At 33.4% G+C, this 57066-nt stretch carries 68 protein-coding genes, 1 tRNA gene and 5 pseudogenes (1 of these 74 only partly in view); 36 read left to right on the plus strand and 38 right to left on the minus strand.

All coding sequences use genetic code 11. The annotated features are described in order from the left end of the window. Positions 1-335 precede the first annotated feature (335 nt). The 4 genes from AAHN00_RS02395 (at position 336) to ltrA (ending at position 3103) form a co-directional block, all read left to right on the plus strand. Positions 336-412, plus strand: a tRNA-Ile gene (locus tag AAHN00_RS02395). Positions 413-1156: 744 nt separating this feature from the next. Further along, the gene (locus AAHN00_RS02400; RefSeq protein WP_342272005.1) at positions 1157-1525 is read left to right on the plus strand and encodes a reverse transcriptase N-terminal domain-containing protein; all 369 of its coding nucleotides are present in this window, start codon (positions 1157-1159) and stop codon (positions 1523-1525) included. Positions 1526-1561: 36 nt separating this feature from the next. Then, a complete protein-coding gene (locus AAHN00_RS02405; protein WP_342272006.1) occupies positions 1562-1786 on the plus strand; it encodes a hypothetical protein in 225 nt (74 codons plus the stop codon). A gap of 36 nt (positions 1787-1822) precedes the next feature. Then, complete coding sequence (gene ltrA, locus AAHN00_RS02410) at positions 1823-3103, plus strand: group II intron reverse transcriptase/maturase (RefSeq protein WP_342272007.1); 1281 nt, start codon at positions 1823-1825, stop codon at positions 3101-3103. A gap of 200 nt (positions 3104-3303) precedes the next feature. On the opposite strand, the gene AAHN00_RS02415 is transcribed toward ltrA, so the two are convergent. The 3 genes from AAHN00_RS02415 to uvrA form a co-directional block, all read right to left on the minus strand. Further along, positions 3304-3501 (minus strand): hypothetical protein, encoded by a 198-nt coding sequence (locus AAHN00_RS02415; RefSeq protein WP_342271377.1) that lies wholly within the window; start codon positions 3499-3501, stop codon positions 3304-3306. A gap of 70 nt (positions 3502-3571) precedes the next feature. Beyond that, positions 3572-4627, minus strand: a complete 1056-nt coding sequence (locus AAHN00_RS02420; protein ID WP_342272008.1) for an IS5 family transposase — start codon at positions 4625-4627, stop codon at positions 3572-3574. Positions 4628-4915: 288 nt separating this feature from the next. Then, on the minus strand, positions 4916-7774 hold the full coding sequence (gene uvrA, locus AAHN00_RS02425) for an excinuclease ABC subunit UvrA (protein ID WP_342272009.1): 2859 nt from the start codon (positions 7772-7774) through the stop codon (positions 4916-4918). A 101-nt stretch (positions 7775-7875) separates the two neighbouring features. Between uvrA and ssb the strand changes: the two genes are divergently transcribed. The 14 genes and pseudogenes from ssb to AAHN00_RS02490 all read left to right on the plus strand — a co-directional run bounded on the left by ssb (position 7876) and on the right by AAHN00_RS02490 (position 16759). Then, positions 7876-8319: a single-stranded DNA-binding protein gene (gene ssb, locus AAHN00_RS02430; protein ID WP_342272010.1), complete on the plus strand. Its 444-nt coding sequence runs from the start codon at positions 7876-7878 to the stop codon at positions 8317-8319. A gap of 243 nt (positions 8320-8562) precedes the next feature. Further along, entirely contained in the window at positions 8563-8931 is a 369-nt protein-coding gene (locus tag AAHN00_RS02435; protein ID WP_342272011.1) for a hypothetical protein, read from the plus strand. 47 nt (positions 8932-8978) lie between these two features. Continuing rightward, a pseudogene (locus AAHN00_RS02440) lies at positions 8979-9236 on the plus strand (IS110 family transposase); the annotation flags it as partial. 90 nt (positions 9237-9326) lie between these two features. Continuing rightward, positions 9327-9485, plus strand: a complete 159-nt coding sequence (locus AAHN00_RS02445) for a hypothetical protein (RefSeq protein ID WP_342272012.1) — start codon at positions 9327-9329, stop codon at positions 9483-9485. Between the two features lie 103 nt (positions 9486-9588). Next, positions 9589-9825, plus strand: coding sequence for a hypothetical protein (locus AAHN00_RS02450; RefSeq protein WP_342272013.1), 237 nt, complete (start codon positions 9589-9591; stop codon positions 9823-9825). Positions 9826-10113: 288 nt separating this feature from the next. Beyond that, complete coding sequence (locus tag AAHN00_RS14965; RefSeq protein ID WP_410521470.1) at positions 10114-10314, plus strand: hypothetical protein; 201 nt, start codon at positions 10114-10116, stop codon at positions 10312-10314. A 54-nt stretch (positions 10315-10368) separates the two neighbouring features. Then, positions 10369-10707, plus strand: coding sequence for a hypothetical protein (locus AAHN00_RS02455; protein ID WP_342272014.1), 339 nt, complete (start codon positions 10369-10371; stop codon positions 10705-10707). A gap of 247 nt (positions 10708-10954) precedes the next feature. Further along, positions 10955-11818, plus strand: a complete 864-nt coding sequence (locus AAHN00_RS02460; RefSeq protein WP_342272015.1) for an alpha/beta hydrolase — start codon at positions 10955-10957, stop codon at positions 11816-11818. A 52-nt stretch (positions 11819-11870) separates the two neighbouring features. Then, complete coding sequence (gene queC, locus AAHN00_RS02465; protein WP_342272016.1) at positions 11871-12578, plus strand: 7-cyano-7-deazaguanine synthase QueC; 708 nt, start codon at positions 11871-11873, stop codon at positions 12576-12578. Then, positions 12571-13119, plus strand: coding sequence for a GNAT family protein (locus tag AAHN00_RS02470; protein WP_342272017.1), 549 nt, complete (start codon positions 12571-12573; stop codon positions 13117-13119). The genes queC and AAHN00_RS02470 overlap by 8 nt, the downstream gene beginning before the upstream one ends. A gap of 196 nt (positions 13120-13315) precedes the next feature. After that, a complete protein-coding gene (locus AAHN00_RS02475) occupies positions 13316-13981 on the plus strand; it encodes an IS982 family transposase (RefSeq protein WP_342272018.1) in 666 nt (221 codons plus the stop codon). Positions 13982-14547: 566 nt separating this feature from the next. Then, positions 14548-15300: a hypothetical protein gene (locus AAHN00_RS02480; protein WP_342272019.1), complete on the plus strand. Its 753-nt coding sequence runs from the start codon at positions 14548-14550 to the stop codon at positions 15298-15300. Positions 15301-15432: 132 nt separating this feature from the next. Beyond that, positions 15433-16482 carry an IS256 family transposase gene (locus AAHN00_RS02485; protein WP_410521471.1) on the plus strand — a complete coding sequence of 350 codons (1050 nt, stop codon included), beginning with the start codon at positions 15433-15435 and terminating at the stop codon, positions 16480-16482. Between the two features lie 103 nt (positions 16483-16585). Beyond that, positions 16586-16759 (plus strand): hypothetical protein, encoded by a 174-nt coding sequence (locus AAHN00_RS02490; RefSeq protein ID WP_342271558.1) that lies wholly within the window; start codon positions 16586-16588, stop codon positions 16757-16759. Here the strand turns inward: AAHN00_RS02490 and tnpB (AAHN00_RS02495) are convergent. Both tnpB (AAHN00_RS02495) and AAHN00_RS02500 read right to left on the minus strand, forming a co-directional pair. Beyond that, positions 16686-16874, minus strand: a complete 189-nt coding sequence (gene tnpB / locus AAHN00_RS02495; RefSeq protein WP_342271559.1) for an IS66 family insertion sequence element accessory protein TnpB — start codon at positions 16872-16874, stop codon at positions 16686-16688. The two genes, AAHN00_RS02490 and tnpB (AAHN00_RS02495), sit on opposite strands and share 74 nt — an antisense overlap. Beyond that, positions 16862-17287 (minus strand): hypothetical protein, encoded by a 426-nt coding sequence (locus AAHN00_RS02500; protein ID WP_342271013.1) that lies wholly within the window; start codon positions 17285-17287, stop codon positions 16862-16864. The genes tnpB (AAHN00_RS02495) and AAHN00_RS02500 overlap by 13 nt, the downstream gene beginning before the upstream one ends. A 14-nt stretch (positions 17288-17301) precedes the next feature. Here AAHN00_RS02500 and AAHN00_RS14970 point away from each other — a divergent pair, with 14 nt between their 5' ends. Further along, on the plus strand, positions 17302-17436 hold the full coding sequence (locus tag AAHN00_RS14970) for a hypothetical protein (RefSeq protein ID WP_410521475.1): 135 nt from the start codon (positions 17302-17304) through the stop codon (positions 17434-17436). A gap of 28 nt (positions 17437-17464) precedes the next feature. Here AAHN00_RS14970 and AAHN00_RS14975 read toward each other — a convergent pair. The 4 genes and pseudogenes from AAHN00_RS14975 to AAHN00_RS02520 all read right to left on the minus strand — a co-directional run. Then, positions 17465-17551, minus strand: a pseudogene (locus tag AAHN00_RS14975) (hypothetical protein); the annotation flags it as partial. Between the two features lie 87 nt (positions 17552-17638). After that, positions 17639-18619 carry a transposase gene (locus AAHN00_RS02510; protein WP_342272022.1) on the minus strand — a complete coding sequence of 327 codons (981 nt, stop codon included), beginning with the start codon at positions 18617-18619 and terminating at the stop codon, positions 17639-17641. Positions 18620-18670: 51 nt separating this feature from the next. After that, positions 18671-19651 (minus strand): transposase, encoded by a 981-nt coding sequence (locus tag AAHN00_RS02515; RefSeq protein ID WP_342271025.1) that lies wholly within the window; start codon positions 19649-19651, stop codon positions 18671-18673. A 309-nt stretch (positions 19652-19960) separates the two neighbouring features. After that, on the minus strand, positions 19961-21127 hold the full coding sequence (locus AAHN00_RS02520) for an IS256 family transposase (RefSeq protein WP_342272724.1): 1167 nt from the start codon (positions 21125-21127) through the stop codon (positions 19961-19963). A 106-nt stretch (positions 21128-21233) separates the two neighbouring features. On the opposite strand from AAHN00_RS02520, the gene AAHN00_RS02525 reads away from it, so the two are divergent. After that, positions 21234-21437: a hypothetical protein gene (locus tag AAHN00_RS02525; RefSeq protein WP_342271160.1), complete on the plus strand. Its 204-nt coding sequence runs from the start codon at positions 21234-21236 to the stop codon at positions 21435-21437. Positions 21438-21490: 53 nt separating this feature from the next. Here AAHN00_RS02525 and AAHN00_RS02530 read toward each other — a convergent pair whose 3' ends face one another. From AAHN00_RS02530 to AAHN00_RS02555, 6 genes are all read right to left on the minus strand, one after another. Then, positions 21491-21676 carry a hypothetical protein gene (locus AAHN00_RS02530; protein WP_342272023.1) on the minus strand — a complete coding sequence of 62 codons (186 nt, stop codon included), beginning with the start codon at positions 21674-21676 and terminating at the stop codon, positions 21491-21493. 44 nt (positions 21677-21720) lie between these two features. After that, positions 21721-22263: a transposase gene (locus tag AAHN00_RS02535; protein ID WP_342272725.1), complete on the minus strand. Its 543-nt coding sequence runs from the start codon at positions 22261-22263 to the stop codon at positions 21721-21723. Next, positions 22250-22810 (minus strand): IS630 family transposase, encoded by a 561-nt coding sequence (locus tag AAHN00_RS02540; protein ID WP_342270961.1) that lies wholly within the window; start codon positions 22808-22810, stop codon positions 22250-22252. Before AAHN00_RS02540 ends, AAHN00_RS02535 begins: the two co-directional genes overlap by 14 nt. Next, the gene (locus AAHN00_RS02545; RefSeq protein WP_342272024.1) at positions 22804-23253 is read right to left on the minus strand and encodes a helix-turn-helix domain-containing protein; all 450 of its coding nucleotides are present in this window, start codon (positions 23251-23253) and stop codon (positions 22804-22806) included. Before AAHN00_RS02545 ends, AAHN00_RS02540 begins: the two co-directional genes overlap by 7 nt. 285 nt (positions 23254-23538) lie before the next feature. After that, positions 23539-23973 carry a tyrosine-type recombinase/integrase gene (locus tag AAHN00_RS02550; RefSeq protein ID WP_342272025.1) on the minus strand — a complete coding sequence of 145 codons (435 nt, stop codon included), beginning with the start codon at positions 23971-23973 and terminating at the stop codon, positions 23539-23541. After that, positions 23970-24161: a Tn3 family transposase gene (locus AAHN00_RS02555; RefSeq protein WP_342272026.1), complete on the minus strand. Its 192-nt coding sequence runs from the start codon at positions 24159-24161 to the stop codon at positions 23970-23972. The genes AAHN00_RS02550 and AAHN00_RS02555 overlap by 4 nt, the downstream gene beginning before the upstream one ends. Positions 24162-24280: 119 nt before the next feature. Between AAHN00_RS02555 and AAHN00_RS02560 the strand changes: the two genes are divergently transcribed. Further along, complete coding sequence (locus tag AAHN00_RS02560) at positions 24281-24472, plus strand: hypothetical protein (RefSeq protein ID WP_342272027.1); 192 nt, start codon at positions 24281-24283, stop codon at positions 24470-24472. A 261-nt stretch (positions 24473-24733) separates the two neighbouring features. Here AAHN00_RS02560 and AAHN00_RS02565 read toward each other — a convergent pair whose 3' ends face one another. After that, positions 24734-25243, minus strand: coding sequence for a hypothetical protein (locus AAHN00_RS02565; RefSeq protein ID WP_342272028.1), 510 nt, complete (start codon positions 25241-25243; stop codon positions 24734-24736). Between the two features lie 14 nt (positions 25244-25257). Here AAHN00_RS02565 and AAHN00_RS02570 point away from each other — a divergent pair, with 14 nt between their 5' ends. Then, positions 25258-26136, plus strand: a complete 879-nt coding sequence (locus AAHN00_RS02570; protein WP_342271236.1) for an IS982 family transposase — start codon at positions 25258-25260, stop codon at positions 26134-26136. Here the strand turns inward: AAHN00_RS02570 and AAHN00_RS02575 are convergent. Next, complete coding sequence (locus AAHN00_RS02575; RefSeq protein ID WP_342272029.1) at positions 26074-26712, minus strand: DUF4158 domain-containing protein; 639 nt, start codon at positions 26710-26712, stop codon at positions 26074-26076. The genes AAHN00_RS02570 and AAHN00_RS02575 overlap by 63 nt on opposite strands. A 27-nt stretch (positions 26713-26739) precedes the next feature. Then, positions 26740-27323: pseudogene (locus tag AAHN00_RS02580) on the minus strand (plasmid pRiA4b ORF-3 family protein). Between the two features lie 496 nt (positions 27324-27819). Between AAHN00_RS02580 and pgsA the strand changes: the two are divergent. The 3 genes from pgsA to AAHN00_RS02595 all read left to right on the plus strand — a co-directional run bounded on the left by pgsA (position 27820) and on the right by AAHN00_RS02595 (position 31102). Then, on the plus strand, positions 27820-28368 hold the full coding sequence (pgsA, locus tag AAHN00_RS02585; RefSeq protein WP_342272031.1) for a CDP-diacylglycerol--glycerol-3-phosphate 3-phosphatidyltransferase: 549 nt from the start codon (positions 27820-27822) through the stop codon (positions 28366-28368). A 519-nt stretch (positions 28369-28887) separates the two neighbouring features. Continuing rightward, positions 28888-30072, plus strand: coding sequence for an IS3 family transposase (locus AAHN00_RS02590; protein ID WP_342270912.1), 1185 nt, complete (start codon positions 28888-28890; stop codon positions 30070-30072). 187 nt (positions 30073-30259) lie between these two features. Then, the gene (locus AAHN00_RS02595) at positions 30260-31102 is read left to right on the plus strand and encodes an IS256 family transposase (protein WP_342272032.1); all 843 of its coding nucleotides are present in this window, start codon (positions 30260-30262) and stop codon (positions 31100-31102) included. On the opposite strand, the pseudogene AAHN00_RS02600 reads toward AAHN00_RS02595, so the two are convergent. The 3 genes and pseudogenes from AAHN00_RS02600 to AAHN00_RS02610 all read right to left on the minus strand — a co-directional run. Continuing rightward, a pseudogene (locus AAHN00_RS02600) lies at positions 31082-31762 on the minus strand (IS256 family transposase); the annotation flags it as partial. The gene AAHN00_RS02595 and the pseudogene AAHN00_RS02600 overlap by 21 nt on opposite strands. Then, positions 31761-31922 carry a hypothetical protein gene (locus AAHN00_RS02605; protein ID WP_342271266.1) on the minus strand — a complete coding sequence of 54 codons (162 nt, stop codon included), beginning with the start codon at positions 31920-31922 and terminating at the stop codon, positions 31761-31763. The pseudogene AAHN00_RS02600 and the gene AAHN00_RS02605, both read right to left, overlap by 2 nt. A 20-nt stretch (positions 31923-31942) precedes the next feature. Beyond that, positions 31943-32590: a transposase gene (locus tag AAHN00_RS02610; RefSeq protein WP_342270936.1), complete on the minus strand. Its 648-nt coding sequence runs from the start codon at positions 32588-32590 to the stop codon at positions 31943-31945. A gap of 64 nt (positions 32591-32654) precedes the next feature. On the opposite strand from AAHN00_RS02610, the pseudogene AAHN00_RS02615 reads away from it, so the two are divergent. The 3 genes and pseudogenes from AAHN00_RS02615 to tnpB (AAHN00_RS02625) form a co-directional block, all read left to right on the plus strand. Then, positions 32655-32777 (plus strand): annotated as a pseudogene (locus AAHN00_RS02615) (transposase); the annotation flags it as partial. A gap of 74 nt (positions 32778-32851) precedes the next feature. Continuing rightward, positions 32852-33277: a hypothetical protein gene (locus tag AAHN00_RS02620; RefSeq protein WP_342271013.1), complete on the plus strand. Its 426-nt coding sequence runs from the start codon at positions 32852-32854 to the stop codon at positions 33275-33277. Beyond that, entirely contained in the window at positions 33265-33618 is a 354-nt protein-coding gene (gene tnpB / locus AAHN00_RS02625; RefSeq protein ID WP_341752109.1) for an IS66 family insertion sequence element accessory protein TnpB, read from the plus strand. The genes AAHN00_RS02620 and tnpB (AAHN00_RS02625) overlap by 13 nt, the downstream gene beginning before the upstream one ends. A 226-nt stretch (positions 33619-33844) precedes the next feature. Here tnpB (AAHN00_RS02625) and AAHN00_RS02630 read toward each other — a convergent pair whose 3' ends face one another. From AAHN00_RS02630 to AAHN00_RS02640, 3 genes are all read right to left on the minus strand, one after another. Next, positions 33845-35029 carry an IS3 family transposase gene (locus AAHN00_RS02630; RefSeq protein ID WP_342270912.1) on the minus strand — a complete coding sequence of 395 codons (1185 nt, stop codon included), beginning with the start codon at positions 35027-35029 and terminating at the stop codon, positions 33845-33847. An 83-nt stretch (positions 35030-35112) separates the two neighbouring features. Further along, positions 35113-35889 (minus strand): IS66 family transposase, encoded by a 777-nt coding sequence (locus AAHN00_RS02635; protein ID WP_342272033.1) that lies wholly within the window; start codon positions 35887-35889, stop codon positions 35113-35115. A gap of 215 nt (positions 35890-36104) precedes the next feature. Next, entirely contained in the window at positions 36105-36338 is a 234-nt protein-coding gene (locus tag AAHN00_RS02640) for a hypothetical protein (protein WP_250310741.1), read from the minus strand. 216 nt (positions 36339-36554) lie between these two features. Here AAHN00_RS02640 and AAHN00_RS02645 point away from each other — a divergent pair, with 216 nt between their 5' ends. Then, the gene (locus AAHN00_RS02645) at positions 36555-37076 is read left to right on the plus strand and encodes a transposase (RefSeq protein ID WP_342272034.1); all 522 of its coding nucleotides are present in this window, start codon (positions 36555-36557) and stop codon (positions 37074-37076) included. 69 nt (positions 37077-37145) lie between these two features. Here AAHN00_RS02645 and AAHN00_RS02650 read toward each other — a convergent pair whose 3' ends face one another. From AAHN00_RS02650 to AAHN00_RS02670, 5 genes are all read right to left on the minus strand, one after another. Next, the gene (locus AAHN00_RS02650) at positions 37146-37892 is read right to left on the minus strand and encodes a hypothetical protein (protein WP_342272035.1); all 747 of its coding nucleotides are present in this window, start codon (positions 37890-37892) and stop codon (positions 37146-37148) included. A gap of 91 nt (positions 37893-37983) precedes the next feature. Further along, a complete protein-coding gene (murG, locus tag AAHN00_RS02655) occupies positions 37984-39060 on the minus strand; it encodes an undecaprenyldiphospho-muramoylpentapeptide beta-N-acetylglucosaminyltransferase (protein WP_342272036.1) in 1077 nt (358 codons plus the stop codon). Further along, positions 39057-40205 carry a putative lipid II flippase FtsW gene (gene ftsW, locus AAHN00_RS02660; protein ID WP_341751797.1) on the minus strand — a complete coding sequence of 383 codons (1149 nt, stop codon included), beginning with the start codon at positions 40203-40205 and terminating at the stop codon, positions 39057-39059. The genes murG and ftsW overlap by 4 nt, the downstream gene beginning before the upstream one ends. Further along, positions 40192-41589 carry a UDP-N-acetylmuramoyl-L-alanine--D-glutamate ligase gene (murD, locus tag AAHN00_RS02665; protein ID WP_342272037.1) on the minus strand — a complete coding sequence of 466 codons (1398 nt, stop codon included), beginning with the start codon at positions 41587-41589 and terminating at the stop codon, positions 40192-40194. The genes ftsW and murD overlap by 14 nt, the downstream gene beginning before the upstream one ends. A gap of 174 nt (positions 41590-41763) precedes the next feature. Continuing rightward, on the minus strand, positions 41764-43134 hold the full coding sequence (locus tag AAHN00_RS02670) for a M23 family metallopeptidase (protein WP_342272038.1): 1371 nt from the start codon (positions 43132-43134) through the stop codon (positions 41764-41766). Between the two features lie 417 nt (positions 43135-43551). Here AAHN00_RS02670 and AAHN00_RS02675 point away from each other — a divergent pair, with 417 nt between their 5' ends. The 7 genes from AAHN00_RS02675 to AAHN00_RS02705 all read left to right on the plus strand — a co-directional run bounded on the left by AAHN00_RS02675 (position 43552) and on the right by AAHN00_RS02705 (position 48052). Beyond that, a complete protein-coding gene (locus tag AAHN00_RS02675) occupies positions 43552-44025 on the plus strand; it encodes a DUF2155 domain-containing protein (protein WP_342272039.1) in 474 nt (157 codons plus the stop codon). A gap of 11 nt (positions 44026-44036) precedes the next feature. Then, on the plus strand, positions 44037-45329 hold the full coding sequence (locus AAHN00_RS02680) for an O-antigen ligase family protein (RefSeq protein WP_342272040.1): 1293 nt from the start codon (positions 44037-44039) through the stop codon (positions 45327-45329). After that, positions 45329-45703 carry an NADH-quinone oxidoreductase subunit A gene (locus AAHN00_RS02685; RefSeq protein WP_342272041.1) on the plus strand — a complete coding sequence of 125 codons (375 nt, stop codon included), beginning with the start codon at positions 45329-45331 and terminating at the stop codon, positions 45701-45703. Before AAHN00_RS02680 ends, AAHN00_RS02685 begins: the two co-directional genes overlap by 1 nt. Positions 45704-45707: 4 nt before the next feature. Then, on the plus strand, positions 45708-46241 hold the full coding sequence (locus AAHN00_RS02690; protein ID WP_342272042.1) for an NADH-quinone oxidoreductase subunit B family protein: 534 nt from the start codon (positions 45708-45710) through the stop codon (positions 46239-46241). Then, complete coding sequence (locus AAHN00_RS02695; RefSeq protein ID WP_410521405.1) at positions 46219-46821, plus strand: NADH-quinone oxidoreductase subunit C; 603 nt, start codon at positions 46219-46221, stop codon at positions 46819-46821. The genes AAHN00_RS02690 and AAHN00_RS02695 overlap by 23 nt, the downstream gene beginning before the upstream one ends. Positions 46822-47109: 288 nt before the next feature. Further along, a complete protein-coding gene (locus AAHN00_RS02700; RefSeq protein ID WP_342272043.1) occupies positions 47110-47445 on the plus strand; it encodes a hypothetical protein in 336 nt (111 codons plus the stop codon). A 364-nt stretch (positions 47446-47809) separates the two neighbouring features. Then, positions 47810-48052, plus strand: coding sequence for a hypothetical protein (locus tag AAHN00_RS02705; RefSeq protein WP_342272044.1), 243 nt, complete (start codon positions 47810-47812; stop codon positions 48050-48052). Positions 48053-48385: 333 nt separating this feature from the next. Here the strand turns inward: AAHN00_RS02705 and AAHN00_RS02710 are convergent, their stop codons facing one another. The 9 genes from AAHN00_RS02710 to atpH all read right to left on the minus strand — a co-directional run. Beyond that, positions 48386-49672 carry a citrate synthase gene (locus AAHN00_RS02710; protein ID WP_342272045.1) on the minus strand — a complete coding sequence of 429 codons (1287 nt, stop codon included), beginning with the start codon at positions 49670-49672 and terminating at the stop codon, positions 48386-48388. A gap of 259 nt (positions 49673-49931) precedes the next feature. Continuing rightward, entirely contained in the window at positions 49932-51137 is a 1206-nt protein-coding gene (locus AAHN00_RS02715) for a dicarboxylate/amino acid:cation symporter (RefSeq protein WP_342272046.1), read from the minus strand. 303 nt (positions 51138-51440) lie between these two features. Further along, a complete protein-coding gene (cutA, locus tag AAHN00_RS02720; protein WP_341755864.1) occupies positions 51441-51737 on the minus strand; it encodes a divalent-cation tolerance protein CutA in 297 nt (98 codons plus the stop codon). An 18-nt stretch (positions 51738-51755) separates the two neighbouring features. Next, on the minus strand, positions 51756-52172 hold the full coding sequence (locus tag AAHN00_RS02725; RefSeq protein WP_342272047.1) for a 6-pyruvoyl trahydropterin synthase family protein: 417 nt from the start codon (positions 52170-52172) through the stop codon (positions 51756-51758). A gap of 368 nt (positions 52173-52540) precedes the next feature. After that, positions 52541-52936, minus strand: coding sequence for an ATP synthase F1 subunit epsilon (gene atpC / locus AAHN00_RS02730; protein ID WP_341751787.1), 396 nt, complete (start codon positions 52934-52936; stop codon positions 52541-52543). Further along, positions 52936-54369, minus strand: coding sequence for a F0F1 ATP synthase subunit beta (gene atpD, locus AAHN00_RS02735; RefSeq protein ID WP_342272048.1), 1434 nt, complete (start codon positions 54367-54369; stop codon positions 52936-52938). Before atpD ends, atpC begins: the two co-directional genes overlap by 1 nt. Positions 54370-54389: 20 nt before the next feature. Next, positions 54390-55319 carry an ATP synthase F1 subunit gamma gene (gene atpG, locus AAHN00_RS02740; RefSeq protein WP_342272049.1) on the minus strand — a complete coding sequence of 310 codons (930 nt, stop codon included), beginning with the start codon at positions 55317-55319 and terminating at the stop codon, positions 54390-54392. Positions 55320-55351: 32 nt separating this feature from the next. Beyond that, positions 55352-56908 carry a F0F1 ATP synthase subunit alpha gene (gene atpA / locus AAHN00_RS02745; protein ID WP_342272050.1) on the minus strand — a complete coding sequence of 519 codons (1557 nt, stop codon included), beginning with the start codon at positions 56906-56908 and terminating at the stop codon, positions 55352-55354. Positions 56909-56932: 24 nt separating this feature from the next. Then, positions 56933-57066, minus strand: the 3' portion of a protein-coding gene (gene atpH / locus AAHN00_RS02750; RefSeq protein WP_342272051.1) for an ATP synthase F1 subunit delta. Its footprint extends 418 nt past the window's final position; only the last 134 of its 552 coding nucleotides appear in the window; its start codon lies beyond the right edge, outside the window; the stop codon is at positions 56933-56935.

Below are 57066 nucleotides of genomic sequence, written 5' to 3' on the forward strand. Positions count from 1 at the left end.
AGTTGAAATATTAGAACAAGGACTGAAGTCTTTCCCAGCTGAAGCTGGGGGTTTTAACCAAAAAGGTGACTATAAAATATTTTTTTGGATATATGAGAGCTGTAAATCTAGAACTAGCCCCAAAATATAAAATAATGGAATTAATAATATCAAGTTGGGTGCTGGGGATCATGTTTTTTAAAGCAATATATTGTTATAGCTATGCAAACAAAATAAATAATCAGAAAAATTGGGTCAAAAAGTCCTAAATTAATTAAAACTTTTTCAAGTGTTATAAAAATTTTACTAGACTTAGAAAGCTAATAATTATATAAACCTTAACGTCCCTTATAAAAGGGCCTGTAGTTCAGTTGGTTAGAACCCACCGCTCATAACGGTGTTGTCGCAGGTTCAAGTCCTGCCGGGCCCACCATTTTTCGATTTTAGTGCATTTCACGAATGCGTTAAAACTGACTAGAATATCAAAAAAATGCATTCTTGAAGCGGCTGGCACGAATGCATTTTAATCTATTATCACTAATAATCTTAGCTAATGAAAGTGGCGGCTCATCGTAGCTACCTTAACACTGGTCTGTGCGACACGAAGTCGCTTAAAAGAGTTGTTATCCCTGTAAATAGGAGGTAACCATCTATATCGCTAGATGAACCTACTGCCCTGAATAAAGAGCGGGTAGGACAATGCAGCAAAGTATGTAATAAGTACGGGATGAAAATCGTGAGAAGATCGTCTTTCTGGTAGTCACATAAGCCGGATAAGCACTAGGTAACTGATATGCTGAAGATATCTGAACTTATTTATAGATCGTAACGTTAGACAATGGTAAGTGACTGAAACCATTGATGAAAGTAAGTAAGGAGGATAGGACTTTGCTCCTTCGCGATTATGTATGCTTTCCGGTCTATAGTAAGCAGCTAAGTCAGTATTACTCTTTGAGCGAAACGTGGAAACCCTGTATAGCTCCTGAGATTAAATGCAGGAAGGTATACTGTGAAGTATACTATAGTTATGCAGGAATAGGAGGTTGGAAAAAGCGAATGCTAGGTTGTAATGATCTAGATACAGATTGAAATATAATCTGGCACGAAAGTGAGCTAACGTCCAACTGGTGTTTAATTGCAAGATAATTTATAGAACTGTTTTAATGGAGGAATGCAAATGACAGCAGTGAACACATCATTGACTGGTGCACCTACAGCTAAAGAAACAAAGTGGGATTCCATACTATGGAACAAAGCTGATTCTCAAGTGAAACGGCTACAAATGCGTATTGCAAAGGCTATGAGAGAGAAACGTTTTGGTAAAGTTCGTGCTTTGCAAAGGCTACTCACTCACTCGTTTTATAGCAAGTGTCTCGCGGTAAAACGGGTGACACAAAACAAGGGGAGTAAATGCCCTGGTACTGACGGCATCATTTGGCGTACTAAACGACAAATGATGCAAGCAATCTTGTCAGTTAACCACTCTGCACTGCAAGTGCAGAGCTTAATATTACGGCATGAATGCCTAATGTATGTACTAACTTAAAAGTTAGAAACTATTTGTATATGGCTCATTTAGAAAGTGTCACAACACAAAAAGAATATATCTGTGAAGTGTAAGATTTTGTTAAAAAATATCTGTATGATTCATTCTTATCTTTTCTTGATAAGATATTTAAAATTTATGTTGAAACGACGCACTGCAAGTGCGGGGTTTTTCTCCCAAAGTGGGACAGTTAACCACTCTGCACTGCAAGTGCAGAGCTTAATATTACGGCATGAATGCCTAATGTATGTACTAACTTAAAAGTTAGAAACTATTTGTGTATGGCTCATTTAGAAAGTGTCACAACACAAAAAGAATATATCTGTGAAGTGTAAGATTTTGTTAAAAAATATCTGTATGATTCATTCTTATCTTTTCTTGATAAGATATTTAAAATTTATGTTGAAACGACGCACTGCAAGTGCGGGGTTTTTCTCCCAAAGTGGGACAATAAAACGATTAGGATATAAAACTCAACCACTTCGAAGAATTTATATCTCTAAGAAGAACGGTCAAAGGCCTCTTTCTATTCCTACTATGAATGATCGAGCCATGCAGGCTCTCCATTTACTGAGTTTAGAACCAGTTGCAGAAACTATAGCTGATAAAAACAGTTATGGTTTTAGACCAAAGCGATCTGCGGCGGATGCAATTGAACAATGCTGTAATTGCTTGTGCAGGAAAAACTCAGCCTCGTGGATATTTGAGGGTGATATTAAATCCTTCTTTGATCAAGTGAGTTTTAACTGGCTAGAAAATAATGTTCTTATGGATAAAGTCATCCTTAAGAAATTTTTACGAGCTGGTTATATAGAAAAGGCTAGTTTAGTAGCAACAATTCAAGGAGTACCTCAAGGTGGGATAATTTCACCAAGCCTTGCACTGATAGCCCTATCGAGGTTAGAAGAGAGACTTGCCAAACATTTCAAAAGGAATCGTGGAAAAATCCATGCGATTATCTACGCTGATGATTTTGTTATTACTGGCGAGTCAAAGGAAATATTGGAAAATGAAGTCATACCACTAGTGAAAAACTTCTTGGCTGAACGTGGGCTACAATTATCACTCGAAAAGTCTCGTATTACTAATATAAGTCAAGGATTTGATTTTCTTGGTTTTCATATTCGTAAATACGGTAAGAAGTTAAAATTTCTTACGAAGCCTACAAAGGCTTCTGTAAAGTCTTTTCTCGCTGATATCAAAGCTACAATCAGAACTAACTTTGGATCAACAACAGAGGACTTGATCCGACTGTTAAACCCAAAGATGATTGGTTGGAGTAACTACTATAGACACTCAGCTGCTTCAAACATCTTTTCTTATATTGATAATCGAATTTATAAGATACTCTATAGATGGACACGAAAAAGACACTACAATAAAGGATTCCATTGGATTTATCGAAAATACTTCCAACGTATGGATTCCTCAAGAAGGTGGCATTTTCACGCTAAAATTAAGAATAATGATAAGAAAAATATTACTACTTCTTACCTAAACTTAAAATTAGCCGGTGATACCAAAATTAGACGTCATACTAAGATACTTGCGGATGCTCAATCTTATGATCCTAGCTAGTCCGTCCGCCAAAAATATTTAAAGCCCCCCATAATCTATGATTGAATAAAATTTTTACAAAAAAAATTCTAATATTTGCACTAAAATTAAAAATTGTTTTCAATTTTATTGAAAAATTTCTGTTTTAGTAAAATTTTTACATGAGCTTATTGTTAACGATTTTTTTTAATCGTTTAGCAAGTTTTTTAATGATAATTTTTTTATGTAGAGTTAGGCATGATGTGTAAATGATTGGCAATACATCGTAAATTCAAACCTATAGCAGAGATTATTGGATTGATCACATCTCCTATCACACCCTTCAAAAAGTTTCTGCCCATCCTGCCATATTGTTTCAAATGCCCTATTATTGGTTCTATAGCACTGCGTCTCCTGATCATACACTTGTCTTCTTTCAATAACTTTTTCCGAGTTTTTGGGGTATATACCTTACTCTTCTCTTTAACATTGCTGCCAGTATAACCAAGATCAACAAACGATTTTTTTTATCTTTATTCCAGTTACATTTTCTACCGCTTCAAAACTCTGCTGCAATGTATGACCATCATAAGGATTATTATGAAACGATTTTGCTGACAGTACAAAATTTCTACGACCACTGACTACTACCGCAACTTTATTGCCAAACTCATATGGCTTGTTTCGTTTTCCCTTCCCTATACACTCTACCTCAGGGGCATGAAAACTATACAATATTTTATTCTGTTCTTTGTATTGCTTTTTCTCTTCTCTTTTTAAAACAGATTGGCTATGTATTTGTTTTACTTTTTTCAATACTTCTTGATCTCTGATAGATAAGTTTAATTTCTGATTTTTTATCTCACGCTCACATATTCTAACCAAACGACCAAGTAACGTTTTTAAATGCTTCATTATTTTCCAACGCTTCTGGGCTTTGCTATGCTCTTTATACTTCCAGAGCTTTATTATATCTCGCTTATAGGTTCTAGCGTAGGTTTCGTTTAAACTTATACCCAAACTTTGGCAAAGCTTCACAATACTAAGCCTAGCTTTATCCATTAAATAAACATCATGTGGGTGCTTGATATTCTTAATTTGTACCGTTGTATCAGCAATTATCAATTCCAAATCTTTTTTTTTAATTGTGTTAGTTCTTATTCCAACTCTTATCAACTCTGCTAATATCTCGTTATATCCAGATTCACCTAATAAATTACGAAATCTTCTTATGCTAGTTTCCGACATCGCTATATCTGTTTCTATATATTCCCACCCACAGAAATATTGCCAATACATGTTTTCTTTTAGTTCTTCCTCTGCTAATGAATCTGAAAAATTATACATTGCTTGTAGCATCGTTACACCAAGCATCACTCTATGACATTTTCTATTTCTACCAAATCTCTTAATAGAAACATTTTTTGATAACCATTCTTCTAGACCAGACCAATTTATTAATTCTCTTAATTTATATAGCTTATTATTTGAGTTTAATTCTTCTTTTAATTTATAACCAAAAAGTTTTCCTTGTTTTTGTGATTTGATAATATTTTCTATTGGCATATTGACTGAAATCCATAAGGTTTATTAGCATATTTTAACATTTTCTTATGGATTTCTTTATTATTTTCTGCCATTAAACCCTATTATCTATAAGACTTATAGAGTTTTGCCGGACAGACTTGCTATTTTGAATATTTTCGAAAACGCGAAGAATATAAAAGAGCTTTACCATCTGTTACGAATTGTAGCCGGGTCTATCAAGGCCTTATAAATGCTCGAGCCCAGTACGATTAAAGTCGTACGCTGGGTTCCTCGGAGAGTGGAGTGCAGTAATGTACTCTGCTTATCCTACAGATAATGCTTTAAATATTGTCCAGTATAGCTCTCACTACAAGCAGCGATATCCTTTGGAGTCCCAGTAGCTACTATACTACCACCTTTATCTCCACCTTCAGGACCAACATCTATAACGTAATCCGCTGTTTTAATAACATCTAGATTATGCTCAATAACTATAACAGTATTACCCATATCAACTAACTTATGCAGCACTTTAAGCAATTTATTAATATCATCTATGTGCAACCCTGTTGTTGGTTCATCAAGTATATATAAAGTTTTACCGGTTGAGCGTTTTGATAATTCTTTAGCTAATTTGATCCTTTGTGCTTCACCTCCAGATAAAGTAGTAGCAGATTGTCCAATTTTTATATAACCAAGTCCTACCTCATTTAAAGTAACAAGTTTTTCGTAAATTAGGGGTACTTTAGCAAAGAAACTCATTGCATCCTCAACTGTCATCCTAAGGACGTCAGATATAGATTTATCTTTATATTTTATTTCAAGAGTCTCTCTATTATACCTGTCTCCATTACAAACATCACATTTTACATAAATATCAGGTAAAAAATGCATTTCTATTTTAATCAGACCATCACCTTGGCATAATTCACATCTTCCACCTTTAACATTGAATGAAAACCTACCAACTTTATAACCCCGTGCTTTTGCAGTTGGTAGTTCAGCAAACCAGTCTCTAATATAGGTAAACGCACCAGTATAAGTTGCTGGATTTGATCTTGGTGTGCGACCTATTGGTGATTGGTTTATATCAATAACCTTATCAATATATTCAAGACCTTTAATTGACTTATATTCTCCTGGAGAGTTTTTTGAAGAGGGTTCGAAAAATTTTAAAGCTGCTTTATATAAAGTGTGAATTATTAAACTTGATTTACCGCTACCTGATACCCCTGTTATTGCTGTAAAACTGCTCAGAGGAATTGTAATGTTAACATCCTGTAAATTATTAGAAATAGCCCCCGTTAATGCTATTACCTTACCCGCAGGTGATACTCTAGTATTTGTTGGTACTTCAATAGATTGTTTACCGCTTAAATAGCTACCCGTTATACTATTGGGACATTGTTTAATTTCCTCAATTGTTCCTTGTGCTATTATATGTCCACCCTGAATACCAGCACCTGGTCCGACATCTATGATGTGATCCGATTCGTACATTGTTTCTTCATCGTGTTCAACAACCAGTACTGTATTACCAAGGTCTCGAAGATTCTTTAGAGTCTCTATTAATCTAGCATTATCACGTTGATGCAAACCAATTGAGGGTTCATCAAGTACATACAACACACCACTAAGACCTGAACCAATTTGTGATGCCAAGCGAATACGCTGACTTTCTCCACCAGACAGAGTTCCTGATTCTCTAGACAAGGCAAGATAATCAAGACCAACATTCATAAGAAATTGTAATCTTTCCTTGATTTCCTTTAATATACGTTCAGCAATAGTCATTTGTCTTTTATTGAGCTGTTTGTCTAATTGATTAAACCATTTCTGTAGTTGCAAAATACTCATGGTAGATACTTGTCCAATATGCATATCAGCGATTTTAATACAAAGAGATTCCATTTTTAGTCTATAACCTTCACAAGATGTGCATTTGTACTCTGCTTTGTATTTTAATAATTCTTCTTTTACTAAGGAAGAATCAGCCTTACGCTCCTTTTCTTGTAAACTAGGTATTATTCCAGCAAAAGGTTGCTGTACCACCTGAGATTTAGAACCATCATGATATTGAAATTTTATAACATCATCACCTGATCCATGGAATAATACTTGCTGTACAATATTTGGTAGTTCTACAAAAGGAGTGTCTAATGAAAATTCGTAATGACTCGCTAAAGCTTTTAATGTTTCTAAAAAAAACTTTGAGGATATTTTCCCCCAAGGTGCTATAGCTCCATCTTTAATACTAATTCTTTTATCTGGAACAATTAATTCTTGATCAAGACACAATTCTATGCCGATACCCTCACATTTAGGACAAGCACCAAATGGGCTATTAAAGGAAAAAATTCTTGGTTCTATTTCAGTAATTTGAAAACCAGAAACTGGACAAGAATATTTTTCTGAGAAAATGATTTTTGAACCTTTAGTAAGGTTGGTTTCTAATCCATTTGGCAAGTCAACAATTTCAATATATACTATACCCTCTGCTAGTTTAAGAGCTATTTCTAAACTATCTGCAAGCCTGTTACCTAAATCATCTTCTAGAGAAATCCTATCAACAATTACTTCAATATTATGTTTTTTATTCTTATCAAATTTTGGAAGATTATCGATCTCATAAATTTCATTGTTAATAAATAATCGCCCAAAACCCTGTTTTTTAAGATCAAGGATTTCACGTCTGAATTCACCTTTCTGCCCTCTTATAATGGGTGCTAAAATGTATAATTTACTTCCCTTAGGAAGGTCACGAATAGCATCTATCATCTCCGATATAGTCTGATTCTTTATTGGTAAACCCGTTGCTGGAGAATATGGCACTCCTACCCGTGCATATAGTAATCTCAAATAATCATAAATCTCAGTTATAGTACCAACTGTAGAGCGTGGATTTTTAGATGTGGTTTTTTGATCAATAGCTATTGCCGGCGACAACCCAGAGACTGACTCAACATCAGGCTTATCCTGAAGATGCAAGAACTGCCTAGCATAGGAAGATAGACTTTCAACATATCTGCGTTGTCCTTCAGCATAAATAGTATCAAAAGCTAGTGAAGATTTTCCAGAACCACTAAGCCCTGTAATGACAACAAACTTATTTCTAGGAATATCAACATTTACATTTTTTAAATTATGCTCCTTAGCACCACGAACTTTAATATATTCTTGTATCATAATTTGTTATAAATTTTTAAGGAACTTATCAAAAAACTTGTAGCATTATAGGTTGTTTTGAATTACTATTGCAATAGTAATTTTTAAATAGGTAATGATCTGTGGCTGGTAGTTTAAATAAGGCAGTATTAATAGGTAATTTAGGGCGTGATCCAGAAATTAGGCACACGGCTGATGGTAAAGAGATAGCAAATTTCAGTATCGCTACTTCTGAGACGTGGAAAGATCGTGCTACTGGAGAAAAGAAAGAAAAGACTGAATGGCATAGAGTAGTAATATTTAATGAGGGGTTGGTATCTGTTGTAAAGAATTATGCCAAAAAAGGAACTAAAGTTTACTTGGAAGGTAATTTACAAACTAGAAAATGGGTGGATAACCTTGGGCATGAAAAATATACAACAGAAATAGTGTTGCAGAATTTTAACTCACAATTTATATTGTTGGATTCTAAAGGGGGTGGTACTCAAGCACCAGATTCTGTTGCACCAAAAAATATGGTTACTAATTTTGACCATAGTGATCTAGATGATGAAATACCTTTCTAACTGACCACCTTATGCACAACGTCATTGCGAAATCACGTAGTGGTTGTGGCAATCCAAATTCATTAGATTGCTTCGTCGCCACTAAAGTAGCTTCTCGCAATGACTCCAAGCTGCTTTCTCTATGGGTTTTAAATGCCATGCGTAAGATGAGTGATATAATTGAATAGTATCATTTTAGTGTAGTAACAATTTAATAGAGGTAATGATTATGATAACAGATTTTCTCCATATTTAGACAATGGAGTGCTAGATTTAAATAAAGAGGGTAACAAATTCTCTAGTGGGAAAGGGGGGATCAGATGTTTTGAAAAGATATTTGATATAGGACGGTTAGCTGAATTTATAGCTACCCCAGGTGTTAAGGGATTTAAGGCAACTCTGTGGGGTATTGATAAGATGGGCATAGATAATTTCCGGTTACTAATGGATGCAATAAAGAAGAGTCCTATTATTCTTCTTAATCTTGAAAACAATCCCTTAACTCTTGAAATGGTTAAGGAAATATCTGAGCTTACTGAGCTCAATCTAGCTTCCTGTAACATTGGTGATAAAGAAATAATAAAAATAATGGTATGGACCTACCCTATATACAGAATGAGAAGCGTATGCTAATCTTCTAGGATAGGAAATGAATCCTAAACAACAATAAGGAGGTCCATATGGAAGTTACCACAATTGGTATAGATATTGCAAAAAGAATTTTTCAAATTCACGGTGTAGATAAAAATGGCAAGACAATATTAAAGAAGAAATTAATGAGAGAACAGGTTTTAACTTTTATGGCTAACGTACCAAAATGTCTAGTAGGCATGGAAGCTTGCGGTGGAGCTAGCTATTGGGCAAGAGAATTAATAAAATTAGGTCATAATGTAAAACTAATGGCACCACAGTTTGTTAAGCCTTATGTCAAAACCAGTTAACCACTCTGCACTGCAAGTGCAGAGCTTAATATTACGGCATGAATGCCTCATGTATGTACTAACTTAAAAGTTAGAAACTATTTGTGTATGGCTCATTTAGAAAGTGTCACAACACAAAAAAATATATCTGTGAAGTGTAAGATTTTGTTAAAAAATATCCTATCTTTTCTTGATAAGATATTTAAAATTTATGTTGAAACGACGCACTGCAAGTGCGGGGTTTTTCTCCCAAAGTGGGACAGTTAACCACTCTGCACTGCAAGTGCAGAGCTTAATATTACGGCATGAATGCCTCATGTATGTACTAACTTAAAAGTTAGAAACTATTTGTGTATGGCTCATTTAGAAAGTGTCACAACACAAAAAGAATATATCTGTGAAGTGTAAGATTTTGTTAAAAAATATCTTATCTTTTCTTGATAAGATATTTAAAATTTATGTTGAAACGACGCACTGCAAGTGCGGGGTTTTTCTCCCAAAGTGGGACAATAAAACAGTTGTCGCGGTAGCTAATAAGCTAGCAAGGGTGGTATTTGCATTACTTAGTTCAGGTGATGATTATACCGAGAGTAAAGTTTGTAGTTAAAAAACTACTCCAAATAATTGATGAAATGACATTATAGGTAATAGAAGTTTAACAAATTCCAATCCGGAATATGCGAAGAATGATAATATTGATGGTAAATAAGACGAACCTTAGCTTACAAAAAAACTGATTTAGCTAAGGGCTATTTATAAGTCAATAAAATAATAAGTATAAGTTTGTAAGCCAGCGAATTCCATCAGGGCTATAGGATAAATTGCTTGATTTATTGTCTATAAGCCGGATACATGACTGCATTCGATTTTTTTGCTGTTATATATTATTTTTTTCTTGCATTGTTGGGTAGGTCCATACATAGTTAAAGGGCTTCCTAAGGTTTTAGTTCTTAATGTGGAAAACAATGGTATAACTGATAAAGGAGTAGATGCAATAGTTAAATATCTTCCTAATCTTTTATCTTTAAATGCGTCATGCAATTGCATAACTGATATAGGAGCAGATAAAATTAAATACTTTAAGGAACTCGAGTAGCTTACTATTGCTTATTGCAATAACGTAAGTTGTGAGAAATTAGAAGAAATAATTATGGTACATAGAGAGACTCTTACTGAGGTTGATATATTCTCTTCTAGTTATCCTGTTCAAGGAGTATTGAAAATAGCCAGGCTATTACCGCTTAATTGTGCAGTAAAACTTGGTCCATACTGGACAAGAGGTGTAAATAAAGATGAGGACGCCCCCTTTCCTCTTGATAGAAAAGTACGCCCCTATATTATTGTACTAGCAAATGATCCCCTTCCTCTTGTTAAAGTAGTAGAGGGAGATAATAATGCCCCTGCTCTTGTTGGAGTAGTAGGGGAAAATAATAACGCTCTTCCTCCTGTTGAGCATGTTGGGGTAGTAGGAGACATTTTAGAGGGATAGTAAGCAGGGTAATTTAAAAGTAGGGCTGGGGGCAAGGTCTAATAGAGAAAGGAAGAAGTGCTTAATATGTGCTCGATGTCATTCCCGCCGTTGCTAAGAATGACATCGATGGTGGTTGAGGTTACATTTATAACAACTATTAATTATAACTTTTAAATTACCCTGAGTAAAGGATATAAAGAAAATGTTGACATTTTTTGATGTTACATCAATCTGCACAAATGCTTTTTATGGACTAGGTTTGTCTGTGGCTAATCTTGTTAACATAGTCACTAAGCCTAGAATTGCTCTACTTTTTATTCCTCTTCTGCTTTCTTCTTGTGTTTCGTCTATAGAGACAAGGGTTAAGGAAGCAGATAAGGTAGCTTCAATAAACAAGTTTGAGAAGAAACTTGTTAAGGCAGGGGATTTTGTCATTACAACTTACCAACGTGTTTCAGATAAAGATAGTCCTTATGTGTTTTATATTGAAGGTGATGGGAGTATTACTATAGGACACTATGCCATTGCAGATAACCCAACTCCTTCTAAGGTTATGTTATTTAAGCTTTCTACCCTTGATACTAGACCTAATATAGTTTATATAGCTCGTCCATGCCAATATACACCAGTGGAGCTTAATCCCAACTGTAATCAAGCTTATTGGACAGACAAAAGAATGGCTGAAGAGGTGATAGAATCAACAAATATAGTAATAAATAGTATAAATAATGGTAATCCAGCTAGTTTGGTTGGTTTTTCTGGTGGTGGTGGAGTTGCTATCTTGGTGGCAGCAAGAAATAAGCATATTAAGGATATAATAACTATAGCCGGTAATCTTGATATTGAGAATTTTAGTAAACATCATGGAATATATGCATTAAAGGAGTCATTAAATCCTATAGATTATGCCATAAAAATCAATAATATTCCGCAATTGCATATTTCGGGAAGCAAGGATAAAATAGTACCGAGTAAAATTATGCATGGCTATCTAAAAGCTAGTTCTTCAGATTGTATACAACAGAAGATTTTCCCTAATATTACTCATACCAAAGGCTGGGATAAGGTGTGGCAGGATGTGCTAAAAATTAATCTTACCTGTGGGTGTAACAAGAAAATTGGGACGTAAAATAACAAAGCCAATTCGATATAAGAATTAAGCTTACTCATAGGAGATTTTTATGCAGAAGGCAGTAGTTTTAGTTAGTGGCGGTGCAGATTCAGCTACAGTACTAGCAATGATAGAAAAAATGAATTACGAAATTCATGCCATAAGTTTTAACTATTCTCAACATAATAATATTGAACTTGAGAAAGTTAAAGAGTTAGTTAAGAACTATAATATTAAACAACATAAAATTGTAAATATTGATTTACGTAGCTTTGGCGGATCAGCTCTTACTGATGATGGCATAGAAGTACCAAAATATAAAGATCATAGAGATTTAGGGGATAATATACCAATCACTTATGTACCAGCACGTAATACTATATTTTTAAGTTATGCTTTGGGATTTAGTGAAATAATAGGAGCCTTTGATATTTTTATGGGGGTACACGCAACTGATTATGCTAATTACCCAGATTGCCGTCCAGAGTACCTAGACGCTTTTGAGAAGCTTGCTAATCTTGCAACTGCGGTAGGAGTATTGGGTACACGAATTACCATTCATGCTCCCTTAATAAATATGACAAAAGGGCAAATTATCAAAACTGGTCTAGAATTAGGAGTAGATTACTCTAAAACAATTTCTTGCTATGATCCATTAGATAATGGGTTATCTTGTGGAACATGTCATGCCTGCTTACTTAGACTTAAGGCCTTTGAAGAAAATAATACAATTGACCCGATTAATTATAAAAGTAAATTCGCTTCTACACATGCTTAATAGTTTTATATATCATCAATTTCCTATGTTAGACCTAGACAACATAGTACTGAGAGAATTAACTAGTGATGATTCAGAAGACTATTTTGGTTATATGAATAAATTAGAGATGAGTCCTTGCTTGACAGATAACAACATTCCATCAACTATTCCACAAGCTGCTGATGAACTAAAATATTGGTCTAGCTTATTTCATCACCAAAGAGGGTTTTACTGGGGTATTTCCCTTAAAGATAATAATAAACTTATAGGTACGGCTGGGTTTAATAGTGTTTCTACAACGCATCTCAAAGCAGAAATAAGCTACGATCTTGATCCTGCATTTTGGGGTAAAGGAATTATGCTAAAATCTATCAAAGCTATTTTAAGATTTATAGAATATGCTGGTATTGTTCGAATCCAAGCTACTGTAATAAATGACAACATACGTTCAATTAATGTTTTAGAACGATGTAATTTTGTCAAAGAGGGGTTGCTTAAGAAATATGAAATTGTTCAAGGAGTGCATAGGGATTATTATATTTACGCTAGAGTGCTTTAGATTTCTGTAAAGATTTTCAACCTAAAACAAATCAGTTTGATGTAAGACATCGGTTTAATAGCCTACGGTGTTGTCCTTGCAAGCGTTATACGTCAGTTCGGGATAAGATATAGATGAAATAGTAATAGATAAAAGGATTGTCAAAAAGGAGTGCCTGCAGTATTGATATTTTTAAACAAAAAAACAAACTACAGGCATGAGAAAAGATATCACAGAATTATATAGTTTTATAGATGATTTTTGTAAAATTTATTTGGAGTATGAACAGAGAAAGTTATTACCATCAAATAAGCAAAGAAATCGCTGTTGTAGCATGAGTCTAAGTGAAATGTTAACAATAATAATTATGTTTCATACATCCTATGCTAAGAATTTTAAATTTTTCTATAAAAGTTATATAGAGTGCATGCATAAGGATGATTTTCCCAAAGCCTTGAGTTATAATAGATTTGTTGAATTAATGGCACGATTATTCATACCGCTAAATATGTTGATTCATTTGTTGTTTGGTGAGGAAACAGGTATTTATTTTATTGACTCTACAACGATTAAAGCTTGTCACAATAAAAGGCGTTATAGCAATAAAGTTTTTAAAGGATTAGCCAAACATAGTAAATCCTCTATGGGGTATTTTTATGGTTTTAAATTACATGTAATAATCAATAATAAAGGGGAGTTTATGGCATTAAAAGTGACCAAAGGCAATGTAGATGATAGGGTTCCAGTACCGGAGTTAACAAAAAGATTAACTGGAATTATAGCAGCTGATAAAGGTTATATTAAGCAAAATTTGTTCTTAAATTTATATGAAAGAGGCTTAAAAATGATTCATGGAATTAAGAAAAATATGGAAACTCAATAACAACCAGCTGAAGCTGGTGGGTTGATATCTAGACTGGAAGTCGCTATTACTCTAAAGAGATATTACTAATGCCTGTGCTATCTCTCTGATCCTAATTCTTATAAGTTACCCTGCAATACTTTTGTAGCGATATTTAGTGATCCAAACAACATGAAAGCGATGGTAAAATACAGTGTGGCTAGTCTTGTTATATATGATATTTTAATATACATGAAGAGCTTGCTCTTATGTATATTAAAATATCATATATTCAAGTTATAGTGAATTGAAATATTAGAACAAGGACTGAAGTCTTTCCCAGCTGAAGCTGGGGGTTTTAACCAAAAAGGTGACTATAAATTAATGGATTTGAAAGAAAAAATCTTACTTCGAAAGCGTAACTTAATTGAAACAGTTTTTGGTCTGTCCGGCAAAACTCTATAAGTCTTATAGATAATAGGGTTTAATGGCAGAAAATAGTTAACCACTCTGCACTGCAAGTGCAGAGCTTAATATTACGGCATGAATGCCTAATGTATGTACTAACTTAAAAGTTAGAAACTATTTGTATATGGCTCATTTAGAAAGTGTCACAACACAAAAAGAATATATCTGTGAAGTGTAAGATTTTGTTAAAAAATATCTGTATGATTCATTCTTATCTTTTCTTGATAAGATATTTAAAATTTATGTTGAAACGACGCACTGCAAGTGCGGGGTTTTTCTCCCAAAGTGGGACAATAAAGCTCTGGAAGTATAAAGAGCATAGCAAAGCCAAGAAGCGTTGGAAAATAATGAAGCATTTAAAAACGTTACTTAGTCGTTTGGTTAGAATATGTGAGCGTGAGATAAAAAATCAGAAATTAAACTTATCTATCAGAGATCAAGAAGTATTGAAAAAAGTAAAACAAATACATAGCCAATCTGTTTTAAAAAGAGAAGAGAAAAAGCAATACAAAGAACAGAATAAAATATTGTATAGTTTTCATGCCCCTGAGGTAGAGTGTATAGGGAAGGGAAAACGAAACAAGCCATATGAGTTTGGCAATAAAGTTGCGGTAGTAGTCAGTGGTCGTAGAAATTTTGTACTGTCAGCAAAATCGTTTCATAATAATCCTTATGATGGTCATACATTGCAGCAGAGTTTTGAAGCGGTAGAAAATGTAACTGGAATAAAGATAAAAAAATCGTTTGTTGATCTTGGTTATACTGGCAGCAATGTTAAAGAGAAGAGTAAGGTATATACCCCAAAAACTCGGAAAAAGTTATTGAAAGAAGACAAGTGTATGATCAGGAGACGCAGTGCTATAGAACCAATAATAGGACCAGTGTTAAGGTAGCTGCGATGAGCCGCCACATTTAAACAGGGAATTCGGCTCTGTACAAATAAGTGTGTAAATTTTTCAAAGGTTATATAAAAATATAATATAACAAAAGGAGAAATTATAATGCACCAAAAACAAAATGAAGCAATGAATCAAGCGATAGATTTATTAATAAATAATGATACAGATATATCAACATTACTTAAAGAGGATGGTTTATTAAAACAATTAACCAAACGGCTTGTAGAGAAGGCATTGCAGTCAGAGATGAATAATCATTTAGGATATGATAAATATTGTCATACTGATAGTGATAATGTTCGTAATGGTAGGAATGTAAAGAATCTAGTAACAAATAATGGAGTTGTAGAGATTGAGGTTCCAAGGGATAGAAGTAGTACATTTGAACCTGCATTAATTCCGAAGCGTCAAAGACGTATTGAAGGATTTGATGATAAAATAATATCATTATACGCTAAAGGAATGAGCTTATCTGATATTAAGATTCAAATGCAAGAATTGTATGGAGCTGACGTTAGCGAAAGTTTGATAAGTCAAATTACTGATGATGTAATTGAGGATGTCAAGATATGGCAAAGCCGACCATTGGATCGAGTATATGCTATAGTATTTTTTGACTGTTTAGTAGTAAAAGTACGTCAAGATAAACGAATTATCAATAAGTCTGTATATGTAGCATTAGGTATTGATTTATCTGGAAGGAAGGATATTTTAGGATTGTGGATCAGTGAAAATGAAGGAGCGAAATTTTGGCTTGGTAATTTTACTGAGATGAAGAACAGAGGTATGCAAGACATGCTTATTGCTTGCAGTGATAATTTAACCGGTATGTCTGAGGCAATAGAAGCAGTTTTTCCGAAAACCGAACATCAATTATGTATTGTACATCAGATTAGAAATAGTTTAAAATATGTATCATATAAAGACCGAAAAGAATTAGCGGCTGATTTAAAGCCTATATATACTGCTAGCACAGAGGAAGAAGCACATCTTGCTTTAGAATCTTTTGAAGCTAAATGGAGTAAACAGTATCCACAAATTGCTAAATCTTGGTATGTTCATTGGGAAAATTTAATGGTTTTTCTAGGATACCCTGAGGCGATAAGGAAAGTAATATACACAACTAATAGTGTAGAATCTGTCAATAGCCAATTACGTAAGGTTACTAAGAGTTAACCACTCTGCACTGCAAGTGCAGAGCTTAATATTACGGCATGAATGCCTAATGTATGTACTAACTTAAAAGTTAGAAACTATTTGTGTATGGCTCATTTAGAAAGTGTCACAACACAAAAAGAATATATCTGTGAAGTGTAAGATTTTGTTAAAAAATATCTGTATGATTCATTCTTATCTTTTCTTGATAAGATATTTAAAATTTATGTTGAAACGACGCACTGCAAGTGCGGGGTTTTTCTCCCAAAGTGGGACAATAAAAACAAGGAACCATTAAGAGGGTCAGAAGAAAGTTTTTGTCTACAAACAGCGATTAAGCCATCGATACCCTTGCGAAAATCGATGGCAATAGTGGCAACAAAAATAACTGACGCCGGGGTTAGTTGCAGCATAAAAATGTCTGAATTATGGTTTTTGGTTCTAGTGTTTGGATAATAAGTTTGGTACCATTTGGTTTAATAATGTGACAAGTATAGTGATTTTGTTTGGGGGCAGCTACAGGATCGGTATCTATAGAATTTAATAGTTGAAATGGGAGAAAATTAATATTTTGTTGTAGAGCTTGATTTGAAGTTGAGACAGGAGAAGTTTTGAGGGTAGGCTCATGGGCTTTTTTAATTGAACTGATTGTTGCTTTATTAATATTAAGATGTTTAGCTATCTCTTGGTAAGAATAATGATGGAGTAATTGGTAAACTAATTCCTTTAGATGGTTTGGTATAGGATCAAACTTATTAGTTTTAGTTTGACGCCAGGCTTTAAATTGCTGAGCTACTTGCTCAATAGTAATTGATGGTATTTGCATAGTATGAAACCCAAATGTATAAAAAATTCATACTAGCAAAAACATTAGATAAAGTTATGCAGTTTTGCTGCAGGTATACGTTGAAACGACGCACTGCAAGTGCGGGGTTTTTCTCCCAAAGTGGGACAATAAAAACAAGGAACCATTAAGAGGGTCAGAAGAAAGTTTTTGTCTACAAACAGCGATTAAGCCATCGATACCCTTGCGAAAATCGATGGCAATAGTGGCAACAAAAATAACTGACGCCGGGGTTAGTTGCAGCATAAAAATGTCTGAATTATGGTTTTTGGTTCTAGTGTTTGGATAATAAGTTTGGTACCATTTGGTTTAATAATGTCAGGAGTTTCGCAGTTAGCAAAATTGCGAATCAGCTAAAAGGCATCTAATGTTGTTCTGAATTGATGTTTTTATAACTTCCCAAGTTTGTTGATATAAAGTAATTTTTTCATTTATCCTCCTTTTGTTCATATCGAGCCAAGCAAATACAGCAAGGCAAATATGATTTCTCTGAGCTCGACCCGTGCGTGCCTGACAGCGTTCAATACCACAAGTTTGTTTTAATTCTCGATGATAAACTTCTATAGACCACCGTGCCTTAACAATTTTCTCTATTTGTTCACGTGTTGGATTTTCTAAGTTAGTTGTTATGTAATCAATGCGACCATTTTTTGCCACAAACTTAAATACCGTAACCCAACCGTATCCACGTAGGTGAATTTTTAGTCCCTCATCAGGAATCTCTAAACTTTCTAAGCTAACATTATGATTAACTTTTCTATTTTTTCTTAGGTTACTAACCCATGTCCAACCTAAATTACGTATATGTTTCAAATTCTCCAAACCGCTATAGCACGCATCCATTACTACTGCATCAGGATTGATCCCTCTTTCCTTAGCTAAAGTAAGCATATCACAAAAATGCTCATTCTTTGTTTTTCCATCAGTTTCTTTATCATATATTCTATAATCTACAGGGGTAGATTGATCAGTTTTAGCATTGTAATGCAGTAAGTTGACCATCCCTATACCAGGTATAACATCATGTACAGCTCCAGAATATTGATAATGTACAAGCTCAATTTTCTTACTGTATTGCTTTGACAATAACGTGTCATCTCCCACTAATAAACAAGAAGCTTCCCTATCAATATATTTTGACACTTCTCTGTAGATCCCGCTAGGGCGGAAATCCTTACTATTTAACCATCGACTTGCACTATCATGAGATAGGTTTATTGGACTTACTTCAGATAATGCTTTACCACTATATCTTACGCTACTTGCTTGTAAAAATGATTTATATAAGTCTTTGCTACATTTTGATCTTGCCATGCTTAACTAAAACTCTTTCTTGCTAGATTAACATATTCAGGAGTTTCGCAGTTAGCAAAATTGCGAATCAGCTAAAAGGCATCTAATGTTGTTCTGAATTGATGTTTTTATAACTTCCCAAGTTTGTTGATATAAAGTAATTTTTTCATTTATCCTCCTTTTGTTCATATCGAGCCAAGCAAATACAGCAAGGCAAATATGATTTCTCTGAGCTCGACCCGTGCGTGCCTGACAGCGTTCAATACCACAAGTTTGTTTTAATTCTCGATGATAAACTTCTATAGACCACCGTGCCTTAACAATTTTCTCTATTTGTTCACGTGTTGGATTTTCTAAGTTAGTTGTTATGTAATCAATGCGACCATTTTTTGCCACAAACTTAAATACCGTAACCCAACCGTATCCACGTAGGTGAATTTTTAGTCCCTCATCAGGAATCTCTAAACTTTCTAAGCTAACATTATGATTAACTTTTCTATTTTTTCTTAGGTTACTAACCCATGTCCAACCTAAATTACGTATATGTTTCAAATTCTCCAAACCGCTATACCACGCATCCATTACTACTGCATCAGGATTGATCCCTCTTTCCTTAGCTAAAGTAAGCATATCACAAAAATGCTCATTCTTTGTTTTTCCATCAGTTTCTTTATCATATATTCTATAATCTACAGGGGTAGATTGATCAGTTTTAGCATTGTAATGCAGTAAGTTGACCATCCCTATACCAGGTATAACATCATGTACAGCTCCAGAATATTGATAATGTACAAGCTCAATTTTCTTACTGTATTGCTTTGACAATAACGTGTCATCTCCCACTAATAAACAAGAAGCTTCCCTATCAATATATTTTGACACTTCTCTGTAGATCCCGCTAGGGCGGAAATCCTTACTATTTAACCATCGACTTGCACTATCATGAGATAGGTTTATTGGACTTACTTCAGATAATGCTTTACCACTATATCTTACGCTACTTGCTTGTAAAAATGATTTATATAAGTCTTTGCTACATTTTGATCTTGCCATGCTTAACTAAAACTCTTTCTTGCTAGATTAACATATTTTTTGCTAAGTGCGAAACTCCTGATATTTTTTGCTAAGTGCGAAACTCCTGAATGTGACAAGTATAGTGATTTTGTTTGGGGGCAGCTACAGGATCGGTATCTATAGAATTTAATAGTTGAAATGGGAGAAAATTAATATTTTGTTGTAGAGCTTGATTTGAAGTTGAGACAGGAGAAGTTTTGAGGGTAGGCTCATGGGCTTTTTTAATTGAACTGATTGTTGCTTTATTAATGAGCCTTTCTAATTAAGTGTGTAAATTTTTCATAGGGCTTAAATTCTACCTTCAAATTTTATCAAAAAGTGAGCCATAGCTGCGTTCCAGTTTGGAATCGGCATAACCCATTTCTTGGTCATATAATCAATTGCCAAATACAAGGTCTTAAAAACGGCATTATCATTTGGAAAAACCCGTTTATTCTTAGTAACCTTACGTAATTGGCTATTGACAGATTCTACACTATTAGTTGTGTATATTACTTTCCTTATCGCCTCAGGGTATCCTAGAAAAACCATTAAATTTTCCCAATGAACATACCAAGATTTAGCAATTTGTGGATACTGTTTACTCCATTTAGCTTCAAAAGATTCTAAAGCAAGATGTGCTTCTTCCTCTGTGCTAGCAGTATATATAGGCTTTAAATCAGCCGCTAATTCTTTTCGGTCTTTATATGATACATATTTTAAACTATTTCTAATCTGATGTACAATACATAATTGATGTTCGGTTTTCGGAAAAACTGCTTCTATTGCCTCAGACATACCGGTTAAATTATCACTGCAAGCAATAAGCATGTCTTGCATACCTCTGTTCTTCATCTCAGTAAAATTACCAAGCCAAAATTTCGCTCCTTCATTTTCACTGATCCACAATCCTAAAATATCCTTCCTTCCAGATAAATCAATACCTAATGCTACATATACAGACTTATTGATAATTCGTTTATCTTGACGTACTTTTACTACTAAACAGTCAAAAAATACTATAGCATATACTCGATCCAATGGTCGGCTTTGCCATATCTTGACATCCTCAATTACATCATCAGTAATTTGACTTATCAAACTTTCGCTAACGTCAGCTCCATACAATTCTTGCATTTGAATCTTAATATCAGATAAGCTCATTCCTTTAGCGTATAATGATATTATTTTATCATCAAATCCTTCAATACGTCTTTGACGCTTCGGAATTAATGCAGGTTCAAATGTACTACTTCTATCCCTTGGAACCTCAATCTCTACAACTCCATTATTTGTTACTAGATTCTTTACATTCCTACCATTACGAACATTATCACTATCAGTATGACAATATTTATCATATCCTAAATGATTATTCATCTCTGACTGCAATGCCTTCTCTACAAGCCGTTTGGTTAATTGTTTTAATAAACCATCCTCTTTAAGTAATGTTGATATATCTGTATCATTATTTATTAGTTAACCACTCTGCACTGCAAGTGCAGAGCTTAATATTACGGCATGAATGCCTCATGTATGTACTAACTTAAAAGTTAGAAACTATTTGTGGCTCATTTAGAAAGTGTCACAACACAAAAAGAATATATCTGTGAAGTGTAAGATTTTGTTAAAAAATATCTGTATGATTCATTCTTATCTTTTCTTGATAAGATATTTAAAATTTATGTTGAAACGACGCACTGCAAGTGCGGGGTTTTTCTCCCAAAGTGGGACAATAAATCTATCGCTTGATTCATTGCTTCATTTTGTTTTTGGTGCATTATAATTTCTCCTTTTGTTATATTATATTTTTATATAACCTTTGAAAAATTTACACACTTATTTGTACAGAGCCTTATTAATATTAAGATGTTTAGCTATCTCTTGGTAAGAATAATGATGGAGTAATTGGTAAACTAATTCCTTTAGATGGTTTGGTATAGGATCAAACTTATTAGTTTTAGTTTGACGCCAGGCTTTAAATTGCTGAGCTACTTGCTCAATAGTAATTGATGGTATTTGCATAGTATGAAACCCAAATGTATAAAAAATTCATACTAGCAAAAACATTAGATAAAGTTATGCAGTTTTGCTGCAGGTATACGATACACCCTATCTAAACAACGATTTTGCCACCTAGTTACTTCTTCTATCACCCCATCTGTTATGGTGGATATCAAGTCACCAGATACATCAGTTTGATATATTTCTTCTAAATGCCCTCGGATCTCGCTGACTGTCATACCGCGACCATAAAGGGATATCACTTTCTCATCAAATCCATTAAATCTCCTCAGCCCTTTTGGTATTAATTGAGGATTATACTCTCCTTCCCGATCTCTTGGTACTTCTACTGTCAGCTTACGACCATCCCCATCAATTACTGTCTTCTCATAGCTACCATTACGACGATTATTATCTACTTTTGGCATCTTGCTATGTTTTGAATATCCTAATTCATGATCCAACTCACTTGCTAATATTTTCTCAACTATTTGCTTCTTTAGCTGTTGAAATAAACCATCTCGACCAAATAACTCCGATGGATCTGCTTTTGATAATAATTCTTCTACTAGCTGATTATACCAATTGCAATAATTAACACGGTGTATTTATCCAGTCTCTATACATAATTGATTTTACTAAATCTACATTATGAGCAAGTTGATTCCAAGCGTAACAAGCCATAGTGACGATATCTTCATATACACCATAACATTGGTTAGACAAGTAATGATTCTTGATCCATTCCCAAACTTGTTCCATTGCATTAAGTTCCGGTGCATAGGGCGGAAGCGGTATCAAAGTGATATTGCTTGGCACAGTTAGTTTTTTGGCTGTGTGCCAACCTGCATTATCCGTTAGTAAAGCTATATGTCGGTTGCCTTGAATACTGCGAGAAAGGTCTTCTAAGAATTTATTCATTGCCTGTGTGTTTGCATATGGTAAAATTAATGCAAAAGCTTCTCCTGTATCATGGCAAGCAGCTCCATAAATATATGTTGAAATGAATTGCTGTTGCCGAACTTTACGGGGTCTAGTGCCACGCTTAGCCCATATACGAGTTAAGCTACCTTGTTGCCCAACTCGAGTTTCATCCTGAGACCATATATCAACTTTACATCTATCGATATTTTTTGGTAATAATTCTGTTAACATATCTGGAAAGTTTTTTTATATGTATTTTGAGTCTCTTGATTTGACTTTGGATGCATTGAACGAGAAGTAATCCAGCTAAAACCAAGGCGGTGCATAGTATTGTAGACTGTTTTTAAAGCACATTTAGCACCATATTCCTCAAGTAACATGATATGTAACTCCTTTCCAGTTATATACCCACCACTTTTACTTTCACTGAGCGTATTGATTTTATCAAAAAGAGCAGACTCTTGTATAGTGTTAATCTTCCTAGGGGCACCGCTTCTTTGTGATTCAAATAATCCTTCAAAACCATGATTCCTAAATCTTCTGAGCCATGATTGCACAGTTTTCCAGTGTGACTTCACTATTTCAGATATGGCTTTAAAAGATTTGCCTAATTGAAGGTGATACATCGCCAATAAACGTATACGATTTCGACCATGCGGCTCATGTTTCATCATTTTTATAAAATCATGACCTTCAAAACCTTGCGGTAATATTAACCTAGCTATTTGATTACCTTTTATCAGTTAAAAACCCATTTTATAACACTGCGTTAATTATTGCAATTGGTATTACTGATGTCTAATGTATCTTTATCTGTATCTAATTTTTTAGCCATAATTCCTCCTTGCTTGCTTAAGTTACTTTTTTTACAGTAATCTCTTACTGCTTTCTTTGCAACTTACACAAACTATAGGACAGACTCAGAATTTTTGGCTAAGGTATTAAATTTTGAATTTTTCTTAATTTTTAGCACTTTTGACGGGGAGACTATGTAATGCTAGTATTTCCTTAAAGTTATTAGGAAACGGAACTATTCTGTCTTTTTTTTCCTTACCTTCTATGACTTTTATTTGACATCTATCGACATCAACATCGCTTAGTTTTAGTTTAACCAACTCACTAACTCTAACTCCCGTATATAATAATGTTTTAATTATTACTACATGCTTCATATTACGAGATTGCCAGACTACTTTATAATATTTATCTATTTCCTTTTCTGTTGGTACATATGGTAATTTCTTGTCTTTATGGTTCACCTCAACATTTAATTCTTTCCGCAAGTGCCGAAAAAGCTCACGTAAATAATCATAATTAGGATATTCTGACCTTAAGGATTTAGCTAGTTGCTTAGCTTTTTGACGAACAGGGGTACGTTCAATGTTACTAATCATACTGTTACCATTTGTTTTGGCTGTTCTATGATTAGGCGTTGAGTTAAATCTAATGGGAATAAGCCGTATGGATTAATATGGTTATGAATTAAAGGTGTTAATCCTCTTTTATCTTCGTCAGTTAGTTTATGTTGCCAAATTGGCTCAGATAATACTTCTTGAATAATCAATGTGTTAATATATACCATACATACCTGCAGTTAACCACTCTGCACTGCAAGTGCAGAGCTTAATATTACGGCATGAATGCCTCATGTATGTACTAACTTAAAAGTTAGAAACTATTTGTGTATGGCTCATTTAGAAAGTGTCACAACACAAAAAGAATATATCTGTGAAGTGTAAGATTTTGTTAAAAAATATCTGTATGATTCATTCTTATCTTTTCTTGATAAGATATTTAAAATTTATGTTGAAACGACGCACTGCAAGTGCGGGGTTTTTCTCCCAAAGTGGGACAATAAATTCAATAGCCTGTAATATCTCTTTACCATCTTGATTATTCGTCTGAAAAGTAAATATTTCTAATAGCATTAATAATATACGACGATGAGCATGCGAGTAACAAGATCGCATCTTCTTATGCACTTGATGCTGATACCATGTATTTTTGTTAGATATAAGCTCTTTGGTTAAATCACCAAGCGTTTCTTGGCTAACTTTTGGATAAATGGTCTCCTGAATTACACCATTTGGATTCTCTAGAGCTGTGTCTGCAAGGGTATATAAAATGTCAAATTTTCCATTAACACATCTAACTTCAGATAATATATCTAACTTCAGATAATATATCTTTATTGGTAGATATTTCAGCTGATGTTCTCATTTTGTGAATTAGCTGAATTAAGGTAGTTATTAAATTATCGGTTATTAATTCACAACGAACATGACAAAATATTGCCATAGTGGAATAACAAATTTGTGGCTGGTGTTTTCTAATCTCACTTGGCAATTCAGCACAAATCCTAGTGTAATATTTTTTCTTAAGTTTTCTTGGAACTGAGTTTAATTTCTCAGGTAAACTCAATCTTCTTAACCACTTAAGCTTATCTATTTCGTTACTGACATTTTTTAATTTAGCTCCGGCTATATCTTTCTTTAGACAGCTTAATGTTATTATTGCTAACCTACTTTCCTCACTATCCTCCTTGTTTTGCTCCTCATTGTCACTGATTTCATCACTCTTAGGTAACCCCAGTTGCCAATTAAATAGGAGAGATGAAAGGTAGATTTTAAAAGGGACATAGGTTATTTTATCTTTTTCAACCAATAACAAAATAACCTATGAAAAAAGATTTTACCGCAATTTACTGTTTTGTCGACGATTTTATAAAGAATTTGGAAAATAATTTGCCTACAATTAATAGTAGTAAATTTAAACCTGGTGTAAGTAATTATTTATCAATAAGCGAAGTAGTAACCATATTAATTGGTTACTATGATTCATATTGTGATTGTTTTAAGCATTATTACAAACAAGTAATCTTACATAATTATACAGAAGATTTTAAACTTGTTAGCTATGAACATTTTACTAAATTGATAGGTAGAAGTATGCCTTATTTAGCAATATTACTGAATCATTTGCTTGCTGAATGCACAGGTCTGTCTTTTGTAGATGCTACAGGTATAGCCGTATGTAAGAATTATCGTATAAGTTCACATAAGGTTTTTAAAGGAATAGCGGCAAGAGGAAAAACCACTAAGGGGTGGTTTTATGGACTAAAGTTACATTTAATCATAGATACCGAAGGTAATCTGATAAAGGTATCTTTCAGCAGTGGTAATAAGGATGATAGGAAAGGGCTTAAAGGAATGATATCTGGTATATATGGCAAAGTTTTTGGCGATCGCGGTTATATATCTAAAGAATTATTTGATGATTTGCATGACAAAGGCATCCAACTTATTACTCGGGTTAAAAAGAATATGAAAAATATATTACTCCCTATTACAGATAAGGTTATGTTGCTCAAAAGAACTCTGATAGAAACCGTAATAGGCAAACTTAAATTTCTTGATAAATTGGAGCATTCTAGACATAGATCAGTTACAAATGCATTTAGTCATATGCTATCCTGCCTAATCAATTATCAGTTGCTAGAAAACAAACCTTCTATCAAAACTTTGCTGCCTATAGAACTTTTTGATATACCAAATTAATTGGCAACTGGGGTTAGGTAATAACTCATTTATTAACTTTATTGTGGCAATAGATAACTGCTTAGAAATGTCCAAGAAAAACTTTCGCTCAAATCTAGAACATGCCGTAGCAATATAACGATCTAACTGCCTTGGTTTAAATGGTTCTAATCTCTGATTGCCACAAAATTGATAGGCTTGCTCTAATATTTGCGGTAATGTTGGAACTTGTGGTAAGCTGTGTTCTATTAGCCAATCAATTAACTTTTTACTATCCTCTATATTAGCTTTTCGATAGTCTAATAATAACCGAATTTCTTGACGAAATCGTTTTGAACTTCTGTTATGCCAATCATAATTATCAAGATTCATATCACAGCAATCTAGTTGCATAGCCAGGCTATTAATCATCGTTTGCTGGATAACATCGCTAGGAGTTGGATATCGTCCTTCTACTTGAAAAAACTTGAGCATTACAGCAAATGCTAATCTATTTTCTTTAGTATTCTTACTACTAGCTAAAATAATTTCCTCACTATCTAACGTAAAAAAAACATCGCTACCAAGAATATTATTTTCGGATAAATTATTTTGCATTTATATATTTTCAATCCATACGTAAATTTATTTATGATCACCAAATTCAACTAATATGGGATTAAACTCTTCTGAATTAAAATCATCCCTTAGCCATTTCATACGTTCTTCGTATTCTTCATGATTGGGGTTGGAAATAATTCCCAGAAGATGCTCATAACCCCCAACCCCACCACAATCCTCCGGTGGGCAAGCCCGTTCACCAGCTATACATTGAGGATAATCAGTACCTACAACTGACGGTAAAATCTTTTCCAACATAACTTCATGTTGCCATCCATCACCAAAATCATATTCATAAATGGCTTTATCTTTAGGGGTCAGAAAATACTTAGCTATTTTTGCTTTATCCTCAGAAATCAGATCACAAAAACCTTCATCATCTGGCATACTAATAATATCTTTTTGCCCAGTCTTAGGATTGATCATTTCAAATTGATGCATATGAAATTTTCCCATCCCATAACATCTTGAATGGCTAAATGCAAATCTTTAAAACTGTATTTTTCCGGTACTTGGATGCGACGCCAAATTTTGGGTTTACTATATTTTAAGGTAATTTTAAACTGATAAATATTTGAGATTTTTGCTATCATATTTAGTTGTTCCATAAATTTTTAGAAAGTTCTTAGAATGGTCAATGTCGGTACTTAATGATCAAAATAGACTATAGCAATAATTTTGCAAGCTTATAAATGCGTTCTATTATAAAAATAATTTATTTGCTTTTTAGTGCTATTCTATCACCGAATTATATTCGGCACTTTGTAAATTGCAACATTTTTTAGCATATTTTGCCAAAGTGGCACTTCATCGCACGTTCCCTAACACTCCGCCTATTTAGCTTCTCTTCCTAAAGAGCCTGAGTGTAGTGCTAGTACACAAGATTTAGATTTAGACTTGATTTTAGCAATGAGTTTACAAGAACATGAGGAGATGAAAGTATTAGGCGTTAATGATGATAATGATATTAGCATTTAAGTTACGGCAACCTAGGTTAGTTCTTTTAAGTTATTCTATAAAAATTTGTTCCTATTTTCTTGGATTTAGGTCATAATCCGTCGTTGTCATTTCCTCAAGAAATCAAGAAGTAAAAATATATAATAAATGAATATTGATAAAAATATACCAAATTATCTGACGATAGCTCGTATTGTGGTTATTCCAATTATTGTAATAACCTTTTATCTAGATAACTCCAAACTCGCTCATAGAATTGCAGCGTTATTATTTATTATAGCTAGTATTACTGATTTTTTTGACGGTTATCTTGCTAGAAAATTTGATTTAGTATCAGGGTTTGGTAAAATGTTTGATCCAATAGCTGATAAATTATTAGTAGGTTGTGTAATTATAATGTTGGTAAAAAAAGGAGCAGCGGGAGAGATACCGTGCTTATTAATTTTAGCTCGTGAATTTTTAGTGGCTGGACTACGTGAATTTCTAGCTTTAATTCAAGTAAGTATTCCTGTGTCTAGATTAGCTAAGATTAAAACATTTACCCAAATGTTTGCTTTGTCAGCGTTAATTCTTGGTTCTAAAGGTTCAGGTATAATTTATATGGATTTAATAGGCCAAATAGCTTTATGGATTGCTGCACTTTTAACTGTAGTAACCGGATATTCATATTTGAAGACCTGTAGTAAATATTTTTGAGCAAATTAGTCCCTAAGCCAAAATATCACTATTAATTTAAATTGTACCATCTAAGAGCAATTATTTATTATACTCAATAACAACCAGCTGAAGCTGGTGGGTTGATATCTAGACTGGAAGTCGCTATTACTCTAAAGAGATATTACTAATGCCTGTGCTATCTCTCTGATCCTAATTCTTATAAGTTACCCTGCAATACTTTTGTAGCGATATTTAGTGATCCAAACAACATGAAAGCGATGGTAAAATACAGTGTGGCTAGTCTTGTTATAATCTGTCATATATGATATTTTAATATACATGAAGAGCTTGCTCTTATGTATATTAAAATATCATATATTCAAGTTATAGTGAATTGAAATATTAGAACAAGGACTGAAGTCTTTCCCAGCTGAAGCTGGGGGTTTTAACCAAAAAGGTGACTATAAAAGTATAATGGACTGAAAAAATTAGACAAAGAAGCAGGTATTTTTGTTTCTCAATAAGTATAGAATAATAAATAAAATTAAAGAGAAACAAATGGGTAAAAAACAAATTAAAAATTTTAGTGCAGAAGCAAAAACTAAAATAGTATTAGAGATGTTAAAAGAAGAATCAACAATAGGTCAGTTATCGGTCAAATATGAAGTAACGGCTAAAACTATGCAAAACTGGAAACGACAATTTTTAGATAATGCGTCATTGGCATTTGAGCCAGCAAAAGCTGTTAGTGAGTACAAAGGGCAGATTAGTGAACTTAAGAATCAAAACGATGAACTTGCAAAAGCATTAGGTAAGGCTACAGTCGAGAGGGACTGGGCGGTGGGAAAGCTAAACAGCTTGGACTTATCAAATAAGAAAAGTCTTGTCGACCCCAAGCTGAGTACGTTAGCAAAGACAAGGCAATGTGAACTATTAAAGATAAGCAGATCTGGAGTATATTATAAAGCTAAAGTAATGAGCTTATATAATCTTGATATTTTAAATAGAATAGATGAAATATATACGGATAACCCTGAGTATGGTTATCGTTATATATACAAACAATTATTGGAAGACGGCTTTAATGTGGGCAGAGATAGGGTGCTTAAATATATGGGAATAATGGGTATAGAAGCTATTCATCCTCATAAAAAGCAATCTACTTCTGTGAAGGATGGTCAACATAAAATTTATAGCTATTTGCTTGAGCCGTACTGGCACAAATCAGGAACGAATAGAACTATTCATGTACCTTATGTTAATCAAGTGTGGAGTGGTGACATTACTTATATTAGAACTAACGGAGGATTTATGTATCTTGTGGCGATTATAGATTGGCATAGTAAGGCAATACTAAGTTATAAAGTATCTAATTCTATGGATGCATCACTTGTAACCGATGTATTAAAAGATGCACTGAATAAATACCCTGCACCACAAATATTCAATAGTGATCAGGGTAGTCAATATACTGGACATGAGCATACGGGAATTCTAAAAGAGAATAATATACAAATCTCAATGAACGGTAAGGGTAGAAGCATTGATAATATTGTGATTGAAAGATTTTTTAGAACTTTAAAATATAATTGTATATTTATAAATGATTTTAAAAATATCGCAGAACTTAAAGATGGTATTGATAAATACATGGATAAATATAACAATCAAAGATTCCATTCAAGTATTGGTTATAAAAAACCGATGAACGTGTATCTTGATTACTTACAAAATGCAGCTTAAAAATTATGTAAAATGGGAAACAAAATTAGTGAAAAATTTGTCTTGAAAAATCAGTCCAGTTTCAAGTAACCAACAACCAGTTAACCACTCTGCACTGCAAGTGCAGAGCTTAATATTACGGCATGAATGCCTCATGTATGTACTAACTTAAAAGTTAGAAACTATTTGTGTATGGCTCATTTAGAAAGTGTCACAACACAAAAAGAATATATCTGTGAAGTGTAAGATTTTGTTAAAAAATATCTTATCTTATCTTTTCTTGATAAGATATTTAAAATTTATGTTGAAACGACGCACTGCAAGTGCGGGGTTTTTCTCCCAAAGTGGGACAATAAATAATGATACAGATATATCAACATTACTTAAAGAGGATGGTTTATTAAAACAATTAACCAAACGGCTTGTAGAGAAGGCATTGCAGTCAGAGATGAATAATCATTTAGGATATGATAAATATTGTCATACTGATAGTGATAATATTCGTAATGGTAGGAATGTAAAGAATCTAGTAACAAATAATGGAGTTGTAGAGATTGAGGTTCCAAGGGATAGAAGTAGTACATTTGAACCTGCATTAATTCCGAAGCGTCAAAGACGTATTGAAGGATTTGATGATAAAATAATATCATTATACGCTAAAGGAATGAGCTTATCTGATATTAAGATTCAAATGCAAGAATTGTATGGAGCTGACGTTAGCGAAAGTTTGATAAGTCAAATTACTGATGATGTAATTGAGGATGTCAAGATATGGCAAAGCCGACCATTGGATCGAGTATATGCTATAGTATTTTTTGACTGTTTAGTAGTAAAAGTACGTCAAGATAAACGAATTATCAATAAGTCTGTATATGTAGCATTAGGTATTGATTTATCTGGAAGGAAGGATATTTTAGGATTGTGGATCAGTGAAAATGAAGGAGCGAAATTTTGGCTTGGTAATTTTACTGAGATGAAGAACAGAGGTATGCAAGACATGCTTAGAGTCAATCATTTAATTTGTGTAAGTTCATTTTTTATTTTCCAATAAATCATATTTAAAATCTCCACAAAGTATTTCAAATTGATTTAAAGCTAAAGACCAATCTTTAATAGGCATGGTCCATTTTTTGGCTGCATTTTGTAGGGATAAAAATATTATTTTTTGAATTGACTTATCATCTGGAAACACCCCCTTATTTTTGATAATTTTTCTAATTTGACGATTTACAGATTCTATAGTGTTAGTAGTATAAATTACCTTTCTGATCTCTTCAGGAAAGGCAAAAAACGGTATTATCCCAGACCAATTACGTTGCCAAATATCAGAAATTACCGGATATTTTTTATCCCATTTTACACCAAATTGCTGAAGTTTTAAACGTGCCATTTCCTCATTATTAGCTGTATAAATTTGTTTTAGATCTGATGTGACCTCTTTTAAATCTTTATATGACACATACTTTACTGAATTGCGAACCATATGTACAATACATAATTGTACTATAGTACTCGGGAATACACTGCTTATAGCTTCTGGAAAGCCCTTTAAACCATCCACACAAGCAACATAAATTTGTTCAATTCCTCGATTCTTTAACTCAGTAACTACTTGCATCCAAAATTTAGCACCTTCATTTTTGCCTATCCAAATGCCAAGTAACTCCTTTTTCCCTTCTATATTTACAGCAAGTGCTAAATATACTGCTTTATTTATTGTCCCACTTTGGGAGAAAAACCCCGCACTTGCAGTGCGTCGTTTCAACATAAATTTTAAATATCTTATCAAGAAAAGATAGGATATTTTTTAACAAAATCTTACACTTCACAGATATATTTTTTTGTGTTGTGACACTTTCTAAATGAGCCATACACAAATAGTTTCTAACTTTTAAGTTAGTACATACATGAGGCATTCATGCCGTAATATTAAGCTCTGCACTTGCAGTGCAGAGTGGTTAACTACTATGTGATTGTCTCTAGATTTTACATAGATACAGTCCAAGTATAATATTGGATACACCCTATCTAAACAACGATTTTGCCACCTAGTTACTTCTTCTATCACCCCATCTGTTATGGTGGATATCAAGTCACCAGATACATCAGTTTGATATATTTCTTCTAAATGCCCTCGGATCTCGCTGACTGTCATACCGCGACCATAAAGGGATATCACTTTCTCATCAAATCCATTAAATCTCCTCAGCCCTTTTGGTATTAATTGAGGATTATACTCTCCTTCCCGATCTCTTGGTACTTCTACTGTCAGCTTACGACCATCCCCATCAATTACTGTCTTCTCATAGCTACCATTACGACGATTATTATCTACTTTTGGCATCTTGCTATGTTTTGAATATCCTAATTCATGATCCAACTCACTTGCTAATATTTTCTCAACTATTTGCTTCTTTAGCTGTTGAAATAAACCATCTCGACCAAATAACTCCGATGGATCTGCTTTTGATAATAATTCTTCTACTAGCTGATTACTGATGTCTAATGTATCTTTATCTGTATCTAATTTTTTAGCCATAATTCCTCCTTGCTTGCTTAAGTTACTTTTTTTACAGTAATCTCTTACTGCTTTCTTTGCAACTTACACAAACTATAGGACAGACTCCATGCTTATTGCTTGCAGTGATAATTTAACCGGTATGTCTGAGGCAATAGAAGCAGTTTTTCCGAAAACCGAACATCAATTATGTATTGTACATCGTATACCTGCAGCAAAACTGCATAACTTTATCTAATGTTTTTGCTAGTATGAATTTTTTATACATTTGGGTTTCATACTATGCAAATACCATCAATTACTATTGAGCAAGTAGCTCAGCAATTTAAAGCCTGGCGTCAAACTAAAACTAATAAGTTTGATCCTATACCAAACCATCTAAAGGAATTAGTTTACCAATTACTCCATCATTATTCTTACCAAGAGATAGCTAAACATCTTAATATTAATAAAGCAACAATCAGTTCAATTAAAAAAGCCCATGAGCCTACCCTCAAAACTTCTCCTGTCTCAACTTCAAATCAAGCTCTACAACAAAATATTAATTTTCTCCCATTTCAACTATTAAATTCTATAGATACCGATCCTGTAGCTGCCCCCAAACAAAATCACTATACTTGTCACATTATTAAACCAAATGGTACCAAACTTATTATCCAAACACTAGAACCAAAAACCATAATTCAGACATTTTTATGCTGCAACTAACCCCGGCGTCAGTTATTTTTGTTGCCACTATTGCCATCGATTTTCGCAAGGGTATCGATGGCTTAATCGCTGTTTGTAGACAAAAACTTTCTTCTGACCCTCTTAATGGTTCCTTGTTTTTATTCTATAATAAAAACAGAACTGCCATTAAAATTTTGTCCTTTGACGGTCAAGGCTTTTGGCTATGCTCTAAACGCCTATCCAAAGGTAAATTTACCGCAAAACTTTTCCCATCTGATAATTCATCTTATCAAATTTGTTATAGAACCTTACACATTCTTATTCATAATGGTGATCCTAGTTCTGCCAAATTCTCTAATGATTGGCTTCCTGTCGTTTAAGCTGCTGTCTCGATTAATTCCGTATTATTCATATATCTTGCATAGGCAAAAGGCGTATAATTCGCAGGACGCTTCTTTGCTTTGCTACTCTGCTCTTGTAGCCAATTTAAATATTTAAAGGCATTGATCTCGTTCTCACTACAAGTCTTTACTATACTAATACGAAACTGGACTGATTTTTCAAGACAAATTTTTCACTAATTTTGTTTCCCATTTTACATAATTTTTAAGCTGCATTTTGTAAGTAATCAAGATACACGTTCATCGGTTTTTTATAACCAATACTTGAATGGAATCTTTGATTGTTATATTTATCCATGTATTTATCAATACCATCTTTAAGTTCTGCGATATTTTTAAAATCATTTATAAATATACAATTATATTTTAAAGTTCTAAAAAATCTTTCAATCACAATATTATCAATGCTTCTACCCTTACCGTTCATTGAGATTTGTATATTATTCTCTTTTAGAATTCCCGTATGCTCATGTCCAGTATATTGACTACCCTGATCACTATTGAATATTTGTGGTGCAGGGTATTTATTCAGTGCATCTTTTAATACATCGGTTACAAGTGATGCATCCATAGAATTAGATACTTTATAACTTAGTATTGCCTTACTATGCCAATCTATAATCGCCACAAGATACATAAATCCTCCGTTAGTTCTAATATAAGTAATGTCACCACTCCACACTTGATTAACATAAGGTACATGAATAGTTCTATTCGTTCCTGATTTGTGCCAGTACGGCTCAAGCAAATAGCTATAAATTTTATGTTGACCATCCTTCACAGAAGTAGATTGCTTTTTATGAGGATGAATAGCTTCTATACCCATTATTCCCATATATTTAAGCACCCTATCTCTGCCCACATTAAAGCCGTCTTCCAATAATTGTTTGTATATATAACGATAACCATACTCAGGGTTATCCGTATATATTTCATCTATTCTATTTAAAATATCAAGATTATATAAGCTCATTACTTTAGCTTTATAATATACTCCAGATCTGCTTATCTTTAATAGTTCACATTGCCTTGTCTTTGCTAACGTACTCAGCTTGGGGTCGACAAGACTTTTCTTATTTGATAAGTCCAAGCTGTTTAGCTTTCCCACCGCCCAGTCCCTCTCGACTGTAGCCTTACCTAATGCTTTTGCAAGTTCATCGTTTTGATTCTTAAGTTCACTAATCTGCCCTTTGTACTCACTAACAGCTTTTGCTGGCTCAAATGCCAATGACGCATTATCTAAAAATTGTCGTTTCCAGTTTTGCATAGTTTTAGCCGTTACTTCATATTTGACCGATAACTGACCTATTGTTGATTCTTCTTTTAACATCTCTAATACTATTTTAGTTTTTGCTTCTGCACTAAAATTTTTAATTTGTTTTTTACCCATTTGTTTCTCTTTAATTTTATTTATTATTCTATACTTATTGAGAAACAAAAATACCTGCTTCTTTGTCTAATTTTTTCAGTCCATTATAGTTCCTGATGATACCCAAGTTTTTCTTCAGGACTCATCTCTTTACATTGATGTTCATTGTGGTAAATCCCTCGTGTTTGTTTGAGAAAATATCCGCATTCTTCAGGGTAATATAGTTCATTCTCTGTAAATTTTCTCTGACCATGTGACAAACAATTGATCATCACTATTATTGCCAGTAATTCTTGATCTGCTTCTGATAATACCGGGTTATTATTGTTACTTGCGTCAGTCATTAATTGGATAGAATCTGTTCTATTCTTACGATTCTTTAGTACGTTACCTATATTTTCTCCACCATGCCTATTACCGGTAAAATATAAAACTATCACCTCATTATTTGCAGTCTTAGCACATATTGTAGTAGTATAACAGCTGCGTCCTTTCTTATTTTGAGTACGTAATTTCTTATTGGCTATAGTAATTTCTAAAATCCTAGCTCTAGTATCATCAAGGTTCAGTGAACTACATTCGGCAGCCATTTCCAATAATACCCCGTAAATTTCAGCTCCACCACCTTCTTGCCAAACATCTAAATATTGTTGCCAGAGCGAGCTATATGCCACAGGAACACCACTTAAACTTTGCAGCCTAGATAAACGGTAGAAAGGAGTACCATAGGTCTTTTGTAACACTATTGCACTTCTGCTACTATTTGTCCATTTGTTGATATTTTTATTGTTCATAACTATATAATCACAAGCATTACAACGTAGCGTTTTCTTTACATATCTGTTGACTGTAATTGGAGCATTACCTGTAAATTGTAGCAATTTTCTAGCTTCACTATTATATAGTTTGCCATTACAACAGTGAGGACAGCTATCACCACTACAAAAATTCTCAGGAGTTAAATAGCTGGTATTCGCATCCTTATAATCATCAAACCCATATTTACCTTGCCAATTACTACGATCTATCTTTTTGGGCTTATCGCACTCTTCTTCATTACCACCATTCCCGTTATCAGATTCACTTGGCGGTTCTTTTAATGAATCTGAACTATCTTTTTTTTGTTATCTGCCTTAAAACCAATCAGCATTTCCTTAAGCTTATTTATACTGATATTTGATGATGCTAGCTTGTCTATTAGCTCATTACAAAATTTCACAAGTTCTACTATCGTTTGCTGTTCATCTCCCGTTAATGAACTTTCCTTGACATGTTGTATTAGTTCTTCTCGTTCTTCAGCACTTAAGGTCGCTACTTTTGGTTTTTTCATTTGATTAATTATCATTATTATTAATATTTCAAATGTTATAATATAATTGGTACTTTTTCAACTAGTTTTTATTACAAAACTTACGCTATGTTATCTCAAGTATGACTAAAAACCTTGGCTGAAAGCCATTTTTTCATAGTAAAGAATTTTAATAATATCTCAGTACAAAGCCACTTATCATAAAACATAGCGTAAGTTTTGATTAATCGGTGATATTTGCATAGTAGAAACCCAAATTTATACAATAAATTCATACTAGCAAAAAAATTAGATAGTGTTACGCAGTTTTGCTGCAAGTATACTGTACATCAGATTAGAAATAGTTTAAAATATGTATCATATAAAGACCGAAAAAAATTAGCGGCTGATTTAAAGCCTATATATACTGCTAGCACAGAGGAAGAAGCACATCTTGCTTTAGAATCTTTTGAAGCTAAATGGAGTAAACAGTATCCACAAATTGCTAAATCTTGGTATGTTCATTGGGACAATTTAATGGTTTTTCTAGGATACCCTGAGGCGATAAGGAAAGTAATATACACAACTAATAGTGTAGAATCTGTCAATAGCCAATTACGTAAGGTTACTAAGAATAAACGGGTTTTTCCAAATGATAATGCCGTTTTTAAGACCTTGTATTTGGCAATTGATTATATGACCAAGAAATGGGTTATGCCGATTCCAAACTGGAACGCAGCTATGGCTCACTTTTTGATAAAATTTGAAGGTAGAATTTAGTCTGTACGGCAAAACTCTATAAGTCTTATAGAGTTTTGCCGGACAGACTATTTAGTTAAGAATCTGTATTTATATTGCACGAGGCGGTAACTGAAATTTCTCTTGTTCATTAACAATAGTACTATTCACTCTATTATTAGTGTCGTTTTTACCAACTTTCCCATTAGGATCATTTACCTTTATATCATCATAATCTTCACTAAGAAATTTTCTTTTCATTTCTGATTTATTGAGTACACTCTTAGTTTTATTAGTTTCTAGCTTTTTAATTGTTTTATGACTATCTGTTTCTATTGGTAACATATCAGCACTTTGTGTTTTAACATTTTTCCCCGCAGGACAACTATACTTTTCTAAATCTTTTTTAGTTTCATGCAGCATAGCTTTAATTTGCTCTAGCTCTTTGTGCAACTTACTGTTTTCCTCATCACTATTTCGCTTTTTTACCCTATCACTTGCTAAGTTCAATGAAGGATAATCTTTATCTTGATTTAACTTCTGCCTTCTTTTGCGATCTGCATCCTGTTTTACCATCTTAAGATACATCTGACGATTTCTTAAAGTTGGATTAATTGTTTCCGTATCAGCTTCACTAAGTAAATCTTCCTCATCGTCATCAAAATTTTCTTCTGTGACGTTCCTTTTTGCCATTGATATATATTTCTTATTATAAAGAGGCGGTCGCTTACCACCTTCAAAACCTTTTGTATCTATAATTTTATTATTAGCAGATTTTTTAAAATATCCTCTAAAACCATCAGTACAACCTGAAAGTAGGAACAATCCCAAAACTGTAATAATAGTTTTCCTTAACATAAAGCAATCCGATAATTTTTTAATAAGCCATAATTAATGACACAGAATTATTAAAGTTGCAAGAAGCAATTCCCTCAACTGAATTAAAAAGTCAGCTTATTATTTCTTCTACTGCATCAGCTAAAACCTTACTACCATCATTCTTCCTTTTTAATAACTCAATAGATGTTTTTTTTAGTATATCACGATTTTTTACCAGCACTAAGATTTTATCGGCTAATTTTTCTGCTGTGATTGTACTTTGTTCAAAACACCACCCTGCCCCACTATCTTCTAGAGCCTTGGCATTATAGAATTGATGGTTTTCGCTAGCTGAAGGTAGTGGAATACAAATCGCCGGCAAGCCAATATAGCTAAGCTCAGAAATAGTCGATGCCCCAGCTCTTGATATTACTAATTCTTGACTCACATATTGCTGATCCATATCATAAAAAAAATCTGCTAATTTATATGGAATTTTCAACTGAGCATAAATTTTCGCAATATTATCATGATCTTCTAAGGATGCTTGTTGGGTAATATGCAGTTTAATATCAGGATTTGATTGCACTAATATCTGAATAGCTTCAGGTACTAAAGTAGAAAAAATCTTTGCTCCTTGGCTTCCTCCAAAAATAAATATTCGAAAAGTGTCATTATTAAAATTTTCCCTAACTTTCAAATTTTTAACATTTTCCCGTACTATATTTCCTATAACCAGTTTCTTACTTTTATCAAGAATATTATAATTTTTAGTTTCATCATATGTAAGAGCAACTTTCCTAGCATATTTTAAGAAAAATCTATTAGCTTTACCAATAAAGCAATTTTGTTCATAAACTATGATAGGAATACGTAAAAATACTGCAGCAAGCAATGGAGGAACAGTCGGATAGCCACCAAACCCAATTATAACACAAGGTTTAGTCTGCACTAATAGCAATAACATCTTAAAAGTTACAAATAACAAAGAAATCAATAACTTAAACCTATTAATTAACCCTTTAGGTGGCAATCTAAAATTTATTATATGTGGTATAAGCTTTAAATCTTCAGCTAAATATTTTTGGCATCTAACATCGGTGATAAGGTGCAACTCATACCCACGCTTCATTAATTCTTCACCTAAAGCAATAGCGGGGAACAAATGACCAGCTGTACCACCCCCAGCAACAATTATATTCTTCATATGTCAATATCTTGAATTTTATACTTACTAAGAGAGGTTTTATGTTTAGTAAAACCAAGCAGCATCCCCGTAGCAATGGCTATAGCAAGAGTTGAAGAACCACCATAACTAATAAAGGGTAACGTCATACCTTTGGTTGGTAATAAATTCAAGGTTACACCAATATTAATGATTGCTTGTAACCCTATTTGGGAAATAATACCACTAGCTGCTAATTGAATAAATTTATCTTCTTCATTAATAAGTTTAAGTAAACTACGAATAACTATAAAAGCAAATATCCCTATAATGATTAAGCAAATAATTGCCCCAAATTCTTCACCAGCAACAGCAAAGATAAAATCAGTATGCGAATCCGGCAATACTTGTTTTACCGCCCCTTCACCAGGACCACGACCGTATAAACCTCCATGCTCAAACGCCCTGATTGACTTACCAACTTGGTAATTACTACTACTATCAGGATCCAAGAAACTATTAATCCTTTTTGTTACATGAGGAAGCCAAAAGTAAGCTGCTGTAACCCCAAATACCAACATAAAAGCAGCAAGTATAATCCAAAATATCGGCATACCAGCAATAAAAAGTTGAATACCAAAAACAGCAGTCACCATCACTAACATACCAAAATCTGGCTGGATAATTAATAATAAAGCAACGATACTATAAAGACTTATGCAAATAGAAAAACTTGGAAATTCATCTTCAAATTTCAGCGATAATATCCAGCCTGCCACCACTGCAAAAAATGGTTTTACAAATTCTGAAGGTTGTACAGAGAGACCTAGAATATTAATCCAACGAGTAGCCCCCTTAACCTCATAACCATAAAATCTAACTAAAATTAATAATAATATACTACCAATAAACCCTAGAATTGAGAATCTCTTTAACCATTTTCTTGAGAAAAAAGAAAAAAAAATGATTAGTAACAAAGCACTAGCAAGGTAGAATAATTGTCTAGATGCAAAATAATACTCATTAAGTCCAATTCTATTTGCTACTGCTGATCCTGATGTAGTAACCAACATTATACTAAACACAAATAGGATTACTAAAGCAATAATCATTTGCTGGTCAATACTACGCCACCACCATTTTATATAGTTGTTAGACAATTCATTATTATGATTATCTTTTATCATGGGTAGCAATAATATTATATAATTTAATAAATAATTCTCCGCGTTCCTCAAAATTTTTAAATTGATCGTAGGAAGCACAAGCTGGGGCTAGCAGAATATTTTTTAACTCCCCTGTATCCGACCTTGCATCCCTAACAGCAGCCTGAAAAGCCTCCTGTAAATCTTGACAAATTTGGAAATCTACCTTGCCCTTAAGTGACGATGCAAAAAGCTCTTTATCTTGACCAAAAAGATAAGCCTTATGAATTTTATTAAACCATGGCTCTAAATTTGTTATTCCTCCTTCTTTTGCTACCCCCCCAGCTAACCAATATATATTATCAAGCGATGAGATGGATTTAGAAGCAGCAATACCATTGGTAGCCTTACTATCGTTATAAAAATTTATCTTACTCGAATGGTCTGAGTATATTGTACCAACATATTGCATTCTATGTGGTAACCCCTTAAATAGCCCGATAGCGGCAATTATTTGTTCTGGTCTTGCCCCTATAATTCGACAAGCTGCATAGCTAGCGGCAATATTTTCTTGATTATGTATACCTTGTAGATAGTTATTATTATGGAAATTAATAGTAATAGGTTCAAAAATATTGTCATAAATAATATTATTACAAATTGATACTCCTTTATTAAGCATCTCATAAGTAGAGATTGGTACTACATTTGTTCTATTTTCCTTTTGTAATTCTAGAGAAATATTCTTGGTAATTTCATTATCAACACTAATTATAGCAAATGAATCTTTATCTATTCGATCAAAGATCTTTTTTTTAGCAGCAATATAGCCTTGCATATTATTATGTCGGTCTAAATGATCTTGCGTGATATTAAGAAGCACCACAATTTTGGCTTTAAAACTGTTTAATAAATCTAATTGGAATGAGGATAGCTCCAATACATATCCTTTACTATCTAACCTCATAGCCAAAACAGGAAAACCTATATTTCCTCCAACTTGATAATCAAAACCACAAGATTGTAAAATATGACCGGTTAAAGCAGTGGTAGTACTCTTACCATTAGTACCAGTTATGCCAATGAAATTAGCTGCCTCAGCCTCTCTTAACCTAACTTCCTCAAATAACAGATCTATATCTGAAGTTATCGGTATATTATAAGAATTAGCCATTGTAACAATGTCATGAGACAAAGGAATACCTGGACTCAGTAGAATCTTATCAAGATTTTGCCACTGCAGATCAGATAAGCTAACAAGACTATCACTCCCATAGATTTTGGTAAAAGCATCCCGACTACTCTTTGCTTGATCATAGCAAATTACTTTAGCTACTTTATTCAGTACTTCCCAAGCGGCTATACCAGTCTTACCCAAACCAACTATACCTATCTTCTTATGTTTTTGTGAAAGAAACGATGACATAATTTTTAGGCTTACCTTTGTTTTACTTATGTTTACTATTTACATTACTGAGCTGCATTTTGACTAAAAATTACTTAAATAATTTAGTAAGATTGTATTTTTTCTAAACTCATCAAGGATTTTTTCTTTATCACACTTGGTGAAATAATAAGAAACGAGAACTATATTAACTCCTTAAGATTTCAAGAATTTTGTTGCTGAATTTTCAGCAATCTCTGACTTATTATCAAGCTCATTACTTAAAGACCTTACATTACTTTTAAATTGTTTAAATTTTGCTAATTGCTTGCCAGCAAGTTCTATGCCTGGAGTAGATTTAACGTGCATAGGGTTTATGTTCTTACCACCTATTTTAACTTCATAATGTAAATGTGGTCCAGTAGTTCTACCAGTACTACCAACATACGCAATAACTTGACCTTGTTTAACTATACTTCCTAGCTTAAGATTTTTAGAAAAATTAGAAGCATGAGCATAAGCAGTTGATAGATTTTGACTATGTTTAATCTGTATAAATTTTCCGTAGCCAGATTTCCATCCTATTTCAGTTATCACCCCATTACCTGCAGCATAAATCGGCGTACCAGTTGGAGCAGCAAAATCAACACCTTTGTGCATTTTAGTATAGCCTAAAGTAGGATGATGTCTATTACCATAATGAGAAGACACTCTAACTAATTTAACAGGTGTTCTAAGCAAACTTCTTTTGACACTTTTACCATCCTCAGAAAAGAAATCATGATTATTTTGTGCATTATTTGGAGAATATCGAAAAATATTATATTCCTTACCAGATAAATTAAGTGATACATATAAAACCTTACCATGATGAGAAAATTTACCATCCTCGGTAACAAATTTTTCGGTTATAACAGTTACAGTGTCACCACTCTTAATTTGACGTTGAAAATCAATTTGATAACTATATGAGTTGATCATTTCAATTATACTATTACTCGATAACCCTAACGATTTTAAAGCTGACATAAAGTTTGAATTAATAACTACCGACGATTTAGTTAATAGCTTATTGAAAACTTTGGTTACGTCTCTTGCAAGGAAATCTTCACCTTCTCTAATAATTTCTAAAGATTTGACTTTATCATACGCTATAGTCAGTTTATTTAATGTACGTGATTCAGCAGCAAGGTCTTCATCATCTTGTTCAATAATCTTTATTTCGTAATCGAAAACCAGTTGCTGCCCTATCTTCAGAGAAGATTCAATATTTTTATCTTTTGCTATTTTTATAATTTGGGTTATTTCTTTATTTGGAATTTGTTGATGCAAAAGTATTGACTTTAATGTATCACCTTTTTTGACCGTTATAATTTGGGAAATTTCATTTGATAGTTCTTCTGAAGATTCAAGTATCTCTGGCTCTGCTATAGTCATTGACATAGTATCACTAACGAACTTATTGATCGATAAAGATACAAAAGTAGCAAAACCCATAAAAATAAATATAGAAAAGTATGAAAAACCAGTTCTAAATTTAGAGTTAATTTTTGGGTTTGTTAATATAAGACGGATAATAGCTTGCATTAAGGCTTACTCTAGTGATATTGATTCATAAGAAAACAAATAACTAACCAAAAATTTAAATATTTTTAGTTTTCATTTGATCTTTATGTAGTGATCCTACCAATATGGAGGATAGAAAAATAAATTACAATAGAAAAATTACTAAAATTTTACTTATTTTAAACTACTAGAGATGAATTACACTATCATAAAATTTTATATATACAATTTTGCTGCATGCTAGTATAATTCAGCACAGTCCAAATTCGATGAAATTATAGATTGCTTCGTCGACCTACGGTCTCCTCGCTATATTAAAGCCCATTCGAGATAAGAATTAGTTAATTCTTATCCCGAATTGGGGCAAATTATAACTTAAAGAATTATTATTTTCGCATGTTGCAGAAATTGATGAAGCACCTTATATTTGCTAGTATAATGGGGTTTTTATGTATTCTTTCTTCTTATGGACAAGCTGAAGATACTACCCAAAATATGGAATTCCTTGATACTACAGATGAAAGTAATGAATTAAAAAATCATAATTTTACTGAGCATGTTGCTGATTCTAATAACTTACCTAATATACAAAATAATGTTGAACATTCAGAATTAAAAACTTACAGTATTGGTAAGGTTATTGCTTTAAATAAAATCACAGCAACATCAAAGGAGCTGGTATTAAAGCCTAATGAACCACAATATTTTGGTAATATTCAAATTAAACTTCATAAATGTATTAAAAATCTTGATCCTTACAATGAGGATAATTACATGCTATTAACCATTACAGAGCATAAGATTGATGAAGACCCTATGTTAATTTTTCAAGGATGGATTATCTCATCAAGCATTTCAGTTTCCACCTTTGAACATCCTATTTATGAAATCTTTGCTAAAAATTGTTTATAGGATATTTAAGAATGATACAATCCCTGTTTTACATTTTAGTAATGCTATTTCCAGTAGTTGGATTGATTTCTGGTTTTTCTGCTGCAGTAACAGTTCCTCTGTTGTTATTAACTATATTAATTGCTTTGCGAGATAAAATCTTTATTCATTTTAAATACGCCGCTATTAAAGAAACTTTGTTATCCAATTGGAAACTGGAGCTACTATTCTGCCTTTGGTGTCTTATAACAAATTTTTATTCACCTAATTACCCCTCCTCTTTATTTAACTATCTACAGGTTTGTTTAATTGTTCTAATAGGATTTATCGTAAATAGCAATATTGACAAATTATCCATAAATATAAGTAAAATAAAAATATACTTTATTATAGGAATAATAGCAGCAATTGCTTTGTTTTTTATAGAATACGCATCTCATGGTATTATAACAAGGGCTTTCCGTACTATTTTTCAGCCAAAATCTTCAAATCAATTCTTTTTATTCACTCTTGATCGTGGGTGTTCTTTATTATCAGTTCTTTCATGGGTAGCGATAGCTATAATTATATCATATCATAGATATTTATTAGCACTAATATATTACCTGATAATTTTTTATTTGCTCTATATCTCAGATAGCCTTGCAAGCTTTTTAGCATTTACCGTAGCTGGATTAGTATTTTTAACAAATAGGCTGTTAGTAACCAAATCTCTGCAATCTGTTTTTTTGAAATTATTTACCCTTGCTATGATATCTGGTTCAATATTGATGCCGATAATTGCCTATAAAATACAACCATATTATGCCTCAGATCACTATGCCAAGTTTCTACCAGACTCTGCTAAGCACCGTGTATTTATTTGGCACTTTGTTGCCAAGCAAATTATCAAAAAACCAATTTTAGGTCATGGATTTGCTTCGTCAAGAAATTTTAAAATTGATAAAGAGCAAATGGTTAGCTATCACCAATGGACTTGGTCACCCTTTCCTCTACACCCACATAATAATATAATGCAAATTTTATTTGAGACGGGCTTAATAGGTTTTATACTATTTTTATCTTTAATTTATAAATATATTCAAAAAATTAGTAATATATCCTTAGTGCAGTCTTCTAAAAATGGTAAGATGAATCGAACGACTGAAAATAACAAAATAGATGTATTAAATTACAAGTCAGTTGCCTATGCTTGCTTTATAAATTATTACATAATAGGTATGATTTCATTTAACATTTGGCAAATATGGTGGGTTTGCAGCTCTTTTGGAGCGATGATTTTGTTTAAGTTACTTCTTTCAAAATCACAGGAGTACAATTACTAATGTTGGAAACATCTAATATTTTACAGGAATACTTGCCTATAGCTGTGTTTTTTGGTATAGCATCAGTTTTGTCATTGGTAATAGTTACATTGCCAAGGCTTTTAGCTCCTCAAAAATATAATAAGGCTAAGTTGGATAGTTATGAATGCGGATTTGAACCTTTTGGTGATGCTAGAAGTAAATTTGACGTACGTTTTTATCTAGTAGCTATTTTATTTATTATTTTTGATCTAGAAATAACTTTTTTGATACCATGGGCTATTACGCTTGGACAAATTGGTAAATTTGGTTTCTTCTCAATGATGTTTTTCTTATTGGTACTTACCATCGGTTTTGTATATGAATGGAAAAAAGGAGCTTTAGACTGGGAGTAATGACATGCAAGCAAAGATAGATATATATGATCAAGATAAGCTCCTTGAAGAAGAAATTTCAAATCGAGGATTCCTTATAACTAAACTCGATGATTTGATAGGCTGGGCTAGATCTAATTCACTTTGGCCTATGAGTTTTGGTCTTGCATGTTGTGCGGTAGAAATGATGCAAGCTGCTGCTAGCCGCTATGATATGGATCGTTTTGGCATGTTGTTTAGACCAAGCCCTCGTCAATCTGATTTAATGATAGTTGCAGGGACATTAACAAATAAGATGGCTCCGGCTCTTAGAAAAGTTTATGACCAAATGACTGAACCTAAGTGGGTTCTGTCAATGGGAAGCTGTGCCAATGGCGGCGGCTATTACCATTATTCCTACTCGGTAGTGCGTGGCTGTGATCAAATCGTTCCGGTAGATGTATACGTACCAGGTTGTCCTCCGACCGCTGAAGCTTTGATTTATGGTTTAATGCAGTTACAAAAGAAGATTAGAAGAACTACTAGATTTAGAGAAGGTGACAATGGAAAATATCATTGACGACTTAATAAAAAATCAGGATCTTGAGATAACTGCTTTGCCTGTAAATGATTTGAATATGCATTTTATTAGCTATAAATCTACTATAGAAAGTTTGATACCATTCTTATCGGCAATTAAGGAATCTGAGGATTTACGTTTTACTGTGTTGACAGATTTGTTTGCTGTAGATTTCTTGAGCCGCTCTAAACGGTTTGAAGTGGTGTATAATTTACTAAGTCTTAAATTAAATAAACGTATATTAGTAAAAATTGAGGCTGGAGAACATGACATAATCCCCTCAGTTACCAAAATATTTAGTGCTGCTTGCTGGTATGAACGCGAAGCATATGATATGTTTGGAGTAATTTTTGGTGGTAGTCATGATAATCGTCGTATTCTAACAAATTATGATTTTGTCGGTCATCCTCTCAGAAAAGACTTCCCATTCACGGGTTACGTGCAGGTTAAATATGATGAGAATCTTGCAAAAGTAGTATATGAGCCAGTGAAACTCGACCAACCATATAGAGAATTTGATTTTTCATCAAGTTGGCAAGGACCAAGTTATGTATTACCTGGAGATGAAAAGGCTAAGTGAAATAACTGTCATATTTACCTTCTTGATTATGGTATACTGCTCGTAAATGAAGAGTTGCTAGACGATAGTATAACTTCAAGAAGAGCTAGGCAGTAGCAAAGTCGAGCAGCGTAGCGTACATGAGTAACTAGGCAGCTTCGATCTTTGGTCGCGGGAACGCCAATTCTTGAAGTTCTACCTGAACATATATTCTAGGGAGATAATACTTGCAAAATTGCTTTTTACTAATTATGTTACCAATCATGTTAATGGTGCAATTAGTTTCATAATTTTATTTTAAAAGATATCATGTTAACAATACTAGACTTAGAAAATTTTAAAACCAGTAAAAAAAATAATTCAAAGAAGTTGTTTTCAGCTGTTAGTGGTGATTTGCTGGATGCAATAAACGCAGGTAGTTTTTCTAGGTGTTACGGTCTTATCTTACGGTCTTCCGATGACTATAATTTAAAGCAAGTAAATGAAAATTTGCATGAATGTGCAGTATTTGAGTTGCTATTAAGTCTATTACAGCATAAAACATCTGATGACTGCAATAAATTCCTTAAAACCCTAGGGCAAGCCATCAGTGATTCAGATGTTGACACAGGAGAGTGGTTATGTGCTTGTGCACAGGCAAATTAGTTTTCAATGTTATATGATTTTTTAAGAAATTTGAATGGTTTTGAGCTAAACTATAGTTTAGCTTGTCATGATGCTTCAAATCTCGTCAGTACTCCTGAGAATCTAAATACTAATGACAGACAAAACAGTAACGGCGATGTTGCTCTTGCAGGTGTAGAGGAGTCAATTAATCTATTGCTAGAATATAATAGTTAAATAGTCTGTCCGGCAAAACTCTATAAGTCTTATAGATAATAGGGTTTAATGGCAGAAAATAGTTAACCACTCTGCACTGCAAGTGCAGAGCTTAATATTACGGCATGAATGCCTCATGTATGTACTAACTTAAAAGTTAGAAACTATTTGTGTATGGCTCATTTAGAAAGTGTCACAACACAAAAAGAATATATCTGTGAAGTGTAAGATTTTGTTAAAAAATATCTGTATGATTCATTCTTATCTTTTCTTGATAAGATATTTAAAATTTATGTTGAAACGACGCACTGCAAGTGCGGGGTTTTTCTCCCAAAGTGGGACAATAAAATTAAAAACAATTTTTAATTTTAGTGCAAATATTAGAATTTTTTTTGTAAAAATTTTATTCAATCATAGATTATGGGGGCTTTAAATATTTTTGGCGGACCGACTAAATAGTCAATCCTTCAAAAGTCTAAAAACACAACATCTACTATATTTAAACGCAAGAGGTGTCATTCCTGCGTAGGTAGCAGAATCTATAGTACCTCAGGGCTTTTTGGAAACCATTTTAGATTCCCGACTTTAGCTAGGAATAACAAGCATTGTTAGTGAGTAGACTTAAAAATTTTGAAAATCCATAAGGTTTTGAACAAAATAAGGTAAAAATCTTATGGATTTTGATGTGATTTTTGACCACGAACATGTATTATCTCTTATGTCTACAGCCTTTTTGACGGATCGACTATATAGGATTTTACTATAATTATCTTTTATCAAAAGGAATAAATTCTCTTTGTACATACCCAGTATATAATTGCCGAGGTCTGCTAATTTTTTGTTCAGGATCTTCATGCATCTCTTTCCATTGTCCCATCCAACCAACAGTTCTTGCTATAGCAAAAAACACTGTAAACATCTGTGATGGTATCCCCATAGCTTGATAAATAATACCAGAATAAAAATCAACGTTTGGATAAAGCTTACGATCTATAAAATATTGGTCATTGAGAGCAATTTTTTCAAGCTCAGTAGCGATTTGGAGTAATGGGTTATTATTTTCTCCTAATTCATCTAATACTTCTTTGCAGGTCTCTCTAAGTACAACTGCTCTTGGATCATGATTTTTATAGACTCGGTGACCAAAGCCCATTAAGCGGAAAGAATCATTTTTATCTTTTGCTCTTGCAATATATTGTGGAATACGGTCTATTGTCCCAATCTCTTTCAGCATATTAATTACTGCCTCATTTGCTCCGCCATGTGCTGGTCCCCATAAAGATGCTATGCCAGTACTGATACAGGCAAACGGGTTAGCACCGGATGATCCGGCCAAACGTACTGTTGAAGTGGAGGCATTCTGCTCATGGTCAGCATGGAGAATAAATATTTTATCTAAGGCGTTCTTTACTACTTGGTTTACCTTATATTTTTCACAAGGCGTCGCAAACATCATATGGAGAAAATTTTCAGTAAAATCTAAACTATTATCAGGATATATAAAAGGCTGGCCTATTGAATATTTATATGCCATTGCTGCAATAGTTGGCATTTTTGCAATCATTCTAATAGCAGCTAACTCGCGTTCATTTTCTTCTACATTTAAAAAACTTGGATAAAATGCAGATAAAGATCCTACCACAGCCAACATAATTGCCATAGGATGAGCTGAGTGACGGAAAGCCATAAATAAGCTTCTAAGCTGTTCATTAACCAGCGAGTGATTAGTAATTTTCTGAGAAAAAGATTTATACTGATTAGTGGTTGGTAATTCACCATTTAACAGTAAATAGGCGACTTCTAAGAAATTACTTTTTTCTGCTAACGTTTTAATATCATATCCCCGATGTCTTAATATCCCTTGATCGCCATCTATGTACGTCATTGCAGATTTACAAGCTGCTGTAGACATAAAACCAGGGTCATAAGTGAAATATCCTGTTAATGAATATATACCGCTAACATCAATAACATCTTGACCAATCGATGCTGTTTTTATTGGTAAATTAAAAGACTTATCACCTATTTTTAATTCAACATCTTCTACTTTCATATATCCTCATTTTATCATATAGCTAACCCTATTAGGAGTAATAGACTTGCTGCATAAATCAAAGATAGTTGAGGGATTTTTAGGAGAAACGAAGCTGGCTACCTTCGCGTACACAGACGTACGTGAGGAGCGGAGGCAAGTTTCGACGACAAAATCACCAACTATCTTTGATTTATGCAGCAAGTCTAATGTATAGTCTAGGTTAACTATACTACTATATCATATTTTTATTGCCCACTAATACCAAAATGCTAATATTTTACACCGAATTATATGTATCTTTATCCAAAGTACCTTCACTGTTATCAATAATCAAGGTAATTGTTGCATCACCTGTAATATTAATGGTGGTACGTAACATATCTAATATCCTATCAATTCCAGCAATTATAGCAACACCTTCAATCGGTAAATGGATTGAAGATAGAACCATAGGTAGCATTATTAAAGAGGCCCCTGGAATACCAGCACCACCTATAGAACCAAGAGTTGAGGTAATAATAATGACTAAATAATCATGTAATGCTAAATCTACACCCATCATTTGGGCAAAAAATATGGTAGTAAGAGATAAATTTATTGCAAACCCATCCATATTTATCGATGCACCAAGTGGTAATACAAAAGAAGTGCTAGATTCAGAGATGCCTAGACGTTCACGACAAACTTGCATAGTTGTAGCAAGCGTTGCTTTACTACTAGAAGTAGAGAAGGCAAGTATTTGGTATTCCAAACTCTTTTTATAAAAAGGTAATGGTGACATTCGACAAAATACATAAATTAACGCACCAAAAATACCATATTGACATATCATGGCAATCACTACGGCAGCAACTAATTTTGATAAACTAATCATTACATCAAAACCTTGCGTACCGACTACCCAAGCCGTTAAAGCAAATGCACCATATGGAGAAAGTTGAATGATCATCGAAATCATTTTTAACACCATTTTTGATAATCTATGAAATAAATCTTTAATGGGTGCAGCACTAGTTCCCATTTTATTTAGTATAAGTCCAAAAAATATTGCAAAGAATACAATTTGTAAAACATTAGAATTGGCAAAAGCCCCTACGACATTATCAGGCACAATATTCACAAAAAAATCAATCATATTAAAGGATTTCTCTTGTGAAATATTTGAGGCAACATCAAAGTTAATATGAACACCATGACCTGGCTTTAATACAAGAGCAACTGTAAGACCAAAAACTACGGCAAAAAAAGTAGTTCCTAAAAAAGCAGCAACAGCCTTTATTCCTACTCTGCCAAGAAAAGTAGGGTCACTCATACTAGTTATGCCTGCTACTAAACTAAAAAATATTAAAGGAGCAATAATCATTTTGATCAAACGCAAAAAAATATCTCCTACTGGTTTTATATAAGATACATATTCAGGAAAATATATACCAAACATTATACCTAGGATTAATCCCAAGGTAACTTTTTTCCATAATTTCATTGTTCTACTTAATTAATTTAAAGAGTGTTTTGATCCGACGTCATCCTGAAATAAATTCAAGATAATATCCACTTGTGTTCAGGATGACACCAACTTTGGAATTCTAGATATACTCAAATGATTTGAAGAATTGGATTTGAAAATGAATGGTGTACATATAGTATAATTACGCATGCGAATCCATGATATTTTCAAAAAACAATTCTTCAAAGCAGAAGAGTATAACATAGCTGACTTAAACTCAGGAAGCAGTGGACTATATAGTTTGAGTAAATCTTAGCTCTAATAAACACTCTCTTAAAATTAGATACTTTGAGTTACCCAATTTAAATAGCTAGACAGCCCATCTTGAATGTCGAGCTTTATTATTTGCGGAAGATCATAATTATGTATATCAGTAATCACCTTTTCTATTGTATTGTAGTTATCAGACTTAGCCTTTATCACAATACGATATTCTAGCACAGAAGATATCTTGCCTTCCCATTTAAAATAGCTGACTATATTATCTACTTGTATACAAGCAGCTAGATTTTCTTCCAATAAGCTAGTTGTTATTTTATCTACCACCTGCTGGTCATTGGTCGTAGTTAAAATCACACAACATCTTTGTACCACTTATACCTCAACAAAGCAATTAGGTGTTTCAAATAATTTGACTTTTGTAATAATAAAAGAACTATTAGTAAATAATTTTGGCAAAATATTCAATTTTAAGTATAGTGCTATATTTTCTGCAGTTGGATTTTCCTGCATATAATATATTTTTTGACCAGTCCAGTCACATATTCTATCTCCCATTTCTCTATCATTTTGGTGTAATATAATATTATGATCAAAATTATCATCTATCCACTTTTGTATTATTGATTTCATGTAACCAAAATCTATAACCATACCAAGATTATCAGTAACACTTGATTCCACTGTAACTTCAAGGACATAACGATGACCATGTAGAAATTGACACTTATTCTCATGTCCAACAACTCTATGACCTGCATCAAATTCAATTTTACGAGTACACTTTATCATCATTAACCTCAAGTATAGATGTAAGACATCGGTTTAATAGCCTAGGGTATCATCCATGCACTTTTGATATCATCTCAGGCGTGTAGACGGCTGGTATCTAAGAAAATAGCCTAGAAGGATGTTATATCTATAGTATCTACATCTTTTATATAACCACTATTAAAATGGCTGCTGATCGTCTATTAGCGAGGAGTCGCGAAAAAGCGGCGACACGGCAATCTAGGATACGCGAAGCGTTACTCTAAAAAAAACAGCTTCGCTGTTTACCTGGATCGCCACGGCATCTAAAGAGCCTTGCTATGACGATTATAGAAAAATGTGTACTATGATGTTATATACTCTTCTGCTTTGAAGAATTGTTTAATTCTTTAAATATGAGCTAGCAAAGATTCATATCTAGCAATATCCAATTTAATAATATCAATTTTTGTATCATCAATTTCTTCGTCTATTTCTTTTGTTAAAGAGTCTATTTTTCTAATTATGTCATGTAGTTGCAAACTACTAGTATCAACAGCAAACTCTGTTACTATATTTACATTTGTCCACGTGACCTCAGCTAACCCTGAGTAGATAAAGTACTTAAATACAGAATTATCTACTGTAATTTTTGTCAATCCATCTTTTAAATTTGCAATCAATAACTCGTGACCTGGTAAAACCTCAAATTCTCCTAATTCTCCCGGCATTGTTATCATCCGAGCTTCCATGTCAAACACAACATTCACTGGCGTTACAATTTTAACTCTAATTGTTTTATTCATTATGCCACTTTTTCTTTAAGTGTTTCACCTTTCTCTACTACTTCATCAATGCTACCAACCATATAAAAAGCAGCCTCTGGTAAATAGTCATATTTGCCAGAAACCAACCCATGAAACCCTTCAATAGTATCAGCTAAACTGACAAATTTTCCAGCTATACCTGTAAACACTTCAGCAACATGGAAAGGTTGAGATAAAAAGCGTTGAATTTTCCTTGCCCTAGTAACGGTTAATTTATCTGCTTCCGATAACTCATCCATTCCTAGAATGGCAATTATATCTTGCAGAGACTTATATGTCTGCAAAACTTTTTGCACCTCACGAGCAACCGAATAATGTTTCTCTCCAACAATTGCCGGATTTAGTAATTGTGAACTACTATCAAGTGGATCTACTGCCGGGTAAATACCAAGCTCAGCAATTTGTCGACTAAGTACGGTAGTCGCATCCAAATGGGTAAAAGAGGCAGCAGGAGCAGGATCAGTTAGGTCATCTGCTGGCACATAAATAGCCTGCACAGAAGTAATTGATCCAAGCCTTGTTGAAGTAATACGCTCTTGTAGCTCTCCCATATCTGTTGCCAGTGTTGGTTGATAACCAACTGCTGAAGGTATTCTGCCTAAAAGGGCTGATACCTCAGAACCAGCTTGAGTAAAGCGAAAAATGTTATCGACAAAAAACAAGACATCCTGTCCTCCATCTAAATCCCTGAAACTTTCGGCTATAGTAAGACCACTTAAAGCAACTCTAGCTCTTGCACCGGGCGGTTCGTTCATTTGCCCATAAACAAGAGCTACTTTAGATTTTTTGGGATTTTTTAAATCAATTACCCTAGAATCAATCATTTCGTGATAAAGGTCGTTACCTTCTCTAGTCCTTTCCCCAACCCCTGCAAAAACCGTATATCCTCCATGTGCTTTTGCTATATTATTAATAAGTTCCATAATTAACACTGTCTTTCCTACCCCAGCACCACCAAATAACCCAATTTTTCCTCCTTTTGAATAAGGAGCTAAAAGATCAATGACCTTAATCCCTGTAACCAAAATGTTTCTTTCAGTTGATTGATCAACAAAACTTGGAGCTGGTTTGTAAATTGAAGCAAAGTCAGTTGAATCAATCTTACCTCTTTCATCAATTGGTACACCAACCACATTTATTATGCGTCCGAGTGTGCCAATACCGACAGGTATCTTAATAGTCTCACCTGTATCTATTACTTCTTGCCCTCTTACTAACCCTTCTGTTGGTCCCATAGATATACATCTAGCAATATCGTCTCCTATATGCTGTAATACTTCTAGTATCACTTTCTCTCCATTATTATTGCACTCAAGTGCATTGAGAATTTTTGGCAATTTACCATCACTACTAAACTGCACATCAACTACAGCTGAAATAATCTGCACAATCTTGCCAATAGTTTTTGTCATATTTTACCTTAATTTATTTTTTATACGGCTTCTGCCCCTGCAATAATCTCTATCAAATCCTTAGTAATCAGATCTTGTCTAGATCTATTAAGTTTTAGTGTTAATTTATTAATAAGCTCCTTAGCATTTTTTATTGCATTATCCATTGCTGTCATTCTAGCTCCTTCTTCGCTAGCTCTATTTTGTAGTAGAGCATAATTAATTTGAGCAGATATATAAAGATTAATCATATGCAAAATAAGCCCTTCACCTTCATATTCATAGCTCAAATATTTCTCATTTGAACATAGCTGTTTTTCAATTGGCAATATTTGCTTTTTAGTTGGAATCTGTATCATAGCATTTTTACAATTGTTAAAATATATTTGACAATTGCTAATTCTAGAATCCTCTACCATCTCCATCAGTTTTTCTTTGACCTGAAATGACAAATTATTATTATGAGCTTTTGGAAACTCATAATAATTATCAATATAATGGGAATATTGCCCCTTAAATGCATCATAACCCTTTTTGCCAATAATAATAAGCCTTACTTGTTTACCAGCATTTTCCAAATTTGCAATATCAGATTTTACCTGCTTGGACAGTAAAAAATTAAAAGCTCCGCATAAGCCTCGTTCGGAAGTGACTACTATTAGTAAATGTAACTTATTTATATTAGACCTATTGCATAATTCTACTTCTGCAAGAGGTCTATTCACGTCACCTTGGTATAATAATTCTTCCGAAAAAAATTTTCTCTGTTCGAGAGGCATATCCTGTAAATTATTGCTAGATGCCACACTAGACATTATATCCTGCAGAATCCCAATATAATCCTCTGAGTCCTTAACTTGGTTTTTGGCTTTTGTAAACTTAGTAGCCGAAACTATCTGCATAGCCTTAGTAATTTTTTGCGTTGTTGTAATGCTCTTAATACGATATCTTAACTGTTTTAAACCTGACATAGCTACCTAATTAATCTTAACCTGAAGTCGATTTAACTTACTGCACAAGCATTAAAGTTTTGCACAAAATTTTCTAAGAAAACTTTTAACTTTTGTTCCATTTCTTCAGTAACTCGTCCTTGCTCTCTAATAGATACTAAAATATCGTTTTCACTTAACTTTATTTCTTCTAGCATTCTACGCTCAAATTCTTTTATTCGTTCAACAGGAATACTATCCAGATAATTCTTTACCCCAGCATAAAGACTAACCACCTGTTCCTCAATAGGGAAAGGGTTATATTGATCCTGCTTCAATATTTCGCTAAGCTTTGTACCATGTGAAATAAGTTGTTTAGTTGAAGCGTCTAAGTCTGAACTAAACTGAGAAAAAGCTGCTAATTCCCTAAATTGTGCTAACTCAAGTTTCACACTTCCTGCCACTTGCTTCATAGATTTTACTTGTGCTGCTGATCCTACCCTACTCACGGATATACCAATATTTACCGCTGGTCTGATACCTTTATAGAACAACTCATTTTCTAAAAAAATCTGTCCATCAGTAATTGATATAATATTGGTTGGAATATATGCGGAAACATCACCTGCTTGGGTTTCAATAATTGGCAAAGCCGTAAGAGAGCCACCACCAGATTCATCTGACATTTTTGCTGCTCGTTCAAGTAACCTAGAATGTAGATAAAATACATCTCCTGGATAAGCTTCACGTCCCGGCGGTCTTCTAAGTAATAGTGAGATTTGTCTATAAGCAACAGCATGTTTACTTAAATCATCGTAAATAACTAGTGCATGCATACCATTATCACGAAAATACTCACCAATACTACAACCAGTGTAAGGAGCAACATATTGTAACGCAACAGGATCAGAGGCAGTAGCTGCCACAACTGTGGTATATTCCATTGCTCCTGAGTCTTCTAATCTTTTTACTACCTGTGCAATAGTCGATCTTTTTTGACCAATAGCTACATAAATACAATAAATTTTATTTTTTTCATCACCGTCAAGATGAGCTTGTTTTTGGTTAATAATAGTATCGATAACAATAGCGGTTTTACCTATTTGCCTGTCACCAATAATTAACTCCCTCTGACCTCTACCAATAGGAATTAGGGCATCAATTATTTTAATGCCCGTTTGCACCGGCTCTGTAACACTTTTTCTAACAATTATCCCAGGAGCTTTTTCCTCTATATTCCTATATGTATCAGTTATAATCTCACCTTTACCATCAATAGGATTTGCCATACCATCAACGACCCTACCAAGCAACGACTTACCAACTGGTACTTGTAAAATCTTTCCAGTTCTTTTTACCGCATCACCTTGTTTGACTTCTCGATCACTACCAATTAATACAATACTTACAGAGTCTGTTTCAAGATTAAGAGCTAGACCTTTTACTCCTGACGCAAACTCAACTACCTCGCCAGCTTCCACCTTATCGATACCATATACCCTAGCTATACCATCACCAACCGTTACAACCTGCCCTACTTCTCGTAAATCGCTAAGCTGATCAATGTTAGCAATTTCTTTTTTTAATATTTCAGCAAGTTCGACAGCCTTTAATTGTTGGGTAGACCCCATAGTTATTCCTCATATAAAATTTATTTAACCTATCTTTGTAGCTTTCAAGGTTTTCGTTATTTTTTCTAACATTCCAACAATAGAATAGTCCCTAACTATGCTATTATATTGTACCACAATACCACCAATAATTGACTGATTTCGGTGGAAATTTATGA

The organism is Candidatus Tisiphia endosymbiont of Parasteatoda lunata, from assembly GCF_964030955.1.
Taxonomy (GTDB): domain Bacteria; phylum Pseudomonadota; class Alphaproteobacteria; order Rickettsiales; family Rickettsiaceae; genus Tisiphia.

What these genes read in the sequence shown, in the direction of transcription:
- AAHN00_RS02445 (WP_342272012.1), top strand. Translation starts at nt 9,327, where the DNA reads ATGGCTCATTTAGAAAGTGTCACAACACAAAAAAATATATCTGTGAAG.
- AAHN00_RS02675 (WP_342272039.1), top strand. Translation starts at nt 43,552, where the DNA reads ATGGGGTTTTTATGTATTCTTTCTTCTTATGGACAAGCTGAAGATACT.
- AAHN00_RS02725 (WP_342272047.1), bottom strand. Translation starts at nt 52,172, where the DNA reads ATGATAAAGTGTACTCGTAAAATTGAATTTGATGCAGGTCATAGAGTT.
- AAHN00_RS02715 (WP_342272046.1), bottom strand. Translation starts at nt 51,137, where the DNA reads ATGAAATTATGGAAAAAAGTTACCTTGGGATTAATCCTAGGTATAATG.
- tnpB (WP_341752109.1), top strand. Translation starts at nt 33,265, where the DNA reads ATGCTGCAACTAACCCCGGCGTCAGTTATTTTTGTTGCCACTATTGCC.
- AAHN00_RS02555 (WP_342272026.1), bottom strand. Translation starts at nt 24,161, where the DNA reads ATGGTATATATTAACACATTGATTATTCAAGAAGTATTATCTGAGCCA.
- AAHN00_RS02530 (WP_342272023.1), bottom strand. Translation starts at nt 21,676, where the DNA reads ATGCAAATACCATCAATTACTATTGAGCAAGTAGCTCAGCAATTTAAA.
- AAHN00_RS02485 (WP_410521471.1), top strand. Translation starts at nt 15,433, where the DNA reads ATGAATCAAGCGATAGATTTATTAATAAATAATGATACAGATATATCA.
- atpG (WP_342272049.1), bottom strand. Translation starts at nt 55,319, where the DNA reads ATGTCAGGTTTAAAACAGTTAAGATATCGTATTAAGAGCATTACAACA.
- queC (WP_342272016.1), top strand. Translation starts at nt 11,871, where the DNA reads ATGCAGAAGGCAGTAGTTTTAGTTAGTGGCGGTGCAGATTCAGCTACA.
- AAHN00_RS02540 (WP_342270961.1), bottom strand. Translation starts at nt 22,810, where the DNA reads ATGTTAACAGAATTATTACCAAAAAATATCGATAGATGTAAAGTTGAT.
- AAHN00_RS02685 (WP_342272041.1), top strand. Translation starts at nt 45,329, where the DNA reads ATGTTGGAAACATCTAATATTTTACAGGAATACTTGCCTATAGCTGTG.
- murG (WP_342272036.1), bottom strand. Translation starts at nt 39,060, where the DNA reads ATGAAGAATATAATTGTTGCTGGGGGTGGTACAGCTGGTCATTTGTTC.
- AAHN00_RS02680 (WP_342272040.1), top strand. Translation starts at nt 44,037, where the DNA reads ATGATACAATCCCTGTTTTACATTTTAGTAATGCTATTTCCAGTAGTT.
- AAHN00_RS02575 (WP_342272029.1), bottom strand. Translation starts at nt 26,712, where the DNA reads ATGCAAAATAATTTATCCGAAAATAATATTCTTGGTAGCGATGTTTTT.
- AAHN00_RS02455 (WP_342272014.1), top strand. Translation starts at nt 10,369, where the DNA reads ATGGTACATAGAGAGACTCTTACTGAGGTTGATATATTCTCTTCTAGT.
- murD (WP_342272037.1), bottom strand. Translation starts at nt 41,589, where the DNA reads ATGTCATCGTTTCTTTCACAAAAACATAAGAAGATAGGTATAGTTGGT.
- AAHN00_RS02545 (WP_342272024.1), bottom strand. Translation starts at nt 23,253, where the DNA reads ATGATGAAACATGAGCCGCATGGTCGAAATCGTATACGTTTATTGGCG.
- AAHN00_RS02515 (WP_342271025.1), bottom strand. Translation starts at nt 19,651, where the DNA reads ATGGCAAGATCAAAATGTAGCAAAGACTTATATAAATCATTTTTACAA.
- tnpB (WP_342271559.1), bottom strand. Translation starts at nt 16,874, where the DNA reads ATGCTGCAACTAACCCCGGCGTCAGTTATTTTTGTTGCCACTATTGCC.
- AAHN00_RS02630 (WP_342270912.1), bottom strand. Translation starts at nt 35,029, where the DNA reads ATGGGTAAAAAACAAATTAAAAATTTTAGTGCAGAAGCAAAAACTAAA.
- AAHN00_RS14970 (WP_410521475.1), top strand. Translation starts at nt 17,302, where the DNA reads ATGTATAAAAAATTCATACTAGCAAAAACATTAGATAAAGTTATGCAG.
- atpD (WP_342272048.1), bottom strand. Translation starts at nt 54,369, where the DNA reads ATGACAAAAACTATTGGCAAGATTGTGCAGATTATTTCAGCTGTAGTT.
- AAHN00_RS02620 (WP_342271013.1), top strand. Translation starts at nt 32,852, where the DNA reads ATGCAAATACCATCAATTACTATTGAGCAAGTAGCTCAGCAATTTAAA.
- atpA (WP_342272050.1), bottom strand. Translation starts at nt 56,908, where the DNA reads ATGGGGTCTACCCAACAATTAAAGGCTGTCGAACTTGCTGAAATATTA.
- ftsW (WP_341751797.1), bottom strand. Translation starts at nt 40,205, where the DNA reads ATGATAAAAGATAATCATAATAATGAATTGTCTAACAACTATATAAAA.
- AAHN00_RS02400 (WP_342272005.1), top strand. Translation starts at nt 1,157, where the DNA reads ATGACAGCAGTGAACACATCATTGACTGGTGCACCTACAGCTAAAGAA.
- AAHN00_RS02470 (WP_342272017.1), top strand. Translation starts at nt 12,571, where the DNA reads ATGCTTAATAGTTTTATATATCATCAATTTCCTATGTTAGACCTAGAC.
- uvrA (WP_342272009.1), bottom strand. Translation starts at nt 7,774, where the DNA reads ATGATACAAGAATATATTAAAGTTCGTGGTGCTAAGGAGCATAATTTA.
- atpC (WP_341751787.1), bottom strand. Translation starts at nt 52,936, where the DNA reads ATGAATAAAACAATTAGAGTTAAAATTGTAACGCCAGTGAATGTTGTG.
- AAHN00_RS02640 (WP_250310741.1), bottom strand. Translation starts at nt 36,338, where the DNA reads ATGAAAAAACCAAAAGTAGCGACCTTAAGTGCTGAAGAACGAGAAGAA.
- AAHN00_RS02510 (WP_342272022.1), bottom strand. Translation starts at nt 18,619, where the DNA reads ATGGCAAGATCAAAATGTAGCAAAGACTTATATAAATCATTTTTACAA.
- AAHN00_RS02650 (WP_342272035.1), bottom strand. Translation starts at nt 37,892, where the DNA reads ATGTTAAGGAAAACTATTATTACAGTTTTGGGATTGTTCCTACTTTCA.
- AAHN00_RS02570 (WP_342271236.1), top strand. Translation starts at nt 25,258, where the DNA reads ATGAAAAAAGATTTTACCGCAATTTACTGTTTTGTCGACGATTTTATA.
- AAHN00_RS02710 (WP_342272045.1), bottom strand. Translation starts at nt 49,672, where the DNA reads ATGAAAGTAGAAGATGTTGAATTAAAAATAGGTGATAAGTCTTTTAAT.
- AAHN00_RS02550 (WP_342272025.1), bottom strand. Translation starts at nt 23,973, where the DNA reads ATGATTAGTAACATTGAACGTACCCCTGTTCGTCAAAAAGCTAAGCAA.
- AAHN00_RS02605 (WP_342271266.1), bottom strand. Translation starts at nt 31,922, where the DNA reads ATGGCTCATTTAGAAAGTGTCACAACACAAAAAAATATATCTGTGAAG.
- AAHN00_RS02700 (WP_342272043.1), top strand. Translation starts at nt 47,110, where the DNA reads ATGTTAACAATACTAGACTTAGAAAATTTTAAAACCAGTAAAAAAAAT.
- pgsA (WP_342272031.1), top strand. Translation starts at nt 27,820, where the DNA reads ATGAATATTGATAAAAATATACCAAATTATCTGACGATAGCTCGTATT.
- AAHN00_RS02420 (WP_342272008.1), bottom strand. Translation starts at nt 4,627, where the DNA reads ATGCCAATAGAAAATATTATCAAATCACAAAAACAAGGAAAACTTTTT.
- AAHN00_RS02670 (WP_342272038.1), bottom strand. Translation starts at nt 43,134, where the DNA reads ATGCAAGCTATTATCCGTCTTATATTAACAAACCCAAAAATTAACTCT.
- AAHN00_RS02475 (WP_342272018.1), top strand. Translation starts at nt 13,316, where the DNA reads ATGAGAAAAGATATCACAGAATTATATAGTTTTATAGATGATTTTTGT.
- AAHN00_RS02610 (WP_342270936.1), bottom strand. Translation starts at nt 32,590, where the DNA reads ATGGCTAAAAAATTAGATACAGATAAAGATACATTAGACATCAGTAAT.
- AAHN00_RS02590 (WP_342270912.1), top strand. Translation starts at nt 28,888, where the DNA reads ATGGGTAAAAAACAAATTAAAAATTTTAGTGCAGAAGCAAAAACTAAA.
- AAHN00_RS02500 (WP_342271013.1), bottom strand. Translation starts at nt 17,287, where the DNA reads ATGCAAATACCATCAATTACTATTGAGCAAGTAGCTCAGCAATTTAAA.
- AAHN00_RS02690 (WP_342272042.1), top strand. Translation starts at nt 45,708, where the DNA reads ATGCAAGCAAAGATAGATATATATGATCAAGATAAGCTCCTTGAAGAA.